Here is a 57,671-nt window from a genome sequence, read left to right on the forward strand (position 1 = left end):
AGCAATCACTCGTGATACAGCATCTGGTACACGTGGTGCATTCGAAGACATCATGAAGCTTAAGAAGACGATTGGCGATAAGAAAGTATCGGCTATCTCTCAACGTGCACAAGTTGCAAACGGTAATGGCGCACTTAAAGTTTCTGTAGCAAGCAACCCATACGCAATCGGCTTTATCTCTCTAGGTACAGTTGACGAATCTGTTCAAGCTCTAACTATCGACGGCGCAGAAGCGACTGTAGACAACGTTAAGAACGGTTCTTACAAAGTTGCTCGTCCATTCCTAGTTCTTTACAAAGCAGGCGCTCCAACAGCTGAAACTCAACAATTCCTAGACTGGATGGTTGCAGACGAAGCTCAAGCTATCGCTGGTAAGAAAGGCTACATCACAGTTAACTAATTTTAACTGACTCAATCTTAATTATTGCTCAGCCTACTTTAGGCTGAGCCTTTTCTTTCAACTTTGGTTATTTCGAGCTCTTATTGAGCCACAAAGTTTGAGATTTTATATATGACCATCGCAAATAGTGAAAAGCTTATGAATACTGAAGCGACTCAAATCAACAAGCCAAGTCTACGTGCTAAGAAGCGCATCGACTGGAGAGAAAGAATCTTCCACGGCTTGTTCTTATCGAGTGCTGTAATCGGCATCGTATCACTAGCCGTTATCGCTTACTTTATCGTTGCAGAGAGTATCCCTGCATTCCAAGAGGCTGGTGTTTCTGGCATCGTTCTGGGTGTTGACTGGTTACCTCCAGCTCTATTCGGTGTTGCAACTATGATTGTTGCATCGATTGTTTCGACACTTGGAGCTGTAGTTGTTGGTGTGCCGGTAGGTGTATTAACCGCTATTTTTATTGCTGAGATTGCTCCAAAGCGTCTTGCAGATATTATTCGACCAGCAGTTGAGCTTCTAGCGGGTATCCCGTCGGTAGTTTACGGCTTCTTCGGTCTGGTAATTATCGTTCCAATGATTCAGAACATTTTCCAAGTACCAGCAGGTAACACTATCCTGGCGGGTATTATTGTTCTGGGTATCATGATTCTTCCTACCGTTATCACGGTTTCTGAAACTTCGATTCGTGCTGTACCTCGTACATACAAAGAAGGTTCACTTGCACTGGGTGCTTCGAAAATCTACACGATTTTTAAGCTACTCGTTCCTGCTGCACGTTCAGGCATTATGACTGGTGTGATTTTGGGTATCGGTCGCGCACTTGGCGAAACGATGGCTATCATCATGGTTATGGGTAACGCGCCAGCAATGCCAGAAGGCATTTTGGACTCTGCTCGTACGCTAACAGCAAACATTGCAATTGAAATGTCTTACGCAAGTGGCGTTCACGCTAACGCACTGTACGCAACAGGTGTTGTACTTCTAGTGTTCATCATGATGTTAAATGGTGCTCTACTTTATCTTAACCGTGAAAAAGCGAAGTAGGCGAGGATAAGTAATATGGATCGCGTAAAACTAAAACAAGCACGTCAAACCAAAGATAACATCCTAAAAGGTTTTATCTGGGCAGCTGCAGCTGTAACCGTTGGTTTCTTATTCTGGATTATTTGGTACATCCTATCGAACGGTCTGCAATACGTAGATTGGAACTTCATCACTGACGATTACACTCGTACTGGTGAAGAGCGTGGTATTTTCCCAATGATCATTGCCACGATCTACATGGTAATTGCATCGATTGCGGTAGCCGCGCCACTAGGCATCATGACGGCGATATACCTAACTGAATATGCGAAAGTAGGTAGCCGGTTGGTGAAAGTTATTCGATTCTGTACTGAGTCGTTAGCTGGTATCCCATCGATCATCTTTGGTCTGTTCGGTATGACCTTCTTTGTTTCGATTCTTGGTCTTGGCTTCTCGATTCTGTCGGGTGCACTAACGCTAAGTATCCTGATTCTTCCTGTAATCATTCGTACTACAGAAGAAGCATTGATGGCAGTGCCACAAACTTACCGTGAAGGCTCATATGGCCTTGGCGCTTCAAAAATCTACACTATCTGGCGTTTGATCTTACCAAGCGCAATGCCAGGTATCTTAACTTCGGTCATTCTTAGTATTGGTCGTGTAATTGGCGAATCAGCACCTGTATTTTTAACAGCAGGTATGGTGGCACGTGTTCCTGAGTCGGTATTCGATTCTGGCCGTACATTAACGGTTCACCTATATAAGCTGACAACAGAGCTATTTACTATCGATGAGTGGAACCAAGCCTACGGCACGGCGACAGTCCTAATCGTATTGGTTCTCTTGATCAACATGGTTACAAAACTGATTGCGAGACGCTTCAACACGGCAACTTACTAAGCTCATTAGCTGGCTCATCAATAAAGAGAGCCCCCGTGATAAAGAAAGCATCAAGTTAGACACGAATTTAAGAATTTAGAGATTACGAACATGAACAAATTTGATATTGAGAACCTAGATCTGTTTTACGGCGACAACCAAGCGCTTAAATCTATCAACCTGCCAATTCCAACTCGTCAGGTTACGGCACTGATTGGCCCATCAGGTTGTGGTAAGTCAACGCTACTACGTTGCTTGAACCGCATGAATGACCTAATTGAAGGCGTTACTATTAAAGGTAAGCTGGATATGGATGGTACAAACATCTACGGCAATATTGATGTGGCTGACCTACGTATTCGTGTAGGCATGGTATTCCAAAAGCCAAACCCATTCCCAATGAGCATCTACGAGAACGTGGCTTACGGCTTGCGTGCTCAAGGCATCAAAGACAAGAAGCACATTGATGAAGTAGTAGAAAGCTCACTGCGCAGTGCAGCACTTTGGGACGAAGTAAAAGATCGTCTTAAAGCACACGCATTTGGCTTGTCTGGTGGTCAGCAACAACGTCTATGTATCGCTCGTACAATTGCAATGGAACCGGATGTAATCCTGATGGATGAACCGACATCGGCTCTTGACCCAATCGCGACGCACAAGATTGAAGAATTGATGGAAGACCTGAAGAAAGACTTCACTATCGTTATCGTAACGCACTCAATGCAGCAAGCGCGTCGTATTTCAGACCGTACTGCTTTCTTCCTAATGGGAGAGCTTGTAGAGCACAACGAAACGAGTGTTATCTTCAGCGAACCAAAAGATGATCGTACTAAAGGTTACGTAAACGGTGACTTTGGTTAATTGATTATTTAAGTGCTGTGTTTGGCCTTTTAGCAAAACCAGTGCGCTAACTGATACGCAGGTTAGATAATCGAATAGATCGACAGAATTATCACTATAACTATAAGCGATGGAAGTTTTGCCCCACTTTATGTGGGGCTTTTTTATGCATCTAAAAAAGCCCCAATGTCGATGAAATTTTGGGCAGGAAATCCCATTTTTGTAGTCCTTCTCATGCTTGTGATAATGTAAAAAGTGAAATTGCGACCCGCTTAACATCTCATTTTTAGTTACATTGATTGCATATCAAGGCTTCTGTATTTTTGCTGTATTCTCAATAGCCAATGGACGGAAGCTGTGCCTGTAAAAGCCTTTGCAAAACAAATATCTGCTACGCGCGATCACCGTTTATTGGCAGAGTCTCTTTTTGAGTACTTAGCTAAAATACTTGCTCCAAAAGGGATAGGGATATTTGCTGAGCCGATACCGGAAAGCGATTCGTTGCCGTTGTTTTGTTACGGTGAGTTAACCCCTCTTGAGAATTACCCCTCTACATTTTGGCCTTGGGTTTCACAGTTCGATACCGCAGACGGTGTTTTACCTATGGCAATCAATACTTGTAACTGGGATCACATAAAAGTGCTCGGTGGGGAGTCGTTCATCATGATGCTCGACAATGCGCCTGCCTGTAGAACTTATTTAATTGTTCAAAATTGCGATGTCGAAAAGATCAATCAAACCTTTGACCAAGATCTAGATGTTCTTCAACTTGCCGCCGCTCGCTGGCAGTGTATTCGTGCTGAGAAGAACGCGGCACTTGAGATCAAACACAGAGATACGCGTGAAGCTCAATACCTTGATGAGATTAAGCTTCGTGAATTGTTTGTAGAGAATATGAAGTTGGTTCATCAGGTCGCGTTAGAGCTCTCGAACCCCGAAACTTTAGATGCACTCTATAAAGCATCAGTAGAAGCCGTACGCGATCGCCTAGGCTTTGATCGTGCGATCTTCATGTTGCTTGATATGAAAAAGCGTTGCTTTAGTGGTACTTACGGCACGGATGAAACGGGTAAAACCAACAGTGAACATCATACTCAATATGATTTACACCAGCTTGAGGCCGAATACATTGAGGCGCTGTCTGACAACCACACCAACTTAGTCATTATTGAACAAGCGCCACTCTACACCGAAGGCAAGGTGGTGGGGCAGGGTTGGAATGGGATGCTTATCTTGCGTGAAGGGGATAAACCGGTCGGCTGGATTGCGATGGATAACTACATCCACCGTTCACCCATTACCAATTATCAAAAGCAGATGCTTGAGTCCTTCGGCTCGCTGCTCTCTCAGATATACATTCGTAAACGCCAAGAACAGAACATACGCATGCTGCACTCGAGCATGGTTGAGTTGTCTCGCTGCGACAGTGTTAGTGAGGTGTGTAAGTCTGCGGTTAGCTTTGCTATTCAACACTTAGGCATCGACCGATTGGCGGTTTTCCTGACGGATAAGAATTGCAGCTACATGCAAGGTACATGGGGTACGGATATAAACGGCGATATTGTCGACGAGTCCTACTATCGTTCAGAGCTGGTGGAGCGCAACATTGTTTCAGCGGCTCGCGCTTGTCCCAATCAAGTCGCCTTTGAAGAATCAGTACCTATCTATCATGACTTTAATATTGTTGGGGTAGGTTGGACGGCCATGACCATGCTCACCACCAATACGGGTGAGCCGATTGCGTTTATTGCCGCCGATAACTTGTTAACACGCAGCCCTTTAACTTCCCAGCTTCGCGAAGTGATTCGTATCTTCGCCTCTAGCCTTGCTGAGGTGCTGCAAAGAACCATGGCACAAGAGGAGCTTAAAAAGCTCAATGAAACGCTTGAGCAAGAGGTCAGTAAGCGCACTCAAGAGCTTGAAAGAGCCAATGAACAGTTGGATATCATTTCTAAATTAGACCCGCTGACGCGCCTTGGAAATCGTCGTATGCTGTCGCAGGTGTTAGAAGATCTAAATTGTGACGATCAAGGGGCGTTTGCCACACAACATGAAGTCACATTTGGACTGATCCTTGTCGATCTCGATCACTTTGGCTTGTACAACAGTGTTTATGGCCATACCGAAGGTGACGCTGCTTTACGCTCGATAGGTAAGATACTGAATAACCATGTTTATAGTGAACAAGAGACCTTCTGTCGTATTGGGGGAGAGGAGTTTATGTTGTTGATGATCGACACCCATCACTCTGAAACCAAGCGGCGTGCAGAGTCGATCAGAAAATGCATTGAAGAGGCGAAGATCCTCCATTGTGAAAGCAGTACCAGCCAGTATTTAACTGCGTCTGTCGGGTATGCCTCGATAACTTCTGATCAGCACCAGTTTGACTTCGACCTACTGTATGGCAAGGCGGATAAAGCCTTGTATCAAGCCAAAGACTCTGGGAGAAATCGAATCGTTTCTGCGTTGAAACGTAAAAAGGTCTCAGTTTCAATTTCTTAGTGCGGTATCTGTCTCTTCTTAGCGTAAAACGAATGAAGCCGTGATGATCCCAATGTGGTCATCACGGCTTCATTTTTCTACCAGTTATAGTTTTTCTGGTTAATTAAAGTGTTTCTAGTGAGCTTTTACGCGTTTTGCTTGGGACTCGCTTTGGTTTTTTAACTGCTTTGACTGCCTCAGAAGGATCCCATGACTGACTTGGTGAATCAGCTTCAGCATAGAGGCTCTGATTGAGCTTGGTTAGCTCAGTTTCAATCACTTCTATTGTCTCGTCACTCAAGTCTGGGTTTTCAGCTTGCCACTGTTCAAACAAGGTTCTGGTCATCACGCCATCTTTCGCTTTCAGCGCTTCAATAAGCGCTTCTGCTATATCTGATTGACGTTCAACTATGCGTGTTGGTTTTGTCGTGACACCACGTCGTGACCAGAAATAGAAAGCCATCGCTGAGCTGATTAACCATAAAACAGCAAACAGAGCGGTGAGATAAGGCCAGATCCCAGGGCTATCCACAGTAACAACCGTCGGACTTGCTTGTTGGGCGGGCGTAGCAGTCACTGGTGGAGTGCTTGACGCTGCGCGATCACTTGCTTTTACCGCTAACTCTAGCCCCTGCGCTTTGCTGGTTTGTTCTGATTGCAAATCGGTGTTAAACCAAGCTTGAGACACATCAGGAAGCGAGATATGTCCAGCCTCTTTCGGAATCAATACTTGCTTGTAAACAACGACAGCATCACCTGACTGAGTTGTGCCAAATTGCGGCTTCTCTTCATAAACACGTACCGATTTAGGGTAGGTGATATTCAGTTTTGGCAGCTGGTGTTGCGTTAAGTTGCTAGCCGTCATCGTGATGGTACGAGTTAACGAATCACCCGCTTCCATTTCAATGGTTGGGTTACCGCCTTCTAAACCATTACTATTTCCCAGTTGATTGCCTTGGCTATCTGACCATTGTTGAATCAGTTTGAAGTTTGATGTTGGTAACCACTCACCTTGGTAGCCTTTTGGCACCTCTTTGACGGTGACATCTAAGGTTTCAACGGGCGTGTCGAGTTGGAACAGACGCGTTGTACTGGAGTTGTTGGTTGAATAAACAACGGCTCCAGTCAGCTTCGGCCCGTTCAGCTTAAACTGTCCGGCCTTTTGTGAAGAGATACGGAAAGATTGTTGAACTACCGTCACCTCTTGTCCATTGAGAACATCTTGAAATTGCTTGGACTCACCAATAGGTTCCACATCTAAGCCCGGCGAGCTCGGTGGCGCAATTTTAGGATCTTGCAGCCTTCTAGGGTCAGCTTTGATGATGAGTTTTACATCAAGCTCGGCCACTTCTTGTGGGTACAGCGAGTTCTTGCTGAGATTAAGTTGAAACTCTGCCATGTCATGTTGAGTGGGCGCAGCTTTATTAACGGCAACATTGATGGTGATTGGCTTGGTTTTCGCCCCTTCAATATCGAAACTAGGTATTTGTATCTTTCCCAAACGCAGTGGAGCAAGGCTGATGTTCCATTCACTTGACACCGAACGGCTGCCATTGACGATTCGCATCGACGACCCAAAGCTTGGTGTGCCGACATAGAAATCCTGCTGGAGCGCCGTTAGATCTAGAGCATCAGAAGAGACCTTTTCATCGGTTGCGACTCTAAGAAGGAATACTTCATCTTTGGTGACGCTGTTATGTGAAACACTTGCCACGGCGTTTGCAGCCAAGGCTGAGAAGGACGAGAAAGCTCCCAACAACAATGTTAGGAGGACGGATAAAAATGGCTTGTTTAGAAATCGCATGGTTACCACTTTTTATTCTGGTTGTTAGGAGCACTTTTTTGTCGTGCTTGTAAAATCATTTGCGCTTTAAGCAGTTGGCTCGGGTCACGGGCGCTTTCTACTTGCTCAAGTTTTCGCATGTCAGGGTCGCTTGACAGAGGTTGATCTGAGGTTTGTGCTACAGCTTGCTGACCACTTTGCTCACCATCTTCTTTTGAAGCTTGTTGTGCGCTAGCACTTTGAGGTGTAGCGCCTTCTTGGTCACTCTGTTTCGGCTGATCACTCTTACTTTGTTGAGCGGCTTGCTTGTCGTCTTGTTTAGACTTTTCAGAGTTAGAGTGATTTTCAGGTTGGCCTTGAGATGAGTTTTGGTCTTGGCTACCGCGTTGATCTTGGTTACTGCTTTGATCTTGCGACTTGCTACTGGAACTTTGTTGTTGATCCTGAGAGCTTTGCGAAGAATCATTTTTCTGACCTTGCTGACCTTGCTGACCTTGCTGACCTTGCTGACCTTGCTGACCTTGCTGACCTTGCTGACCTTGCTGACCTTGCTGACCTTGCTGACCTTGCTGGTTTTGGTCTTTCTGGTCTTTGGATTCAGAATCGCCTTGCTGTTGCTGTTGCTGTTGCTGTTGCTTCTTCTGGGCTTGTTCGACGACCTCTAAGTTCTTCTTCGCATAAGCATGCTCAGGGTTGCTTTCAAGAATACGTTTGTACTCTTGTATCGCTTGGTCGTACTTACCTTGTTGGGCTTGGGAGTTAGCAAGGTTGTAGCGAGCATCTTCACCAGAAAGGTCTTGCAGCGTCTGCTCTGCGGCTTCGAAATCACCGGCTTTGTATTGAGCAATGCCTTTCCATTCTTGCTGGGTGAACTGTTCAGCAGCTTGTTGGAAGTCCTCGTCCTGATACAACTGATAGCCTACTTGATCATCGGTTTTCCACGGATTTGCAAACGCAGTATTTGGTTGGCTAAAAGAGATCACTCCAGCTAAGGCACACCAAATAACCCCTTTCCTGAATAACCCAAGTGCCGGAAGTAATAGCAAAGGCAGTAACCAGAAACCGTTGTTCACTCTGGTGTTGAGTGAGTTGTTGGTCTTGGTGACTTCCGATGTTGTTGCAACTCGGTCGAGGTAGTTCGCGATGTGTTCAACATCTGAGTTATCAAATTGAACTTCAGTGAACGTGCCACCATAGCTGCGTGTAAGCTCGCGCATGTTCTTCAAGTTGGTTCTTGCCACCACGGTTTGTCCTGAGTCGCTTTGCAGCATCGACCCCGTAGGTAACGAGATTGGCGCACCGCTTTCACTCCCTACAGCTAGAATCGACAATGTCCAATCGTTGCCAGAGAGTAGCGAGTCGATCTGTTTCTTCTCTTGAGCATCAATATCGTCAGCAATCAGAACTAGATCGCCTTGGTAGATATGAGCGCGAGTCATCATATCAATCGCAAGCTTAACGGCTGATGCGGCATCACCGCCTTGATAAGGCATGATATCTGGCGATAGGTTAGGGACTAGGTTCTTGATGGTGTTTATGTCTGACGTTAGCGGGCTAATGGTGTAAGCATCTCCAGCATACGCCACCATGCCTGTTAGCCCTTCCTGCCACAATGAAAGCAGATCCAGTGCCTTGTATCGGGCTTGAGTTAAGCGATTCGGCTTAATGTCGGTGGCATACATAGACATCGACATATCCATGATCACAACTCGTGCCTGCGTTTTTTCAAAGCTCGTCTGTTCGTTTTTCTCGAAGCTTGGCCCGGCTAATGCAATAACGCCGACCAGCCACCAGATACCGAAGTAAGTACTGCGATTATTCGACGGCTTACTCGATTCTGGCGCCAAGTATCGAGCGATGTGTGACGCGAGTAATCCTTGTTTGGATTGTCTCTTGCTCAGCCACCAAATAGCGGGCAGCACGGCAAGCGCCAAGAACCAATATGGGTAGATAAAAGTAAAGTTAGACATTGTTTCTCCTAATGGCTAACAGCATAAATACCAAGAACATTGCCGCCGATAGTGGCCACACAAACCATTCTTGTTGTGGTCGCCAGATCTTAGTAGCGTTCGTCACGGGTTCTAACTGGTTAATGGTGTCGTAAATCGTCGCTAGTTCTTTGCTGTCACGCGCACGGAAGTACTGACCGCCAGTGCGTTTGGCAATTTCCATTAGTGTGCGTTCATCCAGATCTTGAGCAGTATTGACTTTACGCGTCATGAAGAACTCTTTGACCATCATCTCGCCTGCACCGACACCCACGGTGTAAATCGTCGCATCGTATTTTTTTGCAATATCCGCCGCTTCTAGCGGGTCTAATACCCCGGCGGTATTACTGCCGTCGCTGAGTAGAATCATTACACGCTGAGGGGCACCGCTATCGACAAAGGTTTTGGTGGCAAGGCCAATACCATCACCAATCGCGGTTTGAGTACCGATAAGCTTTAACACCGCTTGATTGAGCTGTTGTGAAAGCGTATTTCTATCTAGTGTAAGCGGAGTCTGCAAGTAGGCGTGATCAGCAAATAGCACAAGGCCCACTCGGTCGCCTTTTCGTCGCTCAATAAAGTCACTCAATACGCGTTTCACAGCCGACAAGCGGTCGATGTATTCGCCATTGAACTGCATGTCTTCTTGGCTCATCGAGTAGGAGAGGTCGACAACCAACATCAAATCACGATGCTTCGGTTGAAACTCTACCGGTTCGCCATACCATACAGGGCGTGCACTCGCCGTAACCAGCAGAAGCCAGATAATCACGGACAACGCCTTTGGTAAACGACTGCTCGGTGTTTTTGTGTTGCTGTCTTCGGGCAGAAATGGAAGCCTTAGGGCATTGCTTGATTCTGACTTTGGTGAGAACAAGTAAACGAGCAACGGCAGTGGCGCGAGGAACAACATCCACCACCAAACGAACTCGATGTTTAGCAAGTCCCTGCTTAGAAACATAGTGCTTAGAAAATCACTCATAACGACCTCGCTTTGGAGGAAGGGCTGTACGAAGCCACACTTCGCAGTCATTAACCAATTGCTGTTGAGCCTTTTTCTGGTCGTCGTTCATTAGGGCTGCATCTTGATAGAGCGCTTGTTGCCACTGGGATTGTTTTGCTACAAATAACGGCTTCGCCAATTGCGCATCTAAGAACGTCAACCAATCATCACCAGACAAGCCTGCAATTTTTTCGCGTGGGAAATAGCTCAGTGCTGCTTGACGAACGATGTCTTGAGCTTTGCTCGGAGACAAGCCATCTTGGGACTGACTATTACTAAAGTAAGACAGCGCTTCTTGCTTCGCCTGTTGATTGTTTTTTCTACGCTTTAGAATGAAAAACACACAAGCAATCAGGGCAATGGCTGTGATAATTACTGCCCACCAACCCCACGCTAAAGGCCACCAAGTCGGTGCGTCTGGCGCAATAACCGGACTTAAATCTAAGGGCTGTTTCATGACTGAGCTCCTGATATCTGGCTCATGAGTGACTGCGCACTCGACAGCGAGCTATAAGGTATCGCGAGAGACAACCCCATCTGTTGCAGCTGGTGTTTCTTAAGCGAAAAAGCATGGTTAAGCTTTTGCTTTTCTTTATTAGAAGAGAAATTAAACCATTGAGTTTTGCTGTCATCGGTGACCTGTTTAGAACCTTTATAGGCGGTTTCACCTTGCTCTAACGGATCGTAGAAATGCACCAGACGTACTCTGTTGTGTCGGCGAATTTGACTGATAAGTGAGTAGTCACTTTCTTGGTAGCGCACAAAGTCACTGAGCATAATAATATCGCTTCCTTTAGGGCAAAGCTGGTGCAGAGATTTCAGTCCATGCTCTAAGGTCGTGTCATTATGATTGTCGTGATTAGACAGTGCCGTGTTATTGATTTCTATGACTTTTTGCAAAATACGCAGTGGAGCATGGTTGCTTGCACTTGGTTTAATCTCAATGACCTCTTTGCCAGTATCGATCACCGCACCAATTCGATCTTTTTGAGCCACAGTAAGCCAGCACAGTTGGCTAGCAAAGTGAGCAAGTTGAACTGATTTCAGCAACAAGGTTGAGCCGAAAATCATACTGCTTGATAGGTCCAAGAACAAAATGACAGGCTGTTCTCTCTCTTCAGAGAAAAGCTTGGTATGCGCCTTGCCCGTTCTGGCTGTCACACGCCAATCAATGCTGCGGATATCGTCACCCGCCTGATATTGACGAACTTCAGAGAAATTCATCCCGCGACCTTTACGGTTGCTCTCGTGTTGACCGTTAAGCTGCGACCAAAGGCTCTTGGCTGGAGGCAACCAGCGAACAGACTGCGCTTTGTATTGCAGCAGCTCATCTAGATTTAAAGTGACACCGTCACCATGGTTGGGTAGTTGATTATTCATGCGCGTATCCCTATGCGCTGCCAACCAATGAAATAAGGTGTGCGATCACTTGGTTTGCGGTGACACCTTCAGCTTGTGCGTGGTAGCTGCGCAGTAGACGGTGGCGTAATACAGGGAATGCCATCGCTTGAACATCTTGGGGTGTGACGTAATCTCGTCCTGCAAGCCAAGCGTGAGCGCGGGCACAACGGTCTAACGCAATGGTTGCACGCGGGCTGACACCCATGTCTAACCATTGATCAAGTTGGTCGCTGTATTGCTTAGGTTGGCGAGTCGCCATTACCAGTCTGATGATGTACTGCTCAATGGTGTCTGCCATGTGAATGTTGAGCACTTCTTGGCGCGCTTCAAAGATCGTTTGCTGAGATATCTCTTGTGGCTGAGCTGACTCGTTGCCTTGAGCCTCACCACGGTTGAGTCGTAAGATCTCCAGCTCGCTTTCCATATCTGGGTATTCAACTTCTAGGTGAAGCAAGAATCGGTCTAACTGAGCTTCCGGTAGCGGGTAAGTCCCTTCTTGTTCAATTGGGTTCTGTGTTGCCATTACCAAAAATAGCTCAGGCAGCGCATAGGTTTTTCGACCGGCAGTCACTTGTTTCTCTGCCATTGCTTCTAGCATTGCCGCTTGAACTTTCGCCGGAGCACGGTTGATCTCATCCGCTAGAATCAACGAGTTGAAAATCGGACCTGATTGGAAAGTGAACTCCCCAGTCTCAGGACGAAAAATGTCGGTACCCGTCAAGTCAGCTGGTAATAGATCGGGAGTGAATTGAATACGGTGGAAGTCACCCTCAACACAGTCAGCCAATGATTTTACTGCGCGAGTTTTTGCTAAGCCGGGAGGCCCTTCAACGAGGATATGACCATCCGCTAAAAGGGCGATCATCAGTTGCTTAACGAGCTCTTTCTGACCAATAATTTGAGACTCTAGATAGTTTTGAAGGACTTCGAAATTTGATTTGTGCATTTTGGACTCTCTGGGTATCCATTTGATTTTTATTTTGAGTATTGGTCACTGATTTCGAGGAAAAAGTTCCAGTACATTTGCGTAATTTATTTTTTCAAAATTGGAAAGATTTACAAGTGGTTAGCTAAAAACATCGTTAGGTTGTGATTATTACCATATCAATTGGTTTTTATATACAAAAGCTCGGCGGTGGATAGTGGTTTGAGTTCGGTTGGATCTAAGGGCTGAGAGCTAAAATCGACTCTCGACAATGTGGTATTTGCCTAGTTAATTCATGCTCAAGGTGAATGTTTTTAATTGTTACATCATATTTGCAGTTTTTTGAGAGAAAAGTCTCTAGTTTTATTGGTTGCGGCCGATACATCACTCAGATTGTGCATTGCTTGTTGGCGTGCACTAAAAAGTCCTGTTCAGGGTATACCGATAACGAGCGATTCTTTTTAAAGGTCCCAATATGTTTAAAACTAACTCTCTGAGTATCAAGCAAAAAGTTGTACTTGGAATTACCTTCGCGGTTCTTGCATCGACAGTGATTGTCGGCGCGATGGCGCAACAGCAAGCAAGAGATGTACTAAGTCATCGATTGATCGATATTGAACTTCCAGGAATGCTAGAGCGAATCAATGGTGAGATTGATCGTGAAGTGTCTCAGCTATTGTTAGCGGCGGAGCAAATTGCTTCAAATGAATTCATTTCTGATGCTATCGAATCGACCGATCGCGATCCGGCATTAGAAAACAAGCTGGTTAAACAACTGAACAATGTTCGTAACCAATATCAGTTGAACGATGCCTCAGTGGCGAACCGTCAAACGGCTTACTACTGGAACCAAAATGGTTTCCTACGTCAGTTAAATCAACAGCAAGATGGTTGGTTCTTTGGCTTTACGCAATCTGGACAGCCGACCATGGTGAGCATGTTCCAAGAAGCCAATGGCGAAGTGAAGATGTTTGCTAACTATCAGCAGCCTTCTGGTTTGGCGATGTCTGGTCTATCAAAGTCGATGGATGACATGGTTAACCTGCTGAACGGTTTCAAAATTGAAAATACAGGCTTCGTATTCTTAACCGATAGCCAAGGTGATGTTCAAATTCACCGTGAGCGTTCACGTAGTGATTCTTCACTTCAACAACTTTACGGTCCTCAAGCAAGCCAACTACTGAACAAGTCGGGCTTTAACCTGATTACCACTGAAAGCCAAGGCCAAGAGCTGTTCGTGGCGAGCTTGTATGTGTCGTCAATGGATTGGTTTGTTATTGGTGTAGTTCCGACGGGTGAAGTATTTGCAGAGCTAGATGCGACTGCACAAAAGATGCTGATCATGACTGCGGTTGTGGCATTAGTGTTTATCCTAATGGGCGTAGTACTGGCGAACAGTATTACTCAACCTATTAAACTTCTGGCTAAGCGTTTCGGCGACTTAGGTGAAGGCGACGGTGACCTTGCACAGCGTATCGAAGTGAAAGGCAACGATGAAATCGCACAGCTTTCAAAGGGCTTCAACGGATTCATTGAAAAGATTCACGAGTCGATGAAAGAGGTGTGTTCGACAAGCCAAGCTCTTCAAGTGGCGGCAGAGAGTGTTTCTAACAAAGCACACATCACCCACGACAACAGCCAAGAACAGCGCGACCAAACGCTTCAAGTGGTGGCTGCAATTAACCAAATGGGTATGACCATCAGCGAGATTGCATCAAACGCGGCAACCGCAGCAGAAACGGCAACACAAGCGTCAGGTAATACGGAAGTAGGCCGCTCTGTGGTGAACAAAGCAAAAGACGCGATCAGTCGTTTGGCGCAAGATATCGAAAGCACGGGTCAGGTAGTAGAGCAGCTTGCTTCTACAACTCAAGACATCGGGTCTATTCTGGGTGTTATCCGTGATATTTCAGAGCAAACCAACTTACTCGCATTAAACGCAGCGATTGAAGCAGCCCGTGCCGGTGAGCAAGGTCGTGGTTTTGCGGTTGTAGCGGATGAAGTACGTAACCTAGCAAGCCGTACTGCAGATTCAACGGAAGAGATTCAGAAGATGATCAACCAACTGCAAAGCGATGCGAAAGATGCAGTAACGGCAATGAGTGCGGGTAAGGTGATTACCCTTGAAGGTGTATCGGCTTCGGATGAAGCGGTAGACGTGCTGAGTGGTATTTCAGACCGTATCGTTGATATCACAGACCGTAACACTCAAGTGGCAACGGCAACGGAAGAGCAATCAACCGTAGTTCATACAATCAACCAGAACATTGAAGAGATCAACGCAATCAACGAAGTGACAACGGGCACGGCTGAACAACTTGCTGAGGCAAGCCAAGAGCTTCGAGACCTTTCTTCTCGTCTGGATAAGATGGTTGGTTCGTTTAAGCTTTAATCCCTTTAAGCTGTAGCATGGCTTAGAAAGAGACATAAACTAAGAGCTGGATTCATTTCATCGTGAATCCAGCTCTTTTTATTTACGGGCTTGTTTTCTTTTAACGGACCTTAGCTTGATCTGGTTTCGGGCTTTGCACTCAATCGCCCTAGCATCATAGGGCGTAAATGAGTAAAATCTGGTTAGGTTTAATATTTAGGTAAGTATCATGAGCGATTTTGAAAAAGAACTAGAGCAGATGACTCAAGAGATGGGCGATGAGCCTGAGGTGAAACTGCCATCACTTGAAGAGCAAAAAGCAATTGTTGCTGAGTTCAAGCGACTAGAAGCGGAAGGCAAACTGACACCTGAAGTGTTAGAGAAGCATTTTGGCCAGTTCAACAAACAGAATGATACGCCAATTCACTAAGTTGATTTAGACAGGTTTCATGTCTAGAAGAAGTGATATTAGCGGTTGGGTTAATAGCCTAACTAACAGATAAAGGTCTAGCGATTGCTAGGCCTTTTTTATTGCCGCTAGCGAAAGAGCTAATGGCTGACTCATAAACTATTCAATGTAAGTGAAACCGTCTCCAGCACATAAAAAAATCCCCCTTACTGAGTAAGAGGGATCCGATATGGGCAAGTTATACCCTAAAAGGCTAAGCGATTAGTCTGTGCCGTATTCTTTGTACAAACGACGACATGCGCGGCCATCGCTGTGGAACAGGTGACAACGGTGCGCTGGAATACCAATCGCCAACTTGTCACCTGATTCGATTGTTAACGTGTCTGGCTGGCGATAGATAACATCAGCATCGGCACTTTCAAGGTTTAGGTAAACCTGAGTTTCGTTACCTAGCTTCTCTACCATCATCACGTCAGCTTCAATCGTCGCGTCACCTGCTTCAGCAGACATCAAGTGTTCAGGGCGAATACCCAGAGACATTCGATCGCCAGCATTAACCGTCGTCCCGTCAACAGGAATCCAGAAAGTCATGCCATTAGAAAGTTGTACCAATACGCGTTCTGCTTCAGCTTGTTCAATGTGTACCGACATGAAATTCATCTTCGGTGAACCAATAAAGCCAGCAACAAAACGGTTTTGAGGGTAGTGGTAAAGGTCAAGCGGCTTACCGACTTGAGATACATAACCACCATCTAGAACAACGATCTTATCCGCCATTGTCATCGCTTCCACTTGGTCGTGGGTAACGTAGATCATGGTACAACCCAGTTGACGCTGTAGCTTGGTGATTTGCGAACGCATTTGAACACGTAGTGCAGCATCTAGGTTTGATAGAGGCTCATCAAGTAGGAATACGTTTGGTTGAGAAACCAGAGTACGACCAATCGCAACACGTTGACGTTGACCACCAGAAAGCGCTTTAGGTTGACGTTCAAGAAGGTGACCAAGCTGAAGAATTTCTGCAGCATGTTCAACACGCTTGTCGATTTCAGCTTTATTTGCGTTAGCTAGCTTAAGACCGAAAGACATGTTGTCGTATAGGTTAAGGTGAGGGTAAAGCGCGTATGATTGGAACACCATACCTACGCCACGCTTTGACGGTTCAACGTCATTCATGCGTTTGTCGCCAATGTACAAATCACCAGACGTAATGTCTTCTAGACCTGCGATACAACGTAATAGCGTCGATTTACCACAACCTGATGGTCCAACGAATACTACGAATTCACCTTCGTTGATGTCTAAGGTTACGTCCTTAGAAATCTGTACATCACCATATGATTTATAAACGTTTTTTAACGTGACACTCGCCATCTAGCTTGTCCTCGATCGATCAAATTTTAAGTTTTACTGCTTATCATTATAAGAAATTTTTGGGTCAGCAGTAACTGTAGGAATTGGTAAGTATTGAGTGAGTAAGAAAAAAAGTGGGTGAGACTTGGCTTCTTTAACCAAGCCCACCCGTCATAGCCAAACTGATGCCCATTTCCCCCACATCCAGCTAAACCTCCCCCGTGATTCAATCACAGATTTAGCTCGATGCTAATATAAGACACCAGCGGGCAGTGAAGCCAACTAAATGAATAATGCGTCAACGCATAACACTTGCCGGTAAAGGGTTCTTACTATCCACTCTTGGATGAATGCAGTTTCGGTGAATTAGCGTAAGGGTACATCCTCCTAATGGAAAATTAACTAGGGGGAGTAGGAGGGGAGGAGTAGATAAATGGGGTTATTAATAATTGGCGATCCAGTTCAAATAAATCCACCACGTAACGGTGATGTTGATCACGATGAGTATGCGTTTTGTGATTGCAGTCTCTAATCTGACCGGATGGCGATCACGAATTTAAGCCATAATAGCTAGGGCGTAGTGGCTAGGATGATGAGCTAGGGTCTGTTTTCTCAGATCATAACCTCCGAAAACTGGCTCGTCTTGGTAGATGTGCCCTACGTATAAATATAAAAAGGATATTCACATGAAAAACGCTCTAAGCGCTGTAGCTCTAGGTACAATAGTTGCTCTGGGTTCTTTTGGTGCAAATGCTGCTATCGAAGAAGGACAACTAACAATCTGGGTAGGTGGTGACAAAGCTTATGAAGGCATGGCTGAAGTAGGTAAACGCTTCGAAGAAGATACTGGTGTTAAAGTAACAGTCGCTTTCCCTGACAAGCTAGAAGAGAAATTCCCTCAAGTAGCAGCAGCTGGCGATGGCCCAGACATGATCTTCTACGCACATGACCGTTTTGGCGGCTATGCAGAAGCGGGACTTCTTGTTGATATCAAACCTTCTAAAGAGACTAAAGAAGGTATCGTAGACTTCGCATGGGACGCTGTTTCATACGAAGGTAAAACAATCGCATACCCTGTAGCGGTTGAGTCAGTTTCTCTAATTTATAACAAAGCGCTTGTTCCTAACCCACCTAAGTCTTGGGAAGAGATCCCAGCACTTGATGCTGAACTTAAAAAAGACGGCAAGAAAGCAATCATGTGGCCTCTACGTGGCGGTGCTTACTTCACATGGCCTCTACTTGCAGCTGACGGCGGTTACGCATTCAAACAGACTGCAGAAGGTTACGACATTAAAGATGCGGGCGTAGCGACTGACGGTGTTCAGAAGTCTCTAGGTTTCATCGAGAAGATGGTACAAGACAAAATTATCTCTGCAGACATGGATTACTCAGTTGCTGAGTCTGAATTTGTTGCGGGTAACGTTGCAATGACAATCAACGGCCCTTGGGGTTGGGAAAACATCAAGAAAGCTGGCGTAGATTACGGCGTAACAACTTTACCTAAGTTCAACGGTAAAGCGTCTAAGCCTTTCGTTGGTGTATGGGCTGGTGGTATCAGCACTGCGTCTCCAAACCGCGACCTAGCTGTTGAGTTTATGGAAAACTACCTACTAACAGATGAAGGTATGAAGAGCCTGAACGACGACAAGCCACTAGGCGCTGTTGCTCTTAACTCTTTCCAACGTCAACTAGATAGCGATACTCGTATTGCAGCAACAATGGACAACGCGATGAACGGTGAAATCATGCCTAACATCCCTCAGTTCACAACATTCTGGTACAGCATGGAAGAAGCGATCGGCAACGTAGTTGACGGCCGTCAATCAGTAGACCAAGCACTAAAAGCTGCTGAAGGTCGTATGGTTAAGTAACACCCAGGCACTACCTTTTAAGGAGGGGGTAACCTCTCCTTACTTTTCTATTTTTTATCTATATCGCTAGCAGGTTCCTCTATGCAGTCAGTTCAAGGTACAGATGCTATCCCAGCACCATCAAGCCTTCCAGGCAGTAAAAGCGTCTTCATCAAATGGGGGTTGCTTGGTAGCGTTGGCTTAATAAACGGCTACGCTACAATTCTAATGTATTCTCGCGGTGAGCTCGCTTTTGCGCTGCTTACAGTGATCTTAACGGCTTTGGCACTTTACATTTTTGGTAGTAAAAAAACTTACGCCCACCGTTATATTTACCCAGGTATTGCCGGAATGATCTTGTTCATTCTTTTCCCATTGGCATACACCGTAGGGCTTGCGTTTACTAACTACAGCGCGAAAAACCAACTTTCTCTAGAGCGTACTCAAACCGTTCTTTTAGACCGTTCTTTCCAAAGCGGTGAGAGCTACCCATTTACTTTGTACAAGACAGATGACGGTCACCAGATCGTTGTAAAAGATGGCGATCAACTGTTAGCGACTGACGTATTTTCTCTAGACAATATGACAGAAACAGAGATGGACCTATCTGTAATCGAGTCTGCGCAAGGTGAAAAAGAGAAGATCAAAGCGATCATCCAAAACCGAGCAGCAATCAGTGGTGTTGATTTCAATCTACCTGACGGTGGTGATATCCGCATGAGTGGCTTACGTAAGTTTGCTTCTGTTGCTCCGCTTTACACGCTACAAGACGATGAAGAAACGTTAATCAACAATGAAACGGGTGAAGTTCTCAAGCCAAATATGGATGTGGGTTTCTACCAGCCTGTTGATGCAAACGGTGAGTTTACGGGTAATACCATCTCTCCAGGTTTCGTGGTTAGCATTGGTACGCATAACTTTGAGCGTGTATGGAAAGATGACGGCATTAAAGAACCGTTTATCAGCATCTTTATTTGGACGGTTATCTTTTCGGTATGTACCGTAGCGTTCACGCTAGTTATCGGCCTTGTATTGGCTAACATCGTGCAATGGGAAGAGTTGAAAGGTCGTTCTATTTATCGTGTTCTACTGATTCTGCCTTACGCCGTACCCGCGTTTATCTCGATTCTTATCTTTAAGGGTCTATTCAACCAAAGCTTTGGTGAGATCAACATGGTGCTCGAGAATATCTTCGGCTTAAGCCCGAACTGGTTCTCAGACCCTATCTTAGCGAAAACCATGGTGTTGATGGTTAACACATGGCTAGGTTTCCCTTACATGATGATTCTATGTATGGGTCTGCTTAAAGCGATTCCTGATGATCTATACGAAGCGTCAGCAATCGATGGTGCGAACTTCCTTGATAACTTCAAGCGCATTACGTTCCCATTGATGATTAAACCGCTTACACCGCTATTGATTGCAGCGTTTGCCTTTAACTTCAACAACTTCGTAATGATTCAACTATTGACGAACGGTGGCCCGAACATGATTGGCACTTCTGAGCCAGCGGGTTACACAGACTTGCTTGTAAGCTACACGTACCGAATTGCATTCGAAGGCGGCGGCGGTCAAGACTTCGGTCTAGCAAGTGCTATCGCAACGCTTATCTTCCTATTGGTTGGTGCACTAGCGTTACTAAACCTTCGTTTCACTAAACTGTCTCAAGATTAAGGAGCACGACAATGGCTATGGTACAAGGTAAAGGCCTTAAATACCGAGTGTGGGCAACGCATGCAGTGTTGTGGTGCTTCTTGGCAATGATTATCTTCCCACTACTGATGATCATCGCGATCTCGTTCCGTGAAGGTAACTTCGCAACCGGTAGTTTGATTCCAGATAACCCATCATTGGAACACTGGAAGTTAGCATTGGGTATGTCAGTAACGAACGCAGATGGCTCGGTAACGTCACCTCCGTTCCCTGTGCTAACTTGGTTATGGAACTCAGTGAAGGTTGCAGGTATCACATCGATTCTGATTGTGACACTGTCTACGACATCGGCTTACGCGTTTGCTCGTATGCGCTTTAAAGGTAAGAACACAATCCTGAAAGCGATGATGATTTTCCAAATGTTCCCAGCAGTATTGGCTCTAGTAGCAATCTACGCGCTGTTTGACAAACTTGGTCAATACATTCCGTTCTTAGGCTTGAACACACACGGTGGTCTAATCTTCTCTTACCTAGGTGGTATTGCACTGCACGTATGGACGATTAAGGGTTACTTTGAGACGATTGATAACTCTCTGGAAGAGGCAGCAGCCCTTGATGGTGCAACGCCTTGGCAAGCATTCAGACTGGTTCTACTACCGCTGTCTGTGCCAATCCTAGCGGTTGTGTTTATCCTATCTTTCATCGCGACGGTGGGTGAGGTACCAGTAGCGTCTATCCTACTTACAGATGTGAACTCTTACACGCTAGCAGTAGGTATGCAGCAGTACCTATACCCTCAGAACTACCTATGGGGTGACTTTGCGGCAGCGGCTGTACTATCAGCACTTCCGATTACTATCGTGTTCTTACTTGCCCAACGTTGGTTAGTTGGCGGTTTGACGGCAGGTGGTGTAAAAGGATAAGCTGTACTCTATAAGAAAGAAAAAGAGCGACCGTTAGGTCGCTCTATATTGGCATTTTTATTACATCATTTGGTTTGGCCGCCGATCAGTAATAAAAATAACCCTCAGGTTACGCATAGCTGGCTACTAATCAGGTTCCTTACGCTATTAATGATTAGTGGTTTTTGTAACTCTAACCCAGGTATTTACTTGGGTTTTTTTATGCCTGCTACTTTTTTTTTTGTATCAGCGTTACTCGTCGACTATCGCGCTCTTATCTACTTTAAAACTCAAAGTTTCGAGTTACTTCTCTCCTAAATACCGACCACTTCATTTTGGTTACTTGTAGAAATGAACTAGTCTCACAAATCAGACACTCAGTATAAGTGGCCGTTGTACTATTGATATGTTGCTAATATTCCAATGCGTGATACTTCAATGATTTGTATGCAACAAAACCTGAAATTGCACTGAAAATGTATAGGTAAGCGAGAGGTCGTTACAGAGTCTTTAAGTAGTATTTGTGAGGATTATGAAAGTGGCTTTATTTATATGTCTGGTTTTTGGCGGGAGTTAGACGTCAGAACTCTTTGCTCGAGGGAGCACAGCCTAAGTGTTGCAACAACACATAGATACTTTCTTGATCGAGTGCCACGCGACGAAATAGATCGGCAAATGTCGGATCTCCACCGAAACACGTTTGGATATAGTGGTTGATCTCATTGCTGTCGTAGCCTTCGACGTACAAAGTTCTAACCCATTGGTACTCAACAGCCTTTAAATTGTTCAGTGTAGACTCGCTAAGAGTGGGGCGTATGACGCTCAAGAGTGGCTCCAAGAAATTCAAATGCATCTATTATGATTGGCGGTATTTAATCAGAGCAAAATGACGACTTTATTACAGTCAAAATAAATCAGTGAACAAGTGCCGATTCATTTCAACCTTTGGCTGGGTATCACGCTCTTGTCGTCTGTATTGGGTGCGCAGCGGATTTGGCGGTGTAGAGCACGAAGGTATCAAATAGATCAATGCCAAGCAGGCGCTTGGCATTGTAATAAGGTTTTGTAGGGGGAGCGCTGCTGGTGGACCTTATTTCAGGTACTTCACGTGAGCTTCCATCTCTTCACCAATCTGTTTTCGCATGTTCATTAGGCGAATAGCCGAATCTCGTAATTCGATGTCTTCTGGCGTCTCTGGTATCCACTCTGGCACTTTAGTCGGATTACCATTCTCATCGACAGCGACCATAATAACGATACAGTGAGTTGTTAGGCGGTTATTGAGCTCTTTAGGGTCGCTTGCTTGCACGTCGATAGCGATATGCATTGAAGATGAACCTGTGTAGATGACCTTTGCACTTACCTCCACAAGGTTACCTACATGAATTGGGGCAACGAATCGAATTCCTCCTGCATAGGCTGTTATACAGTATTTACCGCTCCAACCTGCAGAACAAGCGTAGGCTGCTAAATCGATCCACTTCATTGCTGCACCACCATGAACTTTACCACCAAAGTTCACATCCCCGGGTTCAGCTAAAAAACGCAGAGTAACGTCTCGTTTACCATCTTGTCGGCTATTGCTACTGCTCATCTATCTTCCTTCATTATAATTTTGCTGCATAACATGCTTGTTACTTGCTAGTAACAATATACTTAAGATGACTTAAGTTAAAGCGGATAATCTCACGGTTAAGACTATTTTTTTCAAACAGATGATCAGTTGATGAATATTGGTGTTTAAAGGCCTATGAGGCGAATGGCAAACATGGATGAAGTGATATCAAGCTAAGAGATCATAAATACTGATTGAGTCGCTAGGTAGGTCGATTACAAAAAAAAAACACCTAGCGCAATGCTAGGTGTTTCTAAGCCGTGTGGTACTCATGTCGGTACCTTTTTTGTGTTAGCCAACTAACCGCTGTTGATTTGGTTTAGTTAAAGTGACTGTATCTCAGTTACCACTAAAGTGGTAGTGATTATTGTTTTCTTATCAGCTCACTTTTACTGTTTTACAAAGTATAGATCCTTCGCGTAGATATTTCCTTTCGGATTATTGTTTGGGAAGCCTTTTAGTGTATTTCGCACTAATCGAGTGTGATTGTAATGATACAGAGGCATAACTGCTGCAGAATCGTTGAGTAACGACTCAGCCTGCTGATATAAAGTAAAGCGTTTAGACTGATCTTCCGTTTTACTCGCTTGCTGTAAGAGCTCATCATAATCTGGATTACAGTAGCCACTCTCATTGGCTGTGTGATCACAAGTGAAGGCTTCTAACAGTGCAGAAGGCTCTGGATAGTCACCAAATGCCCATGAGCGAGCTAACTGATAGTCGCCACTCCCTTTCGCTGCAACATAGGCTTTCCATTCCATGTTCTCTAACTCAACTTTTACGCCAAGTGGCTTCCACATCGATGCAATCGCAATAGCTATCTTTTTATGATTCTCACTGGTGTTGTACGTAAGGGTAAACTTGAGCGGCTTGTTTTCGTTGTATCCCGCTTCTTCAAGTAGCGTTTTTGCTTTTGTTAAACGCTCCGCGCTGTCTAGAGAATTGAATTGGGATAAAGGCGCTGTGTAGTCAGGAATATTATTCGGCGTCACGCTGTATGCTTCTGGCTCACCTTGACCTGTAACTTTCTCGACCAGAATCTCACGATTGACGGCCATGCTCAGTGCTTGGCGTACTCTCACGTCGTCAAAGGGTGCTTGACGTGTATTGAATGAATAGACGTAAGAACCCAATAGAGCTTGCGCTTTGATTTGCTCAGGGCTTTCTTGGATTAATTTCTGGTAGTACTCAAGCTGAACGCGATTGGTCATATCAATTTCACCCGCTTGATAACGGATAAGCTCGGCATTTTGAGATGATAAGCCCAAATAGGTCACTTTGTTGATGATTGTCGATGTGTCATCCCAATAATTTGGATTCCGCTCGACTTCAACGTATTCGTTGGGCACCCATTTACTCAAAGTGTAAGCACCGTTGGTCGCGATATTTTCTGCGCGAGTCCATTGGTCGCCTTTCTCTTGAACCAACTCAGCAGGCAAAGGGAAAAAGGTCTTGATGCTCATTAAACTCATAAAGTAGGGCGTAGGTTTTGAAAGTGAAATTTCAACCGTGCGCTCATCTAATGCTTTGATGCCAAGCTCAGAGGGATCTTTGTTTCCTGATATAATCTCGCTAGCGTTCAAGATATTAGCCGTCGAAAAAACAAAACCCGTGTTGTTACCTGTTTTCGGAGACACTGCGCGCTGCCAACCAAACACAAAATCAGACGCTGTGACTGGATCGCCATTCGACCACTTGAGATTCTCTTTCAACACAAACATCACGGTTTTACCGTCTTTGCTGATAGACCACTCTTTGGCTTGCCCTGGGATGATTTGCCCGTCACTGTCCTCAATCACAAAGCCTTCAAACATATCATTGACGATAATGTCACCGGGCATACCCGAGTTTACGAAGCTAGGATCTAGTGTGTTGGGCTCTGCACCATTGCCACGTACAAAATGTTGTTCCTCAGCTAATAGTTCTTCAGCTAATGGTGAATTAGCAGGAACAGTGGCAGCAAAACTTGAAGCAGATGACAAAGCAAGCAGGGACGAGATGATCACAGGGATCGTTGGTTGAGTCATTGTAATTCCTTTTACAACTTAAACAGTACTCAATGCATTAAACCTGAGTCGGTAACATGTTGCAACTACAATGAGCGCGTATTAAAAGCATTTGAAAGGCTTGTGAATAAAACAACAGTGCCTACTTCGGGAGTAGGCACTGTGAGAAACGTAAGTTTGAATATTTACCCTAATGTGAGCGTTGGGTAATGCGTTTAGCTTTGTTGAGGGAGAGGAGCCTCAAGCCTTGGTTTTCTTTTGATTTGAGCAAGGATGACACCGGAAATCACCATCACACCACCAATGATGTGGAACTGGTTAATCTCTTCACCAAGCCATGTCGCAGCTAATACGATCGCAACAACCGGAAGCAAGTTCATGAACATCGCGCTTGAGTCAGCACCAATGGTGTCAATCGCTTTAACCCACATCCAAGGTGCTAAAATTGAAGCGGCAACCGCGGCGTAAGCTATCAATGGGATCGCTTGTTGCGGTGGTAACAGCTGTTCGCTGGTAAGCCAAAGTGGCGTAAGCATCGCGACAGCAAACAGACCCTGAATGTAAATCACCACCCAGCTACTGATCGGCATTTTCCAGCGTTTCAGTAGCACACAGTAAGAAGCATAAACAAAGGCCGCAATTAGCATATAGCCATCGCCTTGAGTCAATTCTTGATGCATGAAGAATAACGGATCGCCTTTACCTAACATCAGGGCTAAGCCTGACAGTGACAACACACCACCCACAATACTCAAACTAGAAATCGACTTGTGCAGCAAAGGGACGCTTAAAAATACACTGATCAACGGGACTAAAGACGTGATCAATGCCATGTTGGAAGCGGTTGTGGTTAAGCCAGCGTAGTAACCTAGAGATTGGTTCAACACCATCCCCAAAAAGCCGAGGAACGCTAATTTCGATAGGTTTGGCTTAATAACAGCCCACTGCTTCATCACTGGGCGAATGCAGAAAGGCGTGAGAATTAACATCGCAAAAAACCAGCGGTAAAAACTCATCGCGCTAGGTTCTATGGTGCTTGCAGCAAGCTTGTTGACGATTGCATTGGCGCCCCAGATACAGACTGTAAAAAATGGTAAGAGATAATGCATGTGAATTCCATGGCGAATGAGTTGATGCGGCTAGTTTGACAGGTCGTTATACTTACAAGTATCTTTAGAAAGACATCAGGCGCGATAGGAAGACAAGTTTGAAAAAACACTCTAGAAACCTTCACCCATCCTTATCAATTGATAAGGCACCATCCAACGTATTTATGAATTTTGAAGCGTTTCTTTCGAACACTGAAACCCGAGTTCATAGCCACTCATGGGGACAGGTTCAATTGATCAGTGGCGGTATATTAGAGATGGAAGCGGAAAGCACTCGATTTCTAGCGCCACCACATCTAGCGATTTGGGTACCGGCCGGGGTGATGCATTGCAGTTATAACCGTAAGCCTTTGGACTACTGTTCGCTAAATATAGCCCCAGAGCTAACGCAACATCTGCCAGATAAAACCAGCCTTATAAAGATCACGCCGATTGTGTCTTCTATTATCGATGACTTTCGCGAGCGTGGAATCAATGTTGCGGAAAAAGAACAAGATCAAAGGCTTGTCCAGGTACTGCTTGACCAACTTGCGCAGCGTGAGGTTGAACACCACTTCTTGCCTTCAACCGATAATAAGTATCTAGCGCCAATATTAGCTTCTGTTGAAGAGAACCCAACCGATGAAGTGACGCTGAAAGATTGGGCTGAACGTGTCCACACCACGGAAAGAACCCTTTCTCGCCACTGCCAGACGGAGCTGGGAATGAGCTTTACCGAGTGGCGACTGCGAGTGCGCTACCTATACTCTATGGACTTGTTGAGAAACGGCCAATCGGTTAAAGAGGTCGCTCTTACATTGGGTTATAACCAAGCAAGCCCTTTTATCACCATGTTCAAACGTTACGCGAACCAAACGCCAGAACAGTATAAGAACCGTTTGTTGTAGTTCCTAAAAGAACCTATTTTTCAACTAGTTAGTGATTAGATAGCTCATAAGTGAATAGACACACCATAAGTGAATACGTGCAGTATGAGCTTATGGAATCGCACCTAACAGCCCATATATTTCGCTCTGTTGTTCGGTGACATCCTCATAGTGTTGGTTCAATAGAGCACTGTTGCTGCCCACTTTGAACAGTATGTACGTTTCTCCGTCGACCTCGAACCAATTGAACGTTCCATGCTGGTTATACGTGGTCATTGTTTTGTTTATCTTCATGAGATATACATCAGCAGTGCAAGACATGCAGACGTACATAAGCCAAAGAAAGAAAAGAAAAACCACGAGCCTAATACTGTTTTTTCTTTTCCTACCTCTTCATTACTTTGCTGCCAACCAAGTTCACGAACCTGAGCCTTGGTAAGGTTTAAGTCTAGTTTCTCTATGTATCTGTTGAGTTCGTCATTGTGTACTGAGCTAATCATGTTCTATCTCCTCTAACTATTTGATTGGTATTTTAGGGGAGCTCATCGTTTGGTTAAATTAGATATTTTTCAACAGGCGTTAAGGTAAATAGAACATGATGAATAGCAAAGAACCTCCGTGGTGGAGGTTTGGTTGAAAGTGTTTTAGTTGTTGGTTCTCGAGATGTATTTGTTGTTAGTAATGCACGCTCTAATACCCAGTCAACTCCATATAGCCAGATCCGGAATGAGAACCTTTAATCATGATTGGCCCCTCCCAATAAGGAACAGACAGCGGCATTTTGGCATTTGGATTGAGTGCCGAGACAGTCAGTTCGATTTGTTGAGTTGGAATCGAAACTTGCCACTCTGTTGGGTAGTCACGCCCGTCGATTTTAGTTTGCTTGATGGCGGTTAAGCTGATGTCTTGCTGCTTAATCGTGATGCCGGAGCCATCTTGATTCATCAACCTCGCATGGGAATAACTGGCTTTGCCTGATGTTGAGTTTCGAAGTTGAAACACCACTAAACTGGTTTCATCACTTAGCCTTAGTGCAAACCAGTCCCAGCCTTGTTGCGAGTCGAGTAAAAACTGCGAACTCCATTCTCTGTCTATCCAACCTTTACCGGAAACCTGATGCGTCACGCCATCAATAGTTACCTCACCCGATACATTAATGAATGGCTGGCTGTAGTAATAGGAAGCCACTTTGCCATCGCTACTTTTAATGCTGTAGCCTTGTTCGCCTTGCTTTTGATAAGGCGCGTTGTTGGTTAACTTAAGCGAGTATCCAAATCGATCCGAGTTAGCGACCAGTGTGGCTGGGAACAGGTCATCGGTCGTCGACGTCCATTGCCAATCATCGAGATAAACACGAAACGGCGAATCGCTAACACCCGCAAGTTCAGCTTGATCGCGAGACCACTTTTCATCGGCGTAGTGCTTATCTTTCGTGGTGACGGCACTGTGCGCCATGTAGATTTGCTGGCTTTGCCACGTGGTTTTCTTAGCGCCATTGCCACTTTCTTGTGGTGCAGTCGCGAAGCGGAACTGTGTCCATTGCACGCCTAACGCATTGCCTTTTTCATCAATTAAGTTTGCGGTTAAATACCACCACTCATGACGAAAATCAGGGTGTGCTTGATGGTCGGAGGGGAAGGCGATCTCCACGCCTTTTACTACCGACGTGAATTGCTCAGCCTCTTTTTGTGTTTCATCGTTGGTTTGTGTTTCTGCGCCAAGTATCGAACCCATATTTTGAGCTGATGGTTGAGTGGACTCCTCGCATCCTAAAAGAAACAAGACGGCAAGCGTGAGAACGAAAACGCTTATTGCTCGATTCATCACAACACCTCACATTGCAAACTGGATACCACGGGTTTACTGACCAAACGCCACAGTGGAATCAAGGTCGCAAACACAGCCACTAGAATGGTGATGGCTGCGATGCTGAGTGCATCACTCCAATTCCACACATAATTTAAGCTCCAACCAAAGGCGCGTAGGGTAACGATGTCCGTCAACACATAACCGACCATAGCGCCGAGTGGTAAGGCGATAACCAGAGTGAAGGCGACCAGAACAACGATTTGCCCGACCACCATTGCCATCAATTTTCGCTGACTAACACCGAGCGCATACAACCTTGCAATAGCGGCTTTGCGTGCGTCGAGCAACATGAAACAGGCGCAGAACAACCCAATCACCGCCACCATTAAAGTGACGCCATTAAGCGCCCGCGTGATGGCAAAGGTTTGTGAGAAGATATCTAAAGCGATCGATTTGATCTGTGCTTGATCGTAAAGCTGACTTGGGTGCAGATTAAGTTGTTGGCGTAGCTGTTCGTACACCACTTGTGGGTCGCCAGAGACTTTGATTCCTAAGCTGGTGGGTAAGTCAGTAAATCCGCTTTCGAGCCATAGATTAGGCGCAATTAACACTTCGCCATTCGGTGAACCATAATCGTGGAAAATCGCCCCGACGATGAGTGTTTTGTCTTGGAGCGCGTCGAGCCTGAGTTGGCTTCCAAGGGGCAAGCCGAGCTTCACCGCCGTAGGTTCGCTGATCGCCACGAATTCACCTTGGTAAAAGCGCGTCCAGAAATCATCAAGGTGGGATTGGAACACCATGGTTTGCTCAAGTGTGTCTTTGTCTTTGGTGCCGAGCAAAGTCGGTAAGCCCTGCAAGTTATCATCGACGTAGTATTGCTTATAGACGGTTTCAACATTATCAAACTGCTCTAACGCACGCTCCACATCTGCGATTTCACCTTGGGCAGGGCTAACGTAGATATCGGCATGTAAGCGCTGTTCAAGCCATTGCTTTAAGGTGGATTCAAAGCTGCCGACTAAGGTATTCATTCCCACATTTGCGGTGACGGCGAGAAGCAACGCCATCATGGCAAGGGAGAGAGGGGAGATAAGTTCACGCAGCTCAGCAAACAGATATTGTATTAACCCCGATTGGGTACGTTTTTCGCTCCAGTTCGCTAGCACGCTGAGTGTTTTGGGCAAATACAAAGGAATCGACACCACTAACACACCGAGCCATGCCATGGTGAAGCGATGATGTTCACTCAGCCATAGCCCTGCTAACGCGACAATGGTTAATACTGCCCCGATAACAAACAGCTGATTTTCGTTAGACGCTTCAGGCGCTTGATAGAAACCGCCATGGGAAGAGAGGGGTTGTCGCACCCGCTGTTTAAAGTGCTGCCAACACGCGACAAGCGTTGCGGCCAGCGTGAGTAGCAGTGCCTGCACTAACCATTGCCACTGCCATGTGCCGGGAAGCAGTGTCGCACCATAAAGTTGCTCAAGCGTTATCGCGACGGTTGGATGCAGCCAATGGCTGAGTTGAATGCCGAGAATGAAACCAAGCGACGCGCCCAGTGTGACTAAAAGAGTCAGCTCGACTAACAGAGCTGAAAACACGATACTTGGCGCAATGCCGGCTTGTTGAATTTGTACCAACAGCCGATTACGTTTCAGCAAACTGTACTTCACACCATTGTAAGCGATGAATAGACCAACCAAAAACGCCAACAAACTCATGGCGGTGAGATTGAGGTGAAAGCTATCTGTAATTGAGCCGAGATCCGTGCTTTGGTTGTTGGATATCCATTGCCCTTGTTCGCCTATGATGCTCTGCCACTTATCCTGAGTATTGCTGTTAGTGTCGCTCTTGGTGTCAAAAATAGCGATATAGCTCAGTTGCCCTTGCTTGTTAAGCAGTTGCTGAGCGAACCCAATATCCATCAACATTCGGCTACCGAGCTGCCATTCATCTGGTAGCACTACCACTTGAGTGAGCACTTCATCCAAAGTGAGTGCGTCTACTTCGTCCAAACTCTGGTGCTGAGATTGGCTCATCATCACAATGGGTTCTCCCGCTAAGAGTTGCGGCAAAGGTAAGGCATTGTCGAACAGGGAAATGTTTGGCTCTTTGGTTTGAGTATTGCTTTTTTCGTCGACGCGAGAGTGGCGGGATCTTGAAGTGAGTGCGGCGATCAGCTCACTGCCTTGAACTGACCAGCGTCGACCTTGCTCGTCTCTTACTCGCCCTTCTATAACAGGTAGCGCTGAGCTTAATCCACTTTGTCTTAAGCTGAAGTAGAGCGATTCCGGCAAATAGTTTTGCCCTGCTGGTGGAATGATAAGGTTCTTCGCTTGGGCGCTAAGTTGCTCGGTCGATTCTGCATAACTGCGCTTGGCATTGAGGTTGATGGCTTGCACCGCGACAAACAAGGTGACCGCCAGCACAATACCGATCAGAATCGCCGCAGCTTGCAATGGTGATTGACGATAGTGCGCCGCGAATAGACTCAGAGTCAGTTTTGTATGGGTGAGCTGACTTTGTGCGAAGCCAATTTGCTTCATTGGTTTACTCACAACGCTGCTGCTCTTGGGGTTAGATCTGCGTTCCTTAAACAACCATCATCTAACACCAATTTTGTCTGCATAAAGCTGGCACATTCTGGGCTGTGCGTAACCAAAAGCACGGCAGTGTTGCCTTGAGTGGTGATTTCACTCAGCAGCTTCATAACCTCTAACCCTGCTTTGTGGTCGAGGTTGCCTGTGGGCTCGTCGGCAAGCAATAGTTTGGGTTTATGGGCTAGAGCACGCGCTATTGCGACTCGTTGTTGCTGACCGCCAGAGAGTGCGGATACGTGTCTTTCGAGTAGCTCGCTGATGCCCAATGTATCAACTAAATAATCGCACCAGTCGCTCCACTTCTGTTGATTTAAATGGAGAGGAAACGCGATGTTTTGTTTTACGTTGAGTGGGGTTAGCAAGTTGAACTGTTGAAAGATCACGCCTAGTTTTTGATGGCGTAATCGGCTCCATTGTGGATCTTTCCAATTTGATGTGTTCTCGCCATCGAGCCACAATTCTCCACCAGATAGTTCGCCAACGGATAGAGGTTCAAACCCCGCAATGATATTCAGCAGAGTACTCTTTCCACTGCCACTCGCCCCTGTCAAAGCCACGCTTGCCCCTGTCGCCAAAGCGAAGTCGACATTTTCCAGCACGTGATGGGTATCTTTACCATCAATAAAGCTTTTTCTGGCATGTGTGAGTGTGACAATTGGGCTTTCCATTTTCTTTCCTTATAACCAAAACTTACCATCAAAAGGTGTCGTTACTTGTGGTAATTACCGAAGCTACAAGCTCTATAAAACTGTAGACAACAATTTCAAGAATTAGAGCGATTTATATCGAATTATTAATAACTTGTACTTCGAAAAGAGGGAAATAGATCAGTATGGGGAGGAATACAGGTGTTAGTGGGAGCTTAGAGTCACTATGGAGGCTTTTAGATTTTTCGTTAGATGGCCCATGACCACGTTTATAAGCAAAAAATCATAGCTCAACTCGTTAAACGTTTTATTTATGAAAGTGGGGAGGTTAGTGCTTGTCCTCTAGCTTGCTTTTGCCCCAAAGTGAGTTAGATTAAACGTTCTACAGAATCTAGGTGTGTGAGTTTTCCCTACAAAACCTAATATCAAGTTTATGACTGACTTGCTTGCCACCGAAAATCCTTTTTCTGTATATCTACACAGTCTATTAAGTTTGAATGTTGTTTGAGTATGAGAAGGGGCACGTGTTACTAAGTAACTAGTCTCGCTGTGTCAGTAAGAACTTTAATAAGACATTGTTTACCAATGGTTTTATGGTTTTCATGTCTTGGGTAACACGCTTGCGCGTTTTTATATGAGGATAGAATGAGCACCTCGATGTATTTTCTTTAATTATTAGTGGTTTATGATAAATAAATTGAAAGTCAGGCAGAGAAACGAGATTGCTTGTTATTAAGAATGTTAGGCTTCACACCTTTGGACATAACCCCTTGAATATTAGTTGAACAACCCATATGTGTGTTGGTGGGTATATAAAACACATAAAGGAACACCAATGCCAATTTATAACGCGATAAATACTTTAAAAAGCACTGCTCCGCTAACTCTTCAACAAGCTAGCACTTTCATGGGGCAACTTACCCCTAAGGTACAAATGCAAATCATTGCTGCAATATATATCGGACGAGATCATATTCATTCTAATACTTGGTCTGAAGATGTAATGTTGTCGACAGACTATATTGACCATATTCCGCCTAAAGACTATGCGCAGATTGTGTATGAGAAGAACTCTGCGTTAGTGAACTATTTGGGCAGTATCGAGCGCTGTGCGGTTAATACAGGTTTTAATCTAAATGACTTATAAAGTTTAGGTCTAAGCCTACAAACGTTTAAGGTTGCAAGATACTTACTCTAATCTATATCGAGCGCGTTAGATCTTAAACTCTAACGCGTTTCTGTCCAACTATCAGTTAGCCTTTGTGGCTCATTCATCCAATATCAACCGTTTTACTCAGTACAGATGTGGTGTTGGAAGATGGGAACGACAACGACCTAACCACGCTCCCAGCGTCGTTAAGTCGTTATTGGTTTAAGGGCAAAGATTAGTTGAGTGCTTCAATCAGAGCGACTTCGCGTTTGATCTGCTTACTCTCTTGCTCAGTTGCCTGCGCCAGTTTCTTTTCGCGTGTGGTTATGGCTGTTTGTTTGGCTTCGTCAGATTTAAACATCAGCTCTTTCACGTTGATAGAAGCGATGTTTGTGTAGCGGCCATCGTCACTGGTCGGGATTGATATGGTTTCATCGTTAATCAATGACTTTACGATCTCACGCTGTTCATTATAACGGCTTTCTAAACCAGAAAGTGCCCATCGTTGTTGAGGTTTACCTTCATACTGACCGTTCTTTTCTTCTTTAAGATACTTGATGGTCATGTTACGGATTGTGCCTGCTTCTTCTCCATACTCGGCTTCAGTATCAAAGAGTACAGGGAACGATTCACCCTCTAGCACGCCGCCTTTCTTGGTTAGATGACCCATTCGATAGCTATTCATACCAATACGGATTTCGGTTTCATCTGTAACCGGTGTTCCATCAGCAAACGCGAGGTTGGTGATGCGTGTACCTGCAGGTTGAGTTAGGTCGATGGTATAAGTTACGCCTGCGAAGAAGTCATTGGTTGAGTATTTTGATGCTCTACGGTCAGGGTTAAAACTGTAGGTTACATCGCCAGGTTGGACTGAGTTGAAGTAGCCCGCAGACCATTCCATGTAGGTTCTTAACTCTTTACCTGTCATGTGGTAGACAGTGATTTCGCCACCCGCGTATTGGTAGTTGTACGCGATGTCTTTGGCTTTGATTGGGCCAACATCGAGCTCTGCATTGTCGTTGTCTATTTGAAGTGCGATGACATTGGCTTTGGGTGCATAGAAGAAGCTCGCTTCTTGGTATAGCGCACTAATGCCTGTGTCTTGAACATGGACTTGAGGGATACCGCGGATTTCATTTTCAGGGACTAAATCAACGCCGGTAAGCTGAGCGACAGGTCTATTCGCCATTTCTCGGAGTTGTTTATGATAAGGCTGGTATAGCTCATCCATATTCTCGTCAGAATCTATACCTTTAATTTTATAGGTGAAACTGTCTTTGTTAACGAGAGTGAATGTGCCATCGCGCTCTTCAAATTGAAGATCAATACGAGATAGGGCTCGGCCATATTTGTCGGGCTCAGTAATAATAACGCCATTCACAACAGCCTTATCGATGCGAGTGTGCATGTGACCAGCGACGATGGCATCAAGCTCTGGGTTTGCATTGGCAATGTCGGTGACACCGGTGTCAGCAATGTCATTCTCGTTCTCAATCCCCATATGGGCAACCAATACGATGGCATCCACTTTATCATCAATTTCTTTGACGATTTTCTTCACTTCCAAGGTTGGATTAGTGAAAGTGACGCCTTCTAAACGGTTTGTACCTTGCGCAAAGACCTCCGTCATTGGGGTATCCATTCCGATCACGCCGATCTTAATGCCACCGCGTTCAAGGATGGTGTAACCCGGCAAGAATGGGTTTCCGTTTTTGTTCTTGATGTTGCCACCGAGAGATTGCCCTTTAAATTGGGTAACGGCTCTGTTGAGGGTTTTGAGGCCAAAATCGAATTCGTGGTTACCTAAAACCCACACATCGTATTTCATGTGATTAAAGCCAAGCATCATTGGATCTACGGGTTCGTCTTTGAAGGTTTCAACGAAGTTGCCTTGGATGGTGTCGCCAGCGTCGACAAGGATAATGTTAGATTGCTCTTTGCGGATCTCACCAACCTTGGTTGCGATTTGGCTCAAGCTACCACGAGTGTTGAGTTTATCTGCCGCGTAATCCCACGCCATAAAATGACCGTGGATATCTGAAGTACCCAGTATCGTGACATCGTGTATGTCGCCATCAGCTGCAAAGGTGGGAAAGGCTAGAGAGAGTAGGATGGCGCTTGATAGTATGTGTCTTTTCATAGGTATGTTCACATCGTGGTTTTAAGTATGACGCTACCATATAGAATCGAGGTTATCTTATGGGTGATCAGTGTCATATTTCTAGTGATGCAACTTATTGATGTTTCAAATAAATGTGACTAATGACCATCTCGTAATCACTTAAGTTATGGAGAAACGCATTACAACTCTTTACTGCGTTCTCAATACTCAATTCCTTGAATCAAGCTTTCTAAGCGTTGGGATATTAATAAGCACGTTTGTAAGCTGTTGAACGTCTTGCCTGTTGAAGTAAACAAGGTATATATCGTCCAACTCTCACTCACTGTGGCAGCAAGATGATCTTGCCATCTAAGCGTGTGGTCTTCGATTCAATGAGATCGATCGCGGTTTGCACTTCATCGAATGACAGATAGCGGTCAACGTCGAGCTGAATGTCGTTTGTGATGAAGTGATCTAGCATGATCGTGAACTTATCACGGCGAACATCTTTACCTTCCGCTTCCTCCCAATAACGCAAGAAGAAGGTGCTGAAATCGATGTCTTGGCTTTTCGCGTACTCAAAGAAGCGTGGTTCGTAAAAATCCAGAGACAGCGTCCCATAGTTGATAAAGCGCCCGTTGTTGCCAAGGATGTGAATAAGATCGGTTCCGGGTGAGCCGCCAATCGCATCAAAGGCAACGGTTGGCATCGGCAAGCCTAACGCCTTAATTTGCGAAGCTAAATCGTCGTTTGCATCTAACACCCAACTGGAAGTGGTTGGGTATTGTGTCGGCTGTGATGTAACGACAATGATTTTGAAGCCGAGTGATGCTGATAACTGGGAGAAGATCTTACCGATGGCAGAACTGCCTGCGTTGATGATCAACACATCTTCCTGAGTCAGCTTGGTTACTTCTGTCGTTAGAACCCATGCAGTTAGCGCATTAATGTACAACTGACAGGCGTAACCATTTTCTAGATGCTGAGGAATTTGGAACAGGTCATCTGGTGATACATCGACATAGTTCTGCCATGTTCCACTAGTTGCTACAAGCACTCGCTGATTCATTGAAAACTCAGCATGATTGGACTCTACAACCCTTCCTACCGCTTCAAACCCCGGTACTCTCGGCGGCTGGTGGCTATGTTTGTACTGCCCAACACCATAAATCGATAACAGATCACTAGGGTTGATGTTAGTCGCTTCAATTTGTACGCGAACTTTATCTTTGTCTAGTGCCCCTAAAGCGACATGTTCTAACTTGAGAGATTCTTTTGGCTGACCGAAACGGAACTGGCTAATTCGGGTATTTTGCTTAGTGTCAGTCATAGTTAGGGCACCTTTATGGATTATGAGTACTGCATTGATTTTAAGTGTAGCGTGTTCATAAACAATCTTGGATCGGTAATATTGCTCAACATGGCTGGTGTTGGTAAACAGTCGTCATCAACGTAGTCGACATAATCTGCCGCCGAATCGAAGATCAAAATATCCAAAGCCAAACGATCCAAGCCATATCGGCCTCGGTGGATCATATCCGCTGAAAACACCAATAAGTCACCGGCGGCTAACGGTATCTGCTTACCGCCAGAGATGTCATCGCTGCTCACTTTGCCGTTTTCTTCTTGGCGAACATTGTACTCTTCTTCGTTGTCCCAGCGCTTATGTGTACCGGGGATAAGTTCCATGCCGGGCTCATCAAAAAGGGGCACTCGCAAATGCAATACTTGGGTTTCCATGATGATTTTCATTTGGTCATCAATGTCGTAGTCGTATTGACAGTCACGATGCCAGAAGTCTTTTTGCTGAGGGTTTACTGGGTTGAAGAACAGCTGTGTATTCATGAATGCACAGCTGTTCGGAATCACCGCATCAACCACGTCCATCACTTGTTTCGAGCTGATGAAGTCGAAAAGCACGCTTCTGTCGTCTGCAGGCAAATACTCGCTTCCCGTAATTAAAGACGAGTTAAATGCTTCTTCTTTATAGAATTCTTCGTTGTCTGCTTTCCATGATTCATGAAATTTCAGCACGACTTTTCTTAGTGATGCAATTTGAGCTTCATTGAAATAATTTCTGATAACAAAGTAACCATGTTCGTCGTAACGGTCACTTAGTTGTTGGCTGTTTTCTACCACTGACTACCTTCGTTCTTTCTTTGCTGTGTAATAACTAGGGTCTGCTGACCTTTCGTGGTTAAGTTTTGTTCGGATGGGGACGCCTAGTCAAAATCGTTTTAGGCGCGGCGAAGAGTATGTAGCCTAGTCATTCTAAGCAAATATTCTTCAACAAAGCATAAAACGATTTTTGTGGGGGCGCCTAGCTCGAACCCTTCGGGCAGCTCTTGTGGTTCATTTCTACTGCGTTATCGGCTTTTCATGTAGGCCAGCTACACGTCAAAGCCTCTTCCTTGTATGAATTTTCCACAAGATGCTGCAAAACCCAGCTCGAAAGGTCAACAGCCCCTAGAGATTTCTTGGGCGCATAATGCCAGACAGTCGTCATTCAACCAAGTAACGAGTTCAGAAGCCTGTAGATTCAAAGATGCTATGAAGCCATATGGGGGACGAGTTTTACATGCCTATCCATGTCATGGACTCATGTGATACCGATCTCCCTATATGTGACACATCCCCTATTTTACAAAGTGTAATGATTCATATGGTGAATAAATTTATGGTTTAGATAATTATTGACCATATTGTGATTTAATTGGCTTAGGGAAGAGAGTAAATCATGGATGGTTTTTCGCTGGATATTAGAACACTTAATTTTATTATTATTTTGTTCTCTTTCATTTACTGCATTGGCTTGTTGCTGTTCCAATTTACCCAACAGTCCATTAAAGGGCTTTCAATTTTTTCCATTTCAATATTTGTTATTGGAAGTGGGCCGTTGATGTTGAGCCTAAGAGGGGAACTCCCTGATTGGATCACTGTTATTGGCGCCAACATGGTTATTGCGCTTGGCTTTCATCTCGCTTTGTATAGCTTGTGCCTGTTTCGAGAATATTCCCTAAAATGCACCTACCTCAGCAGTCTGATGATGTTGGCTCTTTTGCCATGTTTTATTTATTTCACGTACTACGAACCTTCCATCAAGGCTCGAATTATCCTCATTAGTTTCTATTTAGCCTTTGTGACTATTTGCACTGCTTTTGCGGTATTGAAGGGTCAACGTGATGACTTGACCTTAGCAACTCGGATGATGGCCTTGTCATTTTTGATATATGGCGGTTTTATGGCTTTCCGAGTAATGGTGACGCTATTTTCAGCTGAGTTGCAGGATTTCATGGCGGCTGCACTCATTCATCAACTTGCCTTTTTAGTCAGTATTGTTCTTATCGTATCGATGAGCTTCACGATGCTCTGGTTGATTAATGCAAGGTTGCTTAGGTCTATTCATGATCTGTCTTACAGTGACCCTTTAACGGCACTTGGAAATCGCAGAGCATTAGATGAAATGGTTCCAGTCATCATGAAGCTGGCGGGGACTACACCAGTCAGTGCCATTATGATGGATATTGATAATTTTAAGTCGATCAATGACCAACACGGACACATTGTGGGTGATCTCGTGATCAAGTCTTTTGCTGAAATGGTTCAAAGTGCGATAAAAACATCGCCAACAGCCAGTGCGTTTCGTTTTGGCGGAGACGAGATAATGATTTTATTGCCCAATGTTAATTTCCTACAAGCACAGGCTATTGCTTGTAAGCTGCGATTGTCTATTTCAGAGATCTCAGCCGTACAAGGGAATGAGATGTTTCTGACGTCGAGTTTCGGTGTCGCTCAGCTTCACCCACATGAGAATTGGGATGGGTTTATCACTCGAGCCGACAAAGCGTTGTATCAAGCGAAAACAAACGGTCGCAATATGACTTCAGTTTGTCCTAGTCATATTAACGAGCTCGTCACTGCCTGATGATGACAGGTCTTTATGCGTTGGTTTGACCCGCCACTATTTTGATAAAGCCATTATATTGTTGGCTGTGGCGCAGAGTCTGTTTTTTGGCTTTGCGTTAACGTTTGTGAGGCAGTGGCTTCAGTTTCTTCTGCAGGAGTAAAATGCTTATCAGTTAGCGTCACGGTCATTCCTTCATGCTTCACTGTTGTGCTTGACGCCTCTAGTTGGGCTTGGTTTGTTGTCGCGGGTTCTGCGAATGCCATCATTGAGGTTGTAAAAAAGATCGTTGCTAGTGCGATTTGAGTAAGGGTTTTCATTGGGCTGTATCCTATTGGGTAATGATTAATAGCTGATACGTGCACTATAAAAATTATGTGGAGGCCGTTCTTATCATTTTACGCCATCGTAATATTTATACAGTGGATGAATGTTACGGTGGGGTATGATTTCTAGTTCTCTTTGACCCACCTCCAGTATGGCGACGTTCAAATTACTGCCACATCACCAATACCGCTGCGATAGAGAGTAAGATGAGTGCAACAATGTCTTTGCGTGCGATTCTTTGCCCTAACCAGAAATAGGATATCAACACCATGAAGATCACTTCGACTTGCCCAAGTGTCTTTACGTACGGCACGGCTTGAAGTGACATTGCGCTAAACCAACCCAGAGAACCGATAACACTCGCTAGGCTTGTCATGACGACCAGTTTCGACTTCTTGAATATCAGGCGCAGCGTGTCTCGTTCCTTGAAGAAAAGATACGTGCAGATAATGCATGTCTGAAGAGTAATCACCAGAAACAACACCCAAGCAGCGCTATGAGGGAAGGGCAACCCTATGCTCAAACTTGCTTCTCGTACCCAAAGAGACGTTAAAGCAAAGGCGGTGCTACAAGCCATACCTAATAAGAACACTTTCGGGGACAAGCTTCGCCAGCCAGAAGCGCTACTCATGATTAGTACGCCTAAAGTACCAATAAGTACGCCAATCCAACCTGTTAATGTTAAAGCAGTTCCAAAAAACAACACGGATAACACCGCAGATACGGGAGCTTCACACTTGGCTAATCCTGCGCCTATCGCATAGTTTTCTAGCTTGAACAGCATCACCATTAAGCCGGTCGCGAGGATCTGCATGATGGCGGCGGCAACAATATAGAAAACAAACTCACCCGAAAAATACGGTGCGGAGACTGGCTGCCATTGATAGAGGGCGTAGAGATAAATAAGGGCGATTGGGCCAGCCCAAATAAATCGCGCCAACGTCACGCCAGCCACGCTCATGGTGCCACTTAATTTACTTTGAAAGGCATTGCGCCAAGATTGGCTAAAGGCAGCAAGGAGAGTAAAGGCGATCCAACTAAAAGACATGACGCGTCCATGTTTTATGTAATTTGCTGATTATATTAACAAATAAAACCAATATAAGAAGCGACTTGTTCTTTCAATAAGCAATAGTTAGTTGCGTGAGCCGCTCTGTTTTTAAGGTGGTTCGGTTTTGAAGAATACTCGGTCTTTAAAACTTGCGCTGTAAACCTCAGCGGCTTCATTTTACTCGTTATTCGAGATCAATAGGTTGTTTAGAAAATCGCTTGTTTTCTGTTCTTGAAGTAGAACAGCGCGCTGATCGAAATGAACAGTAAGGTGAAGTAATAGAAAAACGAAGACAGTGAGGCCAAGAAGGCAAGGTTCTGTTCTATTTCTTGTTCGGTGTAGCCCTGAGACACCAACTTATAGTAGTAAGCGTACAAGATACCGATAAGACCGTATCCGAGGTTAAACATCAGCCCTTTAAAGCTGAGGACCGTGGCTCTGTTGTGTGATTCGGTTTTTTTATTCAGGTGGTAGCTGATGAAAATGTTCATCGTCATGATGATAAAGATTAATACCAGTGCCGGAATGACCCCGTAAATCGACCAACCTAAACTGATCCAGTAATAAGTCGCCATGCATGCCAATCCCATAACTACAATGAAGGTTTTAGCCTCCATGCTCTCTGCTAATCTTCGGCTTTGTCCTGCCAATATAATCTTAAGCAAACTGATACCCGCGCCAATAAAACCAAAGTAGATAATTGGAATATCAATGGCCAGATAGTATTGGCTGTTCATGGTTAGGAACATGCGTGAGGTGTGTTCGAATAGGCTGTAGTAGAGCAAGATGAACAGCACGTAAGGCGTAGCGAATACCCATTTACCCGCATCGATCGTCAATTTGAGACTTGAGATAGTGGTTGTTAATTTGGTTTGGTCGCTTGGCATTACCTTTTTCTCTTCGCGCATATTAATCGCGGCATAGATAGCGATCATCGCAACAAATAGGGTGGCGAACACAGGAATACGCATCAGGTCTTTAGTGCTTTCTGGTTCGGCTAGTCCAAGAAAATGAAAGATGTTCGCCATAAAGTTCACGTCGTACATCGCCGCACCAATCAGCGTGACAAAGATACCGACGGTTGAGGCGACACGTAGCTGAATTTGCAGCACTCGCGGCCACAACTCTTCATTGCCTTGTTCTTTTAAGGTGTCGTAAGCCAATGCCTCGTCAGCACCGCTGGCCAGTGCCATCGCTAAGCCACTGAGAATCCGGTTAATAAGAAAGACTATGAACACCAAGTCGGGGTTTCCAGTTGGTACTAGCGCGATCATCGCGATCTCAACAAACATCACAATTGAAGAAAGCACCACAAGTTTCTTGCGGCCCAAGGTATCGGCGAATGCTCCCGACGGTACTTCAGCAAGCACAATGGTGGCCGCCCAAACTACATTGAGCATCGCGAATTGAGACAGGGTTAACCCGTAATCTAAATAAAGTAGGGTGAATATAGGGTAGTAAAAACGCGCAAAGTAGCTGCTTCTAAACATTAAGAAGTAGCGGACATTGGGAATTTTAAGGATCTCTTTGAGCGTCATGATAATTTCAGTAATTTAGATAACACATCATTATGTATAACCCTTTTACTCTTTTAAATCATGGAATTGTTGCCAAATCCCTAAAATATCTGGTTTGGGTGATCTTCGAGATCATGGTTCATAGTGGGTTATAGGCTTGACGGTCTTCACATGATTTGAGGAAGGGGAGGGATTTATCTGAGCTCGATGTTGTTCAACTTTACGCACAGCATGACTTGTCGATGATTCTTGGGCTGGTAATCGATGGGACAATTCGCAATAAAAAAGGCAGCAATAATTGCTGCCTTTTCATTATTTGATTGGGTAATCATTAAACCCTAATTGCTTGGATATATTTCTACCTGCGTTGTGCAGTAACGCCACATAGTGAGCTTTTTTCTCTTCATCAAATCGAATGGTAGGAAATGAAATTGAGACACCGGCAATTACGGTACCAAAACGGTCGTAAACTGGAGCTGCGATACAACGTAAGCCTGGCTCTTGTTCTTCATTATCTTCGCCAAAGTGCTGTAGCTTAACCGCTTTAAGTTCGTTGATAAGTTGGTCGACGTTTTCAAGGGTATTTTTTGTGCTTTTCACAAACTCGGCGTCTGCCAACTGAGTGCGAACGAATTCTTCGTCACGTTCTGCCAATAAAACCTTACCAATCGCAGTCGTATGCAGAGGGTTTCTTCGACCAACGCGCGAGTGCATGCGCAGCGCGAAGCTAGAATCGATCTTGTGTATGTAGATGATAGATCCATGGTCCAACGCACCTAAGTGAATGGTTTCACTAGTCTCTTCTGAAATCACACGCATCTCTTTCTCTGCAATTGTGATCATATCAACCCACTCGAGTGATTTTGAACCAAGTTCGAACATCTTTAATGTGAGTGAGTATCGGTCAGCTTCGCCTTGTTGAGATACATAGCCAAGCATTTTCATTGTTTGTAGAAAGCGGTAGGTAGTGGCTTTAGACATCATTAGACGTTGTGAAAGGTCTGATACGCCTATTTCCTTCTGTTCCCCCAGAGATTCAAGAATATTAAAAACTTTTAATACCGATGAAACGGCTTCTGGTTGGGTGGACTTCTCCATTTTTCTTCCTTTGGGCTATCTAATATCAAGACAAAATACCACTTTTCGTAATTTCTAAAAAGCCTTTTCAAAAAAATAAAAAACGAGAACGATCGACTTCAAAGTTTTAACTTAATTAGAAATTATTTTTGAAATGTCGTTTCAAAAATAATTGTCAGCAACGAATTTATGTTTTATTGTATGACTAAATCGAGTGGGCGAAATTACAGAAATGCCACAACACTAAACGTAATTGAGGAAGCGAACATGATGTTAGAGTCATTCAATCTGGAAGGTAAAGTAGCGATAGTGACGGGTTGTGATACCGGCCTTGGTCAAGGTATGGCAATTGGTTTAGCTGAAGCTGGATGTAAAGTGGTTGGCGTAAATCGTGTTGAGCCAACAGATACCATCGAAAAAATGAATGCAGCGGGTCATACGTTTTTAGACGTACGTGCTGACCTCCTAAAGCAGGAAGATATTCCTGGAATTATAGATAAAGCGCTGACTGAGTTTGGTCACATCGACATCCTTGTTAATAATGCCGGCATTATTCGCCGAGAAGACGCGATTGAGTTCTCTGAGCAAAACTGGGATGACGTAATGAACATCAATACTAAGACCGTTTTCTTTATGTCTCAGTCTGTTGCGAAGCAGTTTAAAGCGCAAGGCACTGGCGGCAAGATCATTAATATCGCATCAATGCTCTCTTTCCAAGGTGGTATTCGTGTTCCTTCGTATACTGCGTCTAAGAGTGCTGTAATGGGCATCACCCGTGCAATGGCGAACGAATGGGCGAGCGATAACATTAATGTTAATGCGATTGCACCTGGATATATGGCAACCAACAATACTCAAGCACTGCGTGAAGATGCTGATCGTAACCAAGCTATTCTTGAGCGCATTCCTGCTGATCGCTGGGGTACACCAAAAGATGTCGCTGGCCCATGTGTGTTCTTAGCATCACCGGCATCGGATTACATTAATGGTTATACCATTGCTGTTGATGGTGGATGGTTAGCACGATAAATGTTTTTGTAATATAAGATGGTTAACGAGATCGTTGCACAAGCTGTAGGGCTAGTAAGTTTCCTTCTGGGCCTTTCGACCTTTTACCAGAAGGACGACAAAAAGCTCAAAGTGGTTATGTTGATGTTGAACGTTAACCATCTTATTCACTTTTTATTATTGGGTTCCATTACATCGGCAATCGGTGCTTTGATTTCAGCACTCAGAACTGGCACCGCGATGTATACCAAATCGCTGTGGGCTGCAGGGTTATTTATTACGCTCGCGGTTGGCAGCGGAATCGGTTTTGCTCAGCATTGGTATCAACTTCTGCCTTTAGCGGGAACGATTATTGGAACGTACTCAATATTTAGATTGAACGGCATTGCACTAAGAATCGGCTTTTTATTGGGAGCTGCATGCTGGCTAACTAATAATCTGATTATTGGTTCAATTGGTGGCTCGCTGATGGAAATATCAGTGATAGGGATTAACCTCGTTACTATTTTTCGTCTATACCAAGATAACGCCAAGTGCAAAATTACGCCGCAACAACAGGAATAAAAACGACATGTTTGTGTATAACGAAGACGTGAAAATGGAAGATCTTGGCGCGGGAGTTTCTCGCAAGGTGCTTGCTCATAGCGAGAACGTGATGGCTGTAGAAGTTCATTTCGAAACCGGCGCTGTTGGTGCGTTGCATACCCATCCTCATGAGCAGCTCACATACGTATTGTCGGGAGCCTTTGAGTTCACTATTGGCGATGTAACGAAAGTGGTGCGCGCAGGCGACACTATGTACAAAGAGCCGGGTATCGAACATGGCTGTGTTTGCCTAGAAGCCGGTGTATTAATTGATAACTTTACGCCAATGCGTAAAGACTTTGTTTAAGCTCTAAATTTTTTAGAACGAACATTTGAGCACTAATTTTTAAATTTGCAGTAATGCTGCGGGAGAAAGTAAATGAAAATCGCACTAATGATGGAAAACAGTCAAGCAGGCAAAAATGCAATGGTATCAGCTGAACTAGAGTCAGTTGCTGGTGGTTTTGGTCACGATGTTTTCAACCTAGGAATGACAGATGAGAACGATCACCACTTAACGTATATTCATCTAGGTATTATGGCGAGCATTCTGATTAACTCAAAGGCTGTTGACTTTGTTGTGACAGGATGTGGTACTGGCCAAGGTGCTTTGATGTCGCTGAACTTACATCCCGGCGTGGTTTGTGGTTACTGTTTAGAGCCTTCTGATGCATTCTTGTTTAACCAAATCAACAACGGCAACGCTATCGCGCTCGCTTTTGCGAAAGGTTTTGGTTGGGCTGGTGAACTGAACGTTCGTTACATCTTTGAAAAAGCGTTCACAGGTGAGCGTGGTCAAGGTTACCCGTTAGAGCGAGCAGAGCCACAACAACGCAATGCCGCGCTTCTTAATGAGGTAAAAGCAGCGGTAGTGAAGGATAACTTTATTGATTCACTGCTCGCTATCGATCAAGATCTAGTGAAGACAGCTGTGGGTAGCCCCCGTTTCCAACAGTGTTTCTTTGATAGCTGCCAAAACCAAGAAATTGCAGATTATGTTCGTTCGCTTTTGGACTAATTCTAACGCTTGATTTCAGAGAGCCAGCCCAATGAGGCTGGCTTTTTTATATCCGGTGTTTGGATAATTAGTGGCTGATATTCAGTCAATACCAAAGCAATAGGCGCCTGAGTCATGGCTTGGTATACCTCCTAGGCTCGTAATTTGGTCGCTATATCCCTAGGTTACTTGATCTCTTTTTGCCTCTTCTCGCCACGATGTATCCAAATATCCATCAATGATCTTTTCAACCTAAAAAGCGCTGATCTCAATAATCCAACCTCGATCTCATTTGTATGACTTTTGCATTATTTGGATCACAAAAATCACAGATTACCCTTAAATAAAATGTCGTTAATGCAATAATGAAACGGTATTTTAAAAATTAAATCATTTAAACGGAACAATAATGAAAAGGGGTTCGTAATGAATATCGACATGCTCGTTGTTGGTGTCTATTTTATCTTTATGATAGCGATTGGCGTCATCTTCAAACGTTTTGCAGGCAGCTCTACCAGTGATTACTTTCGTGGAGGAGGCAAGATGTTGTGGTGGATGGTTGGCTCTACCGCATTCATGACGCAGTTTAGTGCTTGGACATTTACTGGCGCTGCGGGTAAAGCTTTTACCGATGGGTTCCCAATCATGGTTATTTTCATGGCGAACGCATTTGGCTTTCTACTTTCGTGGTTGTTCTTTTCATACCGCTTTCGACAAATGCGTGTTGTTACACCTATTGAAGGGGTGCGTCGTCGCTTCGGTGCAACGAATGAACAAGTGTTTACGTGGGCGACAATGCCGACAAGTGTGGTTTACACCGGTATTTGGCTAAATGGTCTCGCACTCTTCGTTAGTGCTGTGTTTAAAGTGGATATCGAAACCACGATCGTTGTGACTGGCTTGATTGTTCTCTTCATTTCAGTACTGGGCGGAGCATGGGGGGTTGTTGCTTCAGACTTTGTACAAATGGTTGTGATCATGGCGGTGACGGTGGTTTGTGCTGTGGCTGCATTGGCAAAAATTGGTGGTCCAGCGAATCTTATCGAGCAATTCCCTGCCGACAGTGTCATGGGCTCTGATATGAACTATCCATTGCTGTTCGTATCTTGGTTTATCTTCATGTTCGTTAAGCAGCTGCAAAACATCAACAACATGCAAGATTCATATCGTTTCTTAACGGCGAAAGATTCTGTTAACGCACGTAAAGCGGCACTCCTTGCGTTTGTATTGATGCTGGTTGGACCTGCAATTTGGTTCTTACCACCTTGGGTAACTGCAATTATCTATCCTGAAGCGGCAACTGTGCACGCGGCTGAACTTGGTAGTAAAGCAGCTGATGCAGTCTACCTAGTGTTTGTCGAAAACGTCATGCCGGTTGGTATGGTGGGACTGCTTATGTCGGCTGTATTTGCAGCAACAATGTCTTCAATGGATTCAGGTCTAAACCGAAATTCAGGTGTGTTTGTGCGTAACTTTTACGCGCCAATCATGGACAAAAATGCGGATGACAAGAAGCTGATGCGAGTGAGTCAATTCATGACCATGGTCTTCGGCATATTGATCATCATGGTGGCGTTGTTCATTAACTCTCTTCGTGGCTTGAGCCTTTTCGACGCAATGATGTACGTAAGTACGCTGTTACAAATGCCAATTCTAGTGCCGCTATTCTTCGGTATGTTTATTAAGAAAACCCCCGACTGGGCAGCCTGGGCGACATTGGCTGTGGGCATGTTGGTGTCTTACATCGTGAGTTTTGTGCTTACAGCAGACGTCGTTGCCAATCTATTAAACCTAGAGGTTCCGTTCACAGGACGTGAAGCGAGTGACCTAAAAGTTCTGCTTGGGGTTATTGGTCACCTTGTGATCACAGGTGGTTTCTTTTGTCTAACAACTAAGTTCTACAAAGAGCCAGTGGGCGAACGAAACACAGAACTTAAAGAGTTTTGGAGTGATGTTGCGACTCCTGTTATCGAAGAGGAAGGACAAGATGAAATGGATCGCCAACAACGCGACATGCTAGGCAAACTCATTCTGGTTTTCGGTGCACTTGTAACGGCGATGGTACTAATCCCGAACCCGTTCTGGGGTCGCATGGCCTTTATCTTCTGTGGCGCAGTGATTGTTACTGTGGGTTCTCTGTTATTGAAGAGTGCGAGGAAAACGCCTCGGTTAGAAGTATCTACATCCAAGTAATCGGCAATAACTAGTCATGTAAAAGTAACAAGGGTATAGGCCAGAGGGGGCGCTCTCTGGCTTATATGAACCACCTCGTAGAGGGGCTTTAGGAAACAATTTCATGATTGAATTTTTCCCTAAAGTTTATCAATACAGTTTTCTACAAGAGTTTGAATTATGTCTTCATACATACATAAAGATTTTCTATTGCAGGGGGACACTGCCAAGCGTTTATATCACGATTACGCGGCAGGGCTTCCCATTATTGATTATCACAACCACTTAGATGCCAAAGAGATTTATGACAACCATCAATACGACAATATTGCTCAGGCTTGGTTGAGTTGCGATCACTACTTGTGGCGTGCATTACGAAGTAACGGAGTCGATGAGCATTACATCACAGGTGATGCGAGTGATTATGAAAAGTTTCAAAAGTGGTGTGAGAGCATGCCGTATCTTATCGGCAATCCGCTGTATCACTGGTGTCATTTGGAGCTTAAGAGATACTTCAGTCTCGATTTACTACTCAACTCAGAGAATTGCGAGGTTATTTGGCAACACTGTAATCAAAAACTCAGCCAAGAGTCTCACCGATTCCAAAGTCTGCTTAAAGATAGTCGAGTCGATACCTTGTGCACTACCGATGATCCACTTAGCGATTTGAGCTATCACGATAAACTGAATTGTTCAGAATTTGCTGTACAAGTCTTGCCGACATTTCGCGCTGACAGCCTAATTGAAATAGAGAATCAAAGTAGTTTTCAAAAGACACTCCATTCACTGGCGTTCATCACTGACATTAATGTCGTCGATTTTGCAAGCTACGCTCAAGCAATCACGTCTCGTGTGGACTATTTTGCCCAGAATAACTGTCGATTATCTGACTTGGGGTTAAAAATTGTGGATTTTTCACACTATCACCCTGATGTACTTGATCAAGCTATAACAAAGGTTAAATGTGGTGATGTGCTGAATAGTGAAGAAATCTCGCAGTTTAAGACGGCCGTTTTTGAAGTGCTTGGCAAGGCTTATCATAAGCATGGTTGGTCGATGCAAATTCATATTGGAGTGTTAACTAATGTTAATAAGCGCCGCTTTGATGATCTAGGTGGCGGTACGGGTTTCAGTGTTATCAGTGACAACCCAATTGCAGAAAACCTGAGTCATTTATTGAGTTTGTTAGATCAAGACCGCCAACTCCCTCAGACCATCGTATATAGCCTTAACCCGAAAGATAGCCCAGTGCTTGGGTCAATTATAGGCGCCTTTCAAGACAGTGATGCGCAGCCAGGTAAAGTGCAGCTTGGTTCTGCGTGGTGGTTTAACGATCATAAGGCGGGTATGGAAAAACAACTTCAAGATCTAGCAAATTTAGGGTCTCTAGGACGCTTTGTCGGAATGTTAACCGACTCTCGCAGCGTATTGTCACTCTCTCGTCATGACTATTTTCGTCGTATTCTATGTAACTTACTCGGTAAGTGGGTCGATGACGGGGAATTACCGAATGATGAGCCTTTGCTTAAACAGAGTGTCGAGAATATCTGTTATCAAAACGCCAAACAATACTTCAATTTTCATTCATCTAAAGATTTAGTATAGGTATCCATTATGCTGCAGTTTACCTCTCAGGAAATGGCGGTCATTCGTCAAAATGCCAGCCAAGAGATCATCGAACAAATTATTCATGATAATCAGGTTGTGCTTACTTCAGACACTCTCGTTCCACCTGATGCCCGCGCAACATGGAATTTATATTATTTTTGCCCCACGCATGGGGTTCGCTTAAGTTGGGATAGAGACCGACCCACTGAACATGTATGCCCTGTTGATGGCGAGGTGCTTACTGGGGAACCTTATGACGGTGCATGGTGGCGTTGGCTTAATGGGCTCAATTCGAAAGCGTGTAATGACCTAGGCTTGCTTTGGCACATTACTCAAGACCGCAAATACTTCGAAAAAGTTCGTGAGATCTTATTGGGTTATGCAGAATACTACCCGAATTACGAAGAACACGGCGGAATTCCATATAACGGTCCAGGAAAAGCAAATGCGCAGACTCTCTGTGAAGCGAATTGCAATATTGATTTTGCCCGAGGCTATGATTTCGTTAAAGAGCAGTTGAATACCGAAGAGCAATTGTTTATTGAACAGCGCTTGTTACGCGAAGGCGCTGAGTTCCTGATGCAACATCGAGCTGATCAATTGCATAACCATGAAATGAAGATTTCTGCGACTATTGGCGTGATAGGCTTGATACTTGGTGAGCGAGAATTCATCGACTTTGCGGTGAGCACCCCTTATGGCTTGAAGTATCAGTTAGAGCATGGTGTAAAAGGGGAGGGCTTATGGTTTGAAGGTTCTATCCATTATCATTACTACGCTTTACAAGCACTTCTGAATTTCGAAAAAATGGCATGTAAAACAGAGTACTCACTACAATCGGTGCCAAACTTCCATACCATGTTGGCGTTCCCGCTCAAGCTACTCATCAATACAGGTGACTTTCCACGTCTGAACGATTGTATTGCCGGTCAAGAGAAGTTAACTCATAGCCACCTGTTCGAATTCGGGTATCGTGAGTTCCGAGACCCTTTATTTGCATCTGCGTTGCAGAGCATCTATCAAGATAAGCCACGCAACAATATCGACGCGCTGTTGTACGGTGTTGATGCATTACCTGTGGCAGAGCCGCTTATGTGCCAATCTATTCGCGCAGAACAATCAGGCGTCACGATCATGCACGATCGAGAGCACGATAACATGCTATTAATTAAGCACTCTCCGTATGGTGGTGAGCATGATCACTATGATCGACTAGGGGTGATCATTACTCGAAATGGTAAAGAAATTTTGCCTGACTTGGGAACAACAGGGTACGGTGCTGAACTGCATTACGGGTATTATAAAAATACGGTGACGCACAACACCTTGGCGGTGAATCAGAAGAATCAACCGCCAGCCAACCCTCAAGTGAATACGTTTGTAAAAGAACAGTCCTACACATGGTTAGACACACAAACAGATTGGTGTGGTGAGTTACCGACGGTCGATAGCCATACTATTGTTCAGTGGGATTTAGCTGCGTACAAAGACGTTGTGTTTCGCCGTCAAATTCTGTGGTTAGGGGATGTGGCGATTGAATTCAATACTGCGGAAAACCCTCACCACCAACAACTAGATTTGGTCTGGCATGTCAGAGGACAACACAGCGCTTTGACAAAGGCACAAGGTTGCGACAATCCACTAGATGGGCCTTTAGCAAGAATGACGAGCTGCCATGAGATGCCTCTTAAAACGTCCACTAATTTACGTTATTCGATTGATGGACAAACCGAATTCAATCAACAGCTAATAACGGACAGTTCAGCGACTCTGTTGTTGGGGTATGCGCCAGACAATCCTGCAACCAGTGATTTAGCGTACACGATTTTGCGTAGCCAAGAAGCGGTTCTTAAAGTTGCCACGGTACATAACTTGACGCAAAACGATGAGGTTCGAGTTTCTGATATCGAATGGCTATCGGACGTTATCAATTTAAGCTTGGTAAGAAATGGAGTGGCACAATCTATTTCAATTAACCAAGAAACGGGTGTTACTTTATTCGTTTGACTGAATAAAAATGTTAAAGAGTTGTAACTCGCTGAATTTCACGAGTTCACCCCAAAATAAAAATCCCCTCAAGCACCTTTCTTGAGGGGATTTTTTATCAGTCGTTGATTAACTTGTTAGCCGTTAGCCGTTAGCCGTTAGCCGTTAGCCGTTAGCCATCTACTCTTCATCTTTGGTTAGGTTCCTAAGACGGTACCCTTGGTTTTTACAATTTGGCCAAAGTAAAAAAGAGGAGCATTGAGGCTCCTCTTTTATCGTAGGTCGTAAAGGACTTAATCGGTATTACATAGACTTAACAGCTAGTCCACCCGCTTAAAGTTAGGCAGTAAGGTTTCTGGCTGCTGCGCTACAAATGCTTTACTTGGTGAGTATGCGCGGAAGTAAACAAACCAGTTTTCGTCTTCTCGAGTTTGCACCCAGTTAGCCTCATTAACGCCCGCTGGCTTAGTTGGTGAAAAGTGGAAGGTGTAATTGCCTTGTACATCTTTAACTGTCCCTTCAATGTTAGAACCCACGTCGGCACGCTCAATATCGTTGTCGATGATGGCGCGGTTCTCTACGTTGTAGACTGTAATTGTCCAGAACAAATCGGCGAAATTTACATCTCCATCTAGCGTCAAAGTATAGTGGTTACTGCCATTTAGCCCTTTGCCATTGTCGTCACGGTAGTTGTCTAGGTAGATCTGACCCCAGCCGCCATTTTCAAAACCGTGCATTGCTACGTCGTTAGTTACAGCTTCATAGAACCAAGCTGCACGTCCATCGAGATCCATACCGTAGTAACGATCTTGGTTTGGTGTTGAAGCCGTCGCGACTTCCCAAAAGTTGCCTTCTTTACCGTAAGCTGCGTGTGGCAAGCGTTCTGTTTTGTTGAAGTCGATATTCTTAACCATAGCTTCCCCCATCACCACAGCTTGCTCTAAGATTTCACGCTGCTGACCTGATGGTTCAAACGTCTTACCTTTCTCGATACCCAGTGGGCGTAGCATGTCGTGCATCATGCGATCACGCTCTGCTACTGGTTCAGCTTGAATGGCTTCATTCAACGTATTCCAAAATGCCATGCCTCTTGGGTGTTTGGCATCTTCACCACGCTCAGGGAAGTTTACGCCGTTATCACTCAGTGGCTTGCCGTTAAGGTCGGTAATTTTCAGGGCCTCTAAGTCTTTCATACGTTGCTGGTCTGAATCTGCCATTAAGCGAACGCCGAAGAAAACATAGTTGGTGTCTGACTCAAAAACCTTAGCGCCTTTTGGCAGGTTGCTCGGTGTTTCAGACCCTTTGGCTTTTACCACGTAGATGCCCGGCTCAGTCATCTGAGAAATACCGATTTGCCACATAGTGTGTACTGCGCCGCGCAGTTCATTTGTGGGGATTTCTATAATAACGGGCTCTTTTTCTACGTTAAACCAAGTAATCGCGTAAGGCGTAGAGGTGTTGTAAGTTAAGCCTCCTAGCTTAGATTCATGAGACTCAACATAAGTAATTTGACCATCCTCTGCACCCATGTCGGCATAGGCTTGTTTCCATGCGTAGTTTGACACCAAAGGCACGGACCAAATGTAAGCTTGTGACGCGCGTTGATAGTCCATCAGTTCGAACAGTTTTGCTGAGCTTTCTTGTGTTGGAATACCATGAAGAAAGTCGGTTTCGAAAGTGAAGTCTCCCGCACGTGTTTGAAGGGTTTCTGTTGGGTTATCGTTTCCAGCAATCGCCGTTGCTGAAAACAAGGCTGTTACAGAAACGAGCATCGCTGTTGATCGCAGTGGATGTGTGAAAGTACCGGTAAGGGCTTTAGATATCATGTTCATAATGTGTCCTCAAAACTTAAACTTATTCGTTCAAGCGAAACCGGCTCGTTAAAGCCGAAATCACTACTTAAAATTGGTAGTTAAATTCGATGCGGTGATCACCGTCTTCGATACTGGTGTTTTCTGTCCAGTTTGCGAAATAACGAACGTTGGCTCTTGGATTGATTTGATAGCTCGCTGCAAATTCATGTGCGAGTACTGAATCATTGCCCTCAAAGCCAAAATCTTTGAACGTTGATGACCCTGACATTGTGCCTAAATACATAGGGTTGTAGTTCAACCAAACCTTGTCGGTAAGTTGCATTTTTGCGTACATACCCGCCACGTAGAAAGTACCGTGCATGTTGTAGCGGTCGCGAAGCTGATCGGCGTCGAGATCGCCTCCAGTGCCTTCAACCAACTCTTCACCAGCAGCAACACCGACACCTGCAAGCGGATAGAAATTAAACATGCCCATTTTTGGTAATGCCTGAATAAAGCTATAAGACGCGCTACCTTGGTTGCTATCGAAATCCCAAGACATATCAACTTGAGTACCTCGACCATTGGTTAGGTCGACCCCAAAGTTTCTAAAGCGGATTGAGTCAATACTGTCGTCGGCACCTCGGTTGTTCCAACCAACAGCTTCACCAGCGATGCCTTTGATTTCGAACACATTCATGCCCATGGTCGTGTCGCTGCCTGTGTCGTAGGTTTGTCCTACTTTGAGGTTTAAGCCATTATCTGTGTAGCCGAAGCCAGCTTGTGTGTAGACCGCCAATGGGTCTGACATGTCTTGAACTTCTGTTTCTTCAGCGATAACACCGCTGGCCAACAAAAGAGGAGTTAGGGAAAGGATAGAACGTTGTAATAACATAGCTGCCTCATAGAGTTATCTCACTACATCCGTGTACATCGTGAAGGTGGGACAACTATACAAAGTGGACTTTGTTAAGTTAATTCATATAAACTTAACCATTCGTTAAGCAATGCTTTATGGTTAGCTATGAAACTGAACAACGTCGACCTGAATTTATTGAAAGTGTTTGTGGTGGTATATCAAGAGAAGAGCTTGCGAAAAGCCGCTGAGAAGCTGTTTGTTTCGACACCTGCCGTTAGCCAAAGCATCAAGAAGCTTAAGGAGTCTCTAGGTGAAGAATTGTTTGTGTTGTCCCATAAGCAGTTTTTGCCAACCCCTTATTCAGACGACCTGTATCGACGAGTTTTTCCTTTATTGGACGGGCTATTCACGGCGATAGAAGAAGGAAAGCAGTTTAATCCTGCGGATTTAAGCGAAGATTTCAAGATAGAGGCAAACCCTCATATCCTGCCTTGGTTGACGCCCGCTCTTTTTCATCAGCTATCAATAGAAAGTCCATTTTCAAGGCTGATCAGTCATACGAGTTCCCAAAATTCTTTAGAAAGGCTCAAAAGTGACGAGATTGATTTTGTCATTCACTTTGAAGCTGAGAATTTGCCTGCTGAGATCATTGCTGTACCGCTCGTGAACTTAAAGTTTGTATTGGCAGTGAGAGAAGATCATCCTTTCAAGGCGTCCATCGCAACGATTGATGATTTGTTGTCGTTTCCATTTGCTCACGTTGACCTTGCTTATTTCGACCAAAACAAACATTCACGGTTGGAAGAGGAAGTCTTGAGCCAAGGTAAGACAATTAATATGGCGTTGCGAACGACTTCTATTGTTGGGTTAATTGAAACGATCAAGCACTCCAATATTATCGCTCCTTGTATGCCTCCGGTGATTGAACAACATAAAGGCATATTGCGCTCAATCGCGATTGAGGGGTTGGAAGAGGGCCCCGAGGAGATGGAGGTGTTCGCCTATCTTCATAAGAAAAACCAGCACTCAGCCAAATACAAATGGCTGCTGGATTTGATTGAAACGGCGATGGCAGAGGCTAATCACCAGTAAGAGCTAGCTTTGTTTTTCAACTTTTAGAGATGCGGTAACTAACCTCTGAATACCTCTTCGATACACGATTCCAACCAGCGCATTTTCGGTTGATTGCGATGTTTACGCCCGATAGTCATGCCAATATCGCCATTTGGCATATTGGGCATATGAGGAAACTGCACAAAGGAAAACTCATCTGAAAGCGAATTAGCCAGTAGTTTTGAGCATGGGAATAATACGTCGCTCTGTTTTACTATAGACAATAAGCTGTGTAAGTAAGTCGAACGTATTTTGACCTCAGTCTTGATGCCGACATCGGCTAACACGTTTGGTGCTAACGCAATATTGTCGTTCCAATCACTGACGACCAAGCTCGCTAATTGCAAAGGTTCTTGCTGGTCACTTTTCAATAATGTGTTGGCAAGTGGGTGGCCTGTGCGGCAAACCAATACAAAATCATCACTTGCGATACGTTTTTGGTATACCTGTTTAGATAGTTCTAATGGGTAATAATTGACCCCTAAATCAACCTCGCCAGAGGTGATTAAATCCAACGTATGGGCACCCCAATCCACAATGTTCACTTTCACCTTCGGCGCCTGTGTTAACAATATTTGAGTTAGCTTTGCGGAGATGCTGTTGGCAATAAATCCGTTAATCGCGATGTTCACAGTGCCATCAAACTGAGCAACGTCAAATTCGGATTCAGGTTCAAGCACTTGTTCTAACTGCGATAACACGGGTAATAAAGTCTGCTTGATTTCAAGCAACTTGGCGGTCGGTTCTAGGCCATGTTGTGAGCGTATAAACAACTCATCGTCAAAGTACTCACGTAGCTTTTGTAGTGAACGGCTGATAGAGGGTTGGCTTGTAAACAACAGATCTGAAGCCTTGCGTGTATTCTTTACCTCAACCAACACCTTTAATACTTTAAGTAAATTGAGGTCTAGTTGTTTAAAGCGGTTACTCATCATCGCGAGACTCCATCATCGAAACTGTTTAGATATACCCAAATTGTATATCTTGATTTCATATAATCAATTGGAGTATATCACGGAGCGTCTACATACTGAGTTCATCGAAACAAACATGAGAAACCATTATGAAGAAAACGACGTTAGTGACGCTATTGGCGTTAACTGCATTTGGCGTAACGGCCGCAGACAATAACAACTCAGCGGTTTATGACCACGCGGCTATCGGTGGTGTTAATTGGGATAACTATCCTGAAGCGGAGTCTGACTGGAACTTCCTTGGCCTGCAAAACAAAGTGGGTGTTAACCATTGGCTGCACGCTGACCCAGTATCCAAAGACGCGCAAACGGTGATTCGCTCAAATCGTGATGTCGTTTATTCAACTATGGTTGTGGATGTATCAGAAGGCGCAACATTCCATGTGCCAGACGAAGACAATGATTACTTCCAGATTATTCATATCATGGACGAAAATCATCTTGTGCATAAAGTGGTTCGCCGAGGTGAAACACTTCACCTAACGGCAGATGATTTGACGACCGGAACTCATGTTCATGTGCTAGCAAGAACGCGTATAGCAGATTCTATTGAAGACACTAAGCGCCGCCAGAGTTTACTTTCTATTAAAGCGAACTCTAACAAGCCTTATCAAGGTAAAGGATATAACCCAAGTGACGTTGAAAACTACCGACTGAAACTTATTAATAACGTGATGCAACACGGCGCGCCTATTGAAGGTTTAAAGGGATTTGGTGCGACTTTGGATGACGTAGAAGACCATCACTTCAAGTACGTGACGGCATTTGGTTATGCTGGGTTACCTGCAGACACTGCGCAGTATCTAGAGCGTGTTCCTGGCCAAGGTAAAACAACGTGCCAAGAGTGGACGATTCCAACGCCAAATCTGGACGTTGAGGGGCGCGGTGGTTACTACTCTCTAACCACTTATGGAGCGGATGGTTGGATCGACTCTGAGCACTTCTATGCTTCTGGCGAATCCATGCGTGATAACGGTGATGGCACAGTGTCTGTCACATTCAATTGTGGTACCGGTACAGCTTATGATTTTGAAGTGTCTGAAGGTTGGGCTGGTGTATTACGTTTGTACGAGCCAGTCGATGTGAATGAAACTTTGGAATACATGGAGACGCTGCGTCAGATTGAGATTAAAGAGCTTTAATATCTTTTCTAATGGCTGAAATGTTCCCAAATAAAAATCCCCTCAAGAACCTTTCTTGAGGGGATTTTTTATCAGTCGTTGATTAACTTGTTAGCCATTAGCCATTAGCCATTAGCCATTAGCCATCTACTCTTCATCTTCGGTTTCTTTGGGAGCATTCGACGCCCAGTCTTTTTCAAGCCAGTTATCGAGCACGTGTTGCAGCGCGTTCAAAGAGGTTGGTTTCTCTAGGCGACCATCCATCAACTTGCTGATCATATCTAACTCGTGCTGTCCTGATTCGCCAGACAAAGCAATGATTGGTGTTTGAGGTGAGCGTGCCTTGATGATTTGGCTTGCGTCAAAACCATTCATTATCGGCATTTGTACGTCCATTAAGATCAAATCAACCTTG

Annotated in this window: 49 protein-coding genes and 1 pseudogene (2 of these 50 running past the window's edge); 23 read left to right on the forward strand and 27 right to left on the reverse strand. The window is 44.7% G+C overall.

All coding sequences use genetic code 11. The annotated features are described in order from the left end of the window. The 5 genes from OCV20_RS25440 to OCV20_RS25460 all read left to right on the forward strand — a co-directional run. A protein-coding gene (locus OCV20_RS25440) for a phosphate ABC transporter substrate-binding protein (protein WP_048614622.1) crosses the window boundary here: on the forward strand, positions 1–400 show its 3' end. Its footprint begins 422 nt before the window's first position; the window shows 400 of its 822 coding nt (coding positions 423–822); its start codon lies off the left edge, out of view; it ends in the stop codon at positions 398–400. A 111-nt stretch (positions 401–511) separates the two neighbouring features. Then, a complete protein-coding gene (gene pstC / locus OCV20_RS25445) occupies positions 512–1,441 on the forward strand; it encodes a phosphate ABC transporter permease subunit PstC (RefSeq protein WP_019822958.1) in 930 nt (309 codons plus the stop codon). 15 nt (positions 1,442–1,456) lie between these two features. Continuing rightward, positions 1,457–2,320, forward strand: coding sequence for a phosphate ABC transporter permease PstA (pstA, locus tag OCV20_RS25450; protein WP_017064256.1), 864 nt, complete (start codon positions 1,457–1,459; stop codon positions 2,318–2,320). Positions 2,321–2,410: 90 nt separating this feature from the next. Next, the gene (gene pstB / locus OCV20_RS25455; protein WP_004732036.1) at positions 2,411–3,160 is read left to right on the forward strand and encodes a phosphate ABC transporter ATP-binding protein PstB; all 750 of its coding nucleotides are present in this window, start codon (positions 2,411–2,413) and stop codon (positions 3,158–3,160) included. Positions 3,161–3,496: 336 nt separating this feature from the next. Then, a complete protein-coding gene (locus tag OCV20_RS25460) occupies positions 3,497–5,641 on the forward strand; it encodes a sensor domain-containing diguanylate cyclase (protein WP_086773570.1) in 2,145 nt (714 codons plus the stop codon). 103 nt (positions 5,642–5,744) lie between these two features. On the opposite strand, the gene OCV20_RS25465 is transcribed toward OCV20_RS25460, so the two are convergent. The 6 genes from OCV20_RS25465 to OCV20_RS25490 are packed head-to-tail and all read right to left on the reverse strand — an operon-like array spanning position 5,745 to position 12,741. After that, positions 5,745–7,424 (reverse strand): BatD family protein, encoded by a 1,680-nt coding sequence (locus tag OCV20_RS25465; protein WP_086773571.1) that lies wholly within the window; start codon positions 7,422–7,424, stop codon positions 5,745–5,747. A 2-nt stretch (positions 7,425–7,426) separates the two neighbouring features. Further along, on the reverse strand, positions 7,427–9,373 hold the full coding sequence (locus OCV20_RS25470; protein ID WP_086773572.1) for a vWA domain-containing protein: 1,947 nt from the start codon (positions 9,371–9,373) through the stop codon (positions 7,427–7,429). Continuing rightward, on the reverse strand, positions 9,366–10,373 hold the full coding sequence (locus tag OCV20_RS25475) for a vWA domain-containing protein (RefSeq protein WP_086773573.1): 1,008 nt from the start codon (positions 10,371–10,373) through the stop codon (positions 9,366–9,368). Before OCV20_RS25475 ends, OCV20_RS25470 begins: the two co-directional genes overlap by 8 nt. After that, positions 10,366–10,851, reverse strand: coding sequence for a DUF4381 domain-containing protein (locus OCV20_RS25480; protein ID WP_086773574.1), 486 nt, complete (start codon positions 10,849–10,851; stop codon positions 10,366–10,368). The genes OCV20_RS25475 and OCV20_RS25480 overlap by 8 nt, the downstream gene beginning before the upstream one ends. Further along, entirely contained in the window at positions 10,848–11,774 is a 927-nt protein-coding gene (locus OCV20_RS25485; protein WP_086773575.1) for a DUF58 domain-containing protein, read from the reverse strand. The genes OCV20_RS25480 and OCV20_RS25485 overlap by 4 nt, the downstream gene beginning before the upstream one ends. 10 nt (positions 11,775–11,784) lie before the next feature. Then, entirely contained in the window at positions 11,785–12,741 is a 957-nt protein-coding gene (locus tag OCV20_RS25490) for an AAA family ATPase (RefSeq protein WP_050652521.1), read from the reverse strand. 454 nt (positions 12,742–13,195) lie between these two features. Between OCV20_RS25490 and OCV20_RS25495 the strand changes: the two genes are divergently transcribed. Together OCV20_RS25495 and OCV20_RS25500 are read left to right on the forward strand one after the other, a co-directional pair. Further along, the gene (locus OCV20_RS25495; protein WP_017067914.1) at positions 13,196–15,112 is read left to right on the forward strand and encodes a methyl-accepting chemotaxis protein; all 1,917 of its coding nucleotides are present in this window, start codon (positions 13,196–13,198) and stop codon (positions 15,110–15,112) included. Positions 15,113–15,320: 208 nt separating this feature from the next. Further along, positions 15,321–15,521 carry a restriction endonuclease subunit S domain-containing protein gene (locus OCV20_RS25500; protein WP_010431457.1) on the forward strand — a complete coding sequence of 67 codons (201 nt, stop codon included), beginning with the start codon at positions 15,321–15,323 and terminating at the stop codon, positions 15,519–15,521. A 240-nt stretch (positions 15,522–15,761) separates the two neighbouring features. Here OCV20_RS25500 and malK read toward each other — a convergent pair whose 3' ends face one another. Next, entirely contained in the window at positions 15,762–16,874 is a 1,113-nt protein-coding gene (gene malK / locus OCV20_RS25505; protein WP_050652520.1) for a maltose/maltodextrin ABC transporter ATP-binding protein MalK, read from the reverse strand. 665 nt (positions 16,875–17,539) lie between these two features. Between malK and malE the strand changes: the two genes are divergently transcribed. The 3 genes from malE to malG all read left to right on the forward strand — a co-directional run bounded on the left by malE (position 17,540) and on the right by malG (position 21,279). Further along, a complete protein-coding gene (malE, locus tag OCV20_RS25510) occupies positions 17,540–18,724 on the forward strand; it encodes a maltose/maltodextrin ABC transporter substrate-binding protein MalE (RefSeq protein ID WP_050647783.1) in 1,185 nt (394 codons plus the stop codon). Positions 18,725–18,805: 81 nt separating this feature from the next. Then, positions 18,806–20,377, forward strand: a complete 1,572-nt coding sequence (gene malF / locus OCV20_RS25515) for a maltose ABC transporter permease MalF (RefSeq protein ID WP_017060049.1) — start codon at positions 18,806–18,808, stop codon at positions 20,375–20,377. A gap of 11 nt (positions 20,378–20,388) precedes the next feature. Continuing rightward, positions 20,389–21,279, forward strand: coding sequence for a maltose ABC transporter permease MalG (gene malG, locus OCV20_RS25520; protein WP_017060050.1), 891 nt, complete (start codon positions 20,389–20,391; stop codon positions 21,277–21,279). Between the two features lie 559 nt (positions 21,280–21,838). Here malG and OCV20_RS25525 read toward each other — a convergent pair. The 4 genes from OCV20_RS25525 to OCV20_RS25540 all read right to left on the reverse strand — a co-directional run bounded on the left by OCV20_RS25525 (position 21,839) and on the right by OCV20_RS25540 (position 25,988). After that, the gene (locus OCV20_RS25525; protein ID WP_019822928.1) at positions 21,839–22,111 is read right to left on the reverse strand and encodes a hypothetical protein; all 273 of its coding nucleotides are present in this window, start codon (positions 22,109–22,111) and stop codon (positions 21,839–21,841) included. 237 nt (positions 22,112–22,348) lie between these two features. Continuing rightward, complete coding sequence (locus OCV20_RS25530; protein WP_019822926.1) at positions 22,349–22,852, reverse strand: acyl-CoA thioesterase; 504 nt, start codon at positions 22,850–22,852, stop codon at positions 22,349–22,351. Between the two features lie 410 nt (positions 22,853–23,262). After that, the gene (locus OCV20_RS25535; protein ID WP_086773576.1) at positions 23,263–24,900 is read right to left on the reverse strand and encodes a peptide ABC transporter substrate-binding protein; all 1,638 of its coding nucleotides are present in this window, start codon (positions 24,898–24,900) and stop codon (positions 23,263–23,265) included. Positions 24,901–25,094: 194 nt separating this feature from the next. Then, the gene (locus OCV20_RS25540) at positions 25,095–25,988 is read right to left on the reverse strand and encodes a DMT family transporter (protein WP_004732002.1); all 894 of its coding nucleotides are present in this window, start codon (positions 25,986–25,988) and stop codon (positions 25,095–25,097) included. A gap of 98 nt (positions 25,989–26,086) precedes the next feature. On the opposite strand from OCV20_RS25540, the gene OCV20_RS25545 reads away from it, so the two are divergent. Then, a complete protein-coding gene (locus OCV20_RS25545; protein WP_065608445.1) occupies positions 26,087–26,875 on the forward strand; it encodes an AraC family transcriptional regulator in 789 nt (262 codons plus the stop codon). Between the two features lie 90 nt (positions 26,876–26,965). Here OCV20_RS25545 and OCV20_RS25550 read toward each other — a convergent pair whose 3' ends face one another. The 5 genes from OCV20_RS25550 to OCV20_RS25570 all read right to left on the reverse strand — a co-directional run bounded on the left by OCV20_RS25550 (position 26,966) and on the right by OCV20_RS25570 (position 31,934). After that, entirely contained in the window at positions 26,966–27,130 is a 165-nt protein-coding gene (locus tag OCV20_RS25550) for a hypothetical protein (protein ID WP_230690967.1), read from the reverse strand. A gap of 14 nt (positions 27,131–27,144) precedes the next feature. Next, positions 27,145–27,354, reverse strand: a complete 210-nt coding sequence (locus tag OCV20_RS25555; protein ID WP_017094616.1) for a hypothetical protein — start codon at positions 27,352–27,354, stop codon at positions 27,145–27,147. Positions 27,355–27,544: 190 nt separating this feature from the next. After that, positions 27,545–28,678, reverse strand: coding sequence for a lipocalin-like domain-containing protein (locus OCV20_RS25560; protein WP_086773577.1), 1,134 nt, complete (start codon positions 28,676–28,678; stop codon positions 27,545–27,547). Beyond that, positions 28,678–31,212: an ABC transporter permease gene (locus OCV20_RS25565; protein ID WP_086773610.1), complete on the reverse strand. Its 2,535-nt coding sequence runs from the start codon at positions 31,210–31,212 to the stop codon at positions 28,678–28,680. The genes OCV20_RS25560 and OCV20_RS25565 overlap by 1 nt, the downstream gene beginning before the upstream one ends. An 8-nt stretch (positions 31,213–31,220) precedes the next feature. Beyond that, on the reverse strand, positions 31,221–31,934 hold the full coding sequence (locus tag OCV20_RS25570; RefSeq protein WP_086773578.1) for an ABC transporter ATP-binding protein: 714 nt from the start codon (positions 31,932–31,934) through the stop codon (positions 31,221–31,223). Between the two features lie 814 nt (positions 31,935–32,748). On the opposite strand from OCV20_RS25570, the gene OCV20_RS25575 reads away from it, so the two are divergent. Continuing rightward, on the forward strand, positions 32,749–33,060 hold the full coding sequence (locus OCV20_RS25575) for a hypothetical protein (protein WP_086773579.1): 312 nt from the start codon (positions 32,749–32,751) through the stop codon (positions 33,058–33,060). Between the two features lie 238 nt (positions 33,061–33,298). Here OCV20_RS25575 and OCV20_RS25580 read toward each other — a convergent pair whose 3' ends face one another. The 3 genes from OCV20_RS25580 to OCV20_RS25590 all read right to left on the reverse strand — a co-directional run bounded on the left by OCV20_RS25580 (position 33,299) and on the right by OCV20_RS25590 (position 37,303). Next, positions 33,299–35,203, reverse strand: a complete 1,905-nt coding sequence (locus tag OCV20_RS25580) for a bifunctional metallophosphatase/5'-nucleotidase (protein ID WP_086773580.1) — start codon at positions 35,201–35,203, stop codon at positions 33,299–33,301. Between the two features lie 301 nt (positions 35,204–35,504). Beyond that, positions 35,505–36,494, reverse strand: coding sequence for a zinc-dependent alcohol dehydrogenase family protein (locus tag OCV20_RS25585; RefSeq protein ID WP_086773581.1), 990 nt, complete (start codon positions 36,492–36,494; stop codon positions 35,505–35,507). A gap of 20 nt (positions 36,495–36,514) precedes the next feature. Beyond that, positions 36,515–37,303: a phytanoyl-CoA dioxygenase family protein gene (locus OCV20_RS25590; protein ID WP_086773582.1), complete on the reverse strand. Its 789-nt coding sequence runs from the start codon at positions 37,301–37,303 to the stop codon at positions 36,515–36,517. A 598-nt stretch (positions 37,304–37,901) separates the two neighbouring features. Between OCV20_RS25590 and OCV20_RS25595 the strand changes: the two genes are divergently transcribed. Next, positions 37,902–39,089 carry a GGDEF domain-containing protein gene (locus OCV20_RS25595; protein WP_086773583.1) on the forward strand — a complete coding sequence of 396 codons (1,188 nt, stop codon included), beginning with the start codon at positions 37,902–37,904 and terminating at the stop codon, positions 39,087–39,089. A 53-nt stretch (positions 39,090–39,142) separates the two neighbouring features. Here the strand turns inward: OCV20_RS25595 and OCV20_RS25600 are convergent, their stop codons facing one another. The 4 genes from OCV20_RS25600 to kdgR all read right to left on the reverse strand — a co-directional run bounded on the left by OCV20_RS25600 (position 39,143) and on the right by kdgR (position 43,061). After that, a complete protein-coding gene (locus OCV20_RS25600) occupies positions 39,143–39,388 on the reverse strand; it encodes a hypothetical protein (protein WP_086773584.1) in 246 nt (81 codons plus the stop codon). A 173-nt stretch (positions 39,389–39,561) separates the two neighbouring features. Next, positions 39,562–40,443, reverse strand: coding sequence for a DMT family transporter (locus OCV20_RS25605; protein ID WP_086773585.1), 882 nt, complete (start codon positions 40,441–40,443; stop codon positions 39,562–39,564). Positions 40,444–40,652: 209 nt separating this feature from the next. Beyond that, entirely contained in the window at positions 40,653–41,984 is a 1,332-nt protein-coding gene (locus tag OCV20_RS25610) for an MFS transporter (RefSeq protein WP_086773586.1), read from the reverse strand. Positions 41,985–42,275: 291 nt separating this feature from the next. Next, positions 42,276–43,061: a DNA-binding transcriptional regulator KdgR gene (gene kdgR, locus OCV20_RS25615; protein WP_086773587.1), complete on the reverse strand. Its 786-nt coding sequence runs from the start codon at positions 43,059–43,061 to the stop codon at positions 42,276–42,278. 246 nt (positions 43,062–43,307) lie between these two features. On the opposite strand from kdgR, the gene kduD reads away from it, so the two are divergent. From kduD to OCV20_RS25650, 7 genes are all read left to right on the forward strand, one after another. Next, positions 43,308–44,069, forward strand: a complete 762-nt coding sequence (gene kduD / locus OCV20_RS25620; protein ID WP_048609765.1) for a 2-dehydro-3-deoxy-D-gluconate 5-dehydrogenase KduD — start codon at positions 43,308–43,310, stop codon at positions 44,067–44,069. Between the two features lie 18 nt (positions 44,070–44,087). Beyond that, positions 44,088–44,612, forward strand: coding sequence for a YgjV family protein (locus OCV20_RS25625; protein WP_086773588.1), 525 nt, complete (start codon positions 44,088–44,090; stop codon positions 44,610–44,612). Between the two features lie 7 nt (positions 44,613–44,619). Continuing rightward, positions 44,620–44,940 carry a cupin domain-containing protein gene (locus OCV20_RS25630; RefSeq protein WP_010431369.1) on the forward strand — a complete coding sequence of 107 codons (321 nt, stop codon included), beginning with the start codon at positions 44,620–44,622 and terminating at the stop codon, positions 44,938–44,940. Positions 44,941–45,012: 72 nt separating this feature from the next. Beyond that, positions 45,013–45,651 (forward strand): RpiB/LacA/LacB family sugar-phosphate isomerase, encoded by a 639-nt coding sequence (locus tag OCV20_RS25635; RefSeq protein ID WP_086773589.1) that lies wholly within the window; start codon positions 45,013–45,015, stop codon positions 45,649–45,651. 405 nt (positions 45,652–46,056) lie between these two features. Continuing rightward, positions 46,057–47,823, forward strand: a complete 1,767-nt coding sequence (locus OCV20_RS25640) for a sodium:solute symporter family protein (protein ID WP_050652775.1) — start codon at positions 46,057–46,059, stop codon at positions 47,821–47,823. 159 nt (positions 47,824–47,982) lie between these two features. Next, positions 47,983–49,407 carry a glucuronate isomerase gene (gene uxaC / locus OCV20_RS25645; protein WP_086773590.1) on the forward strand — a complete coding sequence of 475 codons (1,425 nt, stop codon included), beginning with the start codon at positions 47,983–47,985 and terminating at the stop codon, positions 49,405–49,407. Positions 49,408–49,416: 9 nt separating this feature from the next. Next, positions 49,417–51,417 carry a heparinase II/III domain-containing protein gene (locus tag OCV20_RS25650; protein WP_086773591.1) on the forward strand — a complete coding sequence of 667 codons (2,001 nt, stop codon included), beginning with the start codon at positions 49,417–49,419 and terminating at the stop codon, positions 51,415–51,417. A 299-nt stretch (positions 51,418–51,716) separates the two neighbouring features. Here the strand turns inward: OCV20_RS25650 and OCV20_RS25655 are convergent, their stop codons facing one another. Together OCV20_RS25655 and OCV20_RS25660 are read right to left on the reverse strand one after the other, a co-directional pair. Beyond that, positions 51,717–53,228, reverse strand: coding sequence for a DUF1214 domain-containing protein (locus OCV20_RS25655; RefSeq protein ID WP_086773592.1), 1,512 nt, complete (start codon positions 53,226–53,228; stop codon positions 51,717–51,719). Positions 53,229–53,295: 67 nt separating this feature from the next. After that, on the reverse strand, positions 53,296–54,084 hold the full coding sequence (locus OCV20_RS25660; RefSeq protein ID WP_086773593.1) for a hypothetical protein: 789 nt from the start codon (positions 54,082–54,084) through the stop codon (positions 53,296–53,298). Between the two features lie 129 nt (positions 54,085–54,213). On the opposite strand from OCV20_RS25660, the gene OCV20_RS25665 reads away from it, so the two are divergent. Beyond that, positions 54,214–55,140: a LysR family transcriptional regulator gene (locus tag OCV20_RS25665; RefSeq protein ID WP_086773594.1), complete on the forward strand. Its 927-nt coding sequence runs from the start codon at positions 54,214–54,216 to the stop codon at positions 55,138–55,140. Positions 55,141–55,178: 38 nt separating this feature from the next. On the opposite strand, the gene OCV20_RS25670 is transcribed toward OCV20_RS25665, so the two are convergent. Then, positions 55,179–56,093 carry a LysR family transcriptional regulator gene (locus OCV20_RS25670; RefSeq protein ID WP_261881464.1) on the reverse strand — a complete coding sequence of 305 codons (915 nt, stop codon included), beginning with the start codon at positions 56,091–56,093 and terminating at the stop codon, positions 55,179–55,181. Positions 56,094–56,224: 131 nt separating this feature from the next. On the opposite strand from OCV20_RS25670, the pseudogene OCV20_RS25905 reads away from it, so the two are divergent. Together OCV20_RS25905 and OCV20_RS25910 are read left to right on the forward strand one after the other, a co-directional pair. After that, positions 56,225–56,515 (forward strand): annotated as a pseudogene (locus tag OCV20_RS25905) (DUF1254 domain-containing protein); the annotation flags it as partial. A 486-nt stretch (positions 56,516–57,001) separates the two neighbouring features. After that, the gene (locus OCV20_RS25910; RefSeq protein WP_048614917.1) at positions 57,002–57,277 is read left to right on the forward strand and encodes a hypothetical protein; all 276 of its coding nucleotides are present in this window, start codon (positions 57,002–57,004) and stop codon (positions 57,275–57,277) included. 126 nt (positions 57,278–57,403) lie between these two features. Here the strand turns inward: OCV20_RS25910 and luxN are convergent, their stop codons facing one another. Next, positions 57,404–57,671, reverse strand: the 3' portion of a protein-coding gene (gene luxN / locus OCV20_RS25680) for a quorum-sensing autoinducer 1 sensor kinase/phosphatase LuxN (RefSeq protein WP_086773595.1). The gene runs 2,342 nt beyond the window's last position; only the last 268 of its 2,610 coding nucleotides appear in the window; its start codon lies beyond the right edge, outside the window — the gene reads right to left on this strand; the stop codon is at positions 57,404–57,406.

It is taken from the genome of Vibrio coralliirubri (assembly GCF_024347375.1).
GTDB classification, from domain to species: domain Bacteria; phylum Pseudomonadota; class Gammaproteobacteria; order Enterobacterales; family Vibrionaceae; genus Vibrio; species Vibrio coralliirubri.

Excerpts from the sequence above, each read along its gene's own strand:
- malG (WP_017060050.1), top strand. The coding sequence starts at position 20,389 with ATGGCTATGGTACAAGGTAAAGGCCTTAAATACCGAGTGTGGGCAACG.
- OCV20_RS25480 (WP_086773574.1), bottom strand. The coding sequence starts at position 10,851 with ATGAAACAGCCCTTAGATTTAAGTCCGGTTATTGCGCCAGACGCACCG.
- OCV20_RS25605 (WP_086773585.1), bottom strand. The coding sequence starts at position 40,443 with ATGTCTTTTAGTTGGATCGCCTTTACTCTCCTTGCTGCCTTTAGCCAA.
- OCV20_RS25635 (WP_086773589.1), top strand. The coding sequence starts at position 45,013 with ATGAAAATCGCACTAATGATGGAAAACAGTCAAGCAGGCAAAAATGCA.
- pstA (WP_017064256.1), top strand. The coding sequence starts at position 1,457 with ATGGATCGCGTAAAACTAAAACAAGCACGTCAAACCAAAGATAACATC.
- OCV20_RS25535 (WP_086773576.1), bottom strand. The coding sequence starts at position 24,900 with ATGACTCAACCAACGATCCCTGTGATCATCTCGTCCCTGCTTGCTTTG.
- OCV20_RS25655 (WP_086773592.1), bottom strand. The coding sequence starts at position 53,228 with ATGAACATGATATCTAAAGCCCTTACCGGTACTTTCACACATCCACTG.
- OCV20_RS25465 (WP_086773571.1), bottom strand. The coding sequence starts at position 7,424 with ATGCGATTTCTAAACAAGCCATTTTTATCCGTCCTCCTAACATTGTTG.
- OCV20_RS25660 (WP_086773593.1), bottom strand. The coding sequence starts at position 54,084 with ATGTTATTACAACGTTCTATCCTTTCCCTAACTCCTCTTTTGTTGGCC.
- OCV20_RS25475 (WP_086773573.1), bottom strand. The coding sequence starts at position 10,373 with ATGAGTGATTTTCTAAGCACTATGTTTCTAAGCAGGGACTTGCTAAAC.
- OCV20_RS25470 (WP_086773572.1), bottom strand. The coding sequence starts at position 9,373 with ATGTCTAACTTTACTTTTATCTACCCATATTGGTTCTTGGCGCTTGCC.
- OCV20_RS25630 (WP_010431369.1), top strand. The coding sequence starts at position 44,620 with ATGTTTGTGTATAACGAAGACGTGAAAATGGAAGATCTTGGCGCGGGA.
- OCV20_RS25585 (WP_086773581.1), bottom strand. The coding sequence starts at position 36,494 with ATGACTGACACTAAGCAAAATACCCGAATTAGCCAGTTCCGTTTCGGT.
- OCV20_RS25495 (WP_017067914.1), top strand. The coding sequence starts at position 13,196 with ATGTTTAAAACTAACTCTCTGAGTATCAAGCAAAAAGTTGTACTTGGA.
- OCV20_RS25550 (WP_230690967.1), bottom strand. The coding sequence starts at position 27,130 with ATGACCACGTATAACCAGCATGGAACGTTCAATTGGTTCGAGGTCGAC.
- OCV20_RS25650 (WP_086773591.1), top strand. The coding sequence starts at position 49,417 with ATGCTGCAGTTTACCTCTCAGGAAATGGCGGTCATTCGTCAAAATGCC.
- OCV20_RS25600 (WP_086773584.1), bottom strand. The coding sequence starts at position 39,388 with ATGAAAACCCTTACTCAAATCGCACTAGCAACGATCTTTTTTACAACC.
- kdgR (WP_086773587.1), bottom strand. The coding sequence starts at position 43,061 with ATGGAGAAGTCCACCCAACCAGAAGCCGTTTCATCGGTATTAAAAGTT.
- OCV20_RS25500 (WP_010431457.1), top strand. The coding sequence starts at position 15,321 with ATGAGCGATTTTGAAAAAGAACTAGAGCAGATGACTCAAGAGATGGGC.
- OCV20_RS25540 (WP_004732002.1), bottom strand. The coding sequence starts at position 25,988 with ATGCATTATCTCTTACCATTTTTTACAGTCTGTATCTGGGGCGCCAAT.
- OCV20_RS25530 (WP_019822926.1), bottom strand. The coding sequence starts at position 22,852 with ATGAGCAGTAGCAATAGCCGACAAGATGGTAAACGAGACGTTACTCTG.
- OCV20_RS25670 (WP_261881464.1), bottom strand. The coding sequence starts at position 56,093 with ATGAGTAACCGCTTTAAACAACTAGACCTCAATTTACTTAAAGTATTA.
- malK (WP_050652520.1), bottom strand. The coding sequence starts at position 16,874 with ATGGCGAGTGTCACGTTAAAAAACGTTTATAAATCATATGGTGATGTA.
- pstC (WP_019822958.1), top strand. The coding sequence starts at position 512 with ATGACCATCGCAAATAGTGAAAAGCTTATGAATACTGAAGCGACTCAA.
- OCV20_RS25625 (WP_086773588.1), top strand. The coding sequence starts at position 44,088 with ATGGTTAACGAGATCGTTGCACAAGCTGTAGGGCTAGTAAGTTTCCTT.
- malF (WP_017060049.1), top strand. The coding sequence starts at position 18,806 with ATGCAGTCAGTTCAAGGTACAGATGCTATCCCAGCACCATCAAGCCTT.
- malE (WP_050647783.1), top strand. The coding sequence starts at position 17,540 with ATGAAAAACGCTCTAAGCGCTGTAGCTCTAGGTACAATAGTTGCTCTG.
- OCV20_RS25640 (WP_050652775.1), top strand. The coding sequence starts at position 46,057 with ATGAATATCGACATGCTCGTTGTTGGTGTCTATTTTATCTTTATGATA.
- OCV20_RS25570 (WP_086773578.1), bottom strand. The coding sequence starts at position 31,934 with ATGGAAAGCCCAATTGTCACACTCACACATGCCAGAAAAAGCTTTATT.
- OCV20_RS25490 (WP_050652521.1), bottom strand. The coding sequence starts at position 12,741 with ATGCACAAATCAAATTTCGAAGTCCTTCAAAACTATCTAGAGTCTCAA.
- OCV20_RS25565 (WP_086773610.1), bottom strand. The coding sequence starts at position 31,212 with ATGAAGCAAATTGGCTTCGCACAAAGTCAGCTCACCCATACAAAACTG.
- OCV20_RS25555 (WP_017094616.1), bottom strand. The coding sequence starts at position 27,354 with ATGATTAGCTCAGTACACAATGACGAACTCAACAGATACATAGAGAAA.
- uxaC (WP_086773590.1), top strand. The coding sequence starts at position 47,983 with ATGTCTTCATACATACATAAAGATTTTCTATTGCAGGGGGACACTGCC.
- OCV20_RS25560 (WP_086773577.1), bottom strand. The coding sequence starts at position 28,678 with ATGAATCGAGCAATAAGCGTTTTCGTTCTCACGCTTGCCGTCTTGTTT.
- OCV20_RS25610 (WP_086773586.1), bottom strand. The coding sequence starts at position 41,984 with ATGACGCTCAAAGAGATCCTTAAAATTCCCAATGTCCGCTACTTCTTA.
- OCV20_RS25525 (WP_019822928.1), bottom strand. The coding sequence starts at position 22,111 with ATGCATTTGAATTTCTTGGAGCCACTCTTGAGCGTCATACGCCCCACT.
- pstB (WP_004732036.1), top strand. The coding sequence starts at position 2,411 with ATGAACAAATTTGATATTGAGAACCTAGATCTGTTTTACGGCGACAAC.
- OCV20_RS25485 (WP_086773575.1), bottom strand. The coding sequence starts at position 11,774 with ATGAATAATCAACTACCCAACCATGGTGACGGTGTCACTTTAAATCTA.
- OCV20_RS25595 (WP_086773583.1), top strand. The coding sequence starts at position 37,902 with ATGGATGGTTTTTCGCTGGATATTAGAACACTTAATTTTATTATTATT.
- OCV20_RS25580 (WP_086773580.1), bottom strand. The coding sequence starts at position 35,203 with ATGAAAAGACACATACTATCAAGCGCCATCCTACTCTCTCTAGCCTTT.
- OCV20_RS25665 (WP_086773594.1), top strand. The coding sequence starts at position 54,214 with ATGAAACTGAACAACGTCGACCTGAATTTATTGAAAGTGTTTGTGGTG.
- OCV20_RS25575 (WP_086773579.1), top strand. The coding sequence starts at position 32,749 with ATGCCAATTTATAACGCGATAAATACTTTAAAAAGCACTGCTCCGCTA.
- kduD (WP_048609765.1), top strand. The coding sequence starts at position 43,308 with ATGATGTTAGAGTCATTCAATCTGGAAGGTAAAGTAGCGATAGTGACG.